Below are 57,671 nucleotides of genomic sequence, written 5' to 3' on the forward strand. Positions count from 1 at the left end.
GAGTATATTCACTACTACAATCATGAGCGTATCAAGATGAAATTAGGTGGATTGAGTCCTGTAGAGTACAGAACTCAATCCTTGTTTGCCGCTTAACTAACTGTCCAACTTTATGGGGTCAGTTCATTGGTGCGGGTTTTTCAAAATCAATTCAATCTTATAGACGAACCAATTCCACTACTTTTTCAGCAGCCTCTTCAACACTATCCGCTGTCACATCAGTATCTGTACCCTCTACAGCTGTCGTGATCACCACCACACCCGTTTCGCGTAACAAACTAATTTGTTCAACAGTCAAATTTGCTTTGGCTATCGCAACCACACCCTGTTGAATCAACAAACTTTCCAAAGCCAGAGCCTGTTCAATCAATTGCGCTGAAATACCAATCACCGCAGGTTTTTGACCCAAACGTGCCGCACGATCTTCCGCAGTGACAGGATTGCTATGCACCGTCCATTCAACTGCCGCTTCAACCATACCAGCGCCAACAGTCACATTGCTTAAACGGTCAATAAAGATAAATGAACCTGTGTAACGGCTATCCTGATATTGGTCAAACACCACTGGCGCATCAAATTCAATCACTACATCAGCAATCGCATTCAGCTCAAGCTCTTCAACCTGAGTATGCTCAAGTGTATTGACATTCACACGGAAGTTAATTTCAGTCACTTTGGCAGGAACAGTCTGTGTACCAATCTTCACATTGTACAGTTTGCCTTTGACCAAAGGATGCTCAGTCATCCACACCACTGATGCTCGTACAGAACGTGAAATCAAGGGTTGCTCGCCAGCACGGACTAAAACGTTACCACGGGAAATATCAATTTCATCATTCAGCGTTAAGGTCACCGCCTGACCTGCGATGGCTTGCTCAATGTTGCCATCAAAGGTCACAATCTCTTTGACCGTTGATTTTTTACCTGATGGCAATGCAACAATCTCATCACCCACATTGATTTCGCCCAGCGCAATCGTTCCAGCAAAGCCACGGAAATCAAGGTTTGGACGGTTTACATACTGAACAGGGAAACGGAATTCTTTTTTATTTGAATCACGTTTAATTTCCACTGACTCAAGAATGTTCATCAAGGTTTGACCCTTGTACCACGGCGTGCTTGCTGATGGATTCACCACATTATCGCCATTCAATGCCGAAATTGGCACAAACAGGATATTCTCTGGACGACGGTTGCCCAATTGGCTGACAAAGGCATCATATTCAACCTGAATTTCGTTGAAACGTGCTTCAGAGAACTCAACCAAGTCCATCTTGTTGATCGCGACCACGATATTTCGAATACCGAGCAAGCTTGCAATAAAGGTATGACGACGAGTTTGGGTTTGTACACCATAACGCGCATCAATCAAAATGATGGCAAGATCAGCCGTTGAAGCACCTGTTGCCATGTTACGGGTATATTGTTCATGTCCTGGGGTATCCGCGATAATAAACTTACGTTTCTCTGTAGAGAAATAACGGTAAGCGACATCAATGGTAATGCCCTGCTCACGTTCTGCCTGCAAGCCATCGACAAGCAAGGCAAGGTCAGGCGCATCGCCTGTGGTACCCACTTTTTTACTGTCACGGGTCACTGCCTGCAATTGATCTTCATAAATCAATTTTGAATCGTAAAGCAAACGCCCAATTAAGGTACTTTTACCATCATCGACATTACCGCAGGTCAGGAAACGCAACAGGTCTTTTTGTTCATGCTGTTTTAAGTATGCCAAGATATCCTGGCTAATCAAATCTGATTGGTGAGACATCGCTCAAACTCCACAATATTTTGAAATCGAATTTGCCAAGTAACTTAGAAATAGCCTTCCTGCTTTTTCTTTTCCATCGAGCCAGCCTCATCATGGTCAATCATACGACCCTGACGCTCTGAACTGGTGGCTAAAAGCATTTCCTGGATAATTTCTGGCAAGGTATCCGCTTCAGACTCAACCGCACCTGTTAATGGATAGCAGCCTAATGTACGGAAACGTACCGATTTCATTTGTGGAACTTCGCCCTCTTTTAAACGCATACGCTCATCATCCACCATGATCAACGTGCCACTACGCTCAACCACTGGACGAACCGCAGAGAAATAAAGAGGAACGATTTGAATATTTTCCAGATAGATATATTGCCAGATATCCAACTCAGTCCAGTTGGACAATGGGAACACACGAATGCTTTCACCTTTGTTCACTTTACCATTGTAAAGGTTCCAAAGTTCTGGACGCTGGTTTTTCGGATCCCAACGGTGCTTGGTATCACGGAATGAATAAACACGCTCTTTGGCACGTGATTTTTCCTCATCACGACGTGCACCACCAAAAGCGGCATCAAACTGGTATTTGTCCAACGCCTGCTTCAAACCTTGGGTTTTCATGATGTCGGTATATTTTGAGCTGCCGTGGTCAAATGGGTTGATCCCTGCATCACGCCCTTCCGCATTTTGATGCACGATCAGATCAAAACCATGTGTTTTTGCCATGTTGTCACGAAATGCAATCATGTCCTTAAATTTCCAGCCCGTATCTACATGCAGTAGTGGGAATGGAAGTTTGGCTGGATAGAATGCCTTTAATGCCAAGTGCAGCATTACTGCCGAGTCTTTACCAATCGAATAGAGCATGACTGGATTTTCAAATTCAGCAGCCACTTCACGAATAATGTGAATACTTTCAGCCTCAAGCTGCTTAAGGTGAGTAAGTCTATTATCAGTCATGAACACATCCCTCCTTATCCATGTTACCCATAAAATCTATAAGTGGTATTAAACCACCACTTGGAAGACCGTGTGGAGGAACGAGTGCCATAACAACTCCAATTTTTCGTGATATCAATATTCTGCCTAGCGGATAAATGATCCTGCTAGCAAAGGTTATCCATTATAATAATTTAGATCGAGTTTTTTAGCTTTTTTTTTCATATCAATATGCAAAATTATGATATGAAAATTATATTCAGGAATATAGATACAATAAATTTCACATGATTTTATATAACAGAAAGAAGCCTATACACGCTTCTTTCTAAATTGATTGATTTAGAAACCGAACATATTGCGTTCCAGTGGAATTTCAACTCCCACTGAAACACCACCATCACGGCCATTTAAATCAGAGTCGCTTACCCAGCCATTCACTTTCAGTGGAAGTGTAGGTTTTATATAATGTGTCCAGGTGAGGTCCAGCCCCTTAATGGTATCTTCTTTTGGAAATGCCGCATTAATGGCTAAATTGGACTGGTTTACTTTGGCATATAAGGCACGCCCACTTAGGCGGTTCATCACATCAAAGCGAATGTCACCACCAACAGAATACATCTGCCCATCTCCCCCCATTGCATGCCCTAATGGGAATCCATGCTGATAATAGCCATCTTTATACTGGTGATGACTATAAGAAATACCGCTCACCTGACCATTGGTACGTGTATCCGCCCATTCTGCATAAAGCTGGTAAGGTAAATTTTTATAGCTTGAAGAAAAATCGGCACCTGCCAAATATAAATATTTTGCAGGTAAACCACCAGCCTCATCTTCACCAACAAATTGAGTATATAAACTGATAGGGAGATTAAATAATGGCTGTAGCAATAAACGACCATCGAAACCAGCAATTTGGTTTGATGCATTGTCGTCACCTACACATCCACTCTCATCACATCCGTTATCTTTACCAATAACAGCATTCCAATATGCCTTAAAACTATTAGGCTGACCTTTCCCAGCAATCTGGATTGCACGTGAAGCACCAAGCTCCAGATAGGGTAAAGGTTGAGCAGTTAAACGTAAACCGATCAGTTTTGTATTTGGTACAGCTTTGTAATCGTCCAGTTGCCCTGCAAATGCCTGATATTGCCAAGGGCCAATCCATGACAGCCACTTCGTTTCAAAGGCATTCTGTACCGCACGCTGAGCGGTTAACCCGTAAACAGGACGGCTGGCATCACCACGAATCAGGCTTCCATCATGTCCTGGCCCCCAGTAAGTTGGGATTTGCCCAGCAATGATCCATTGATTCCAGAGTTTGCCCGCAAGATATGAGCCCTCGACATTGGCATCATGTCCATTATCAATCAATGGATCTTTTTCGCCATTGATACGAAGCTTTGCATCCCAGTTCTCACTGCCAGCATTAAACTCAGCCGCAACCTGATATTGTGATTTTTGATTATCGCCAAATGTTTGAGGAATGGTTTTTAAATCAGTACCAGCATGTAAACCAACCTTGGCTGGCGCATTATCTGCCTTTAGCGAATTAATGACTGAATTAACCACTTTTTGCTGGGTGTTATTACTGACTTTCGCCTGCGCCAAGGCACGTTGAATTTCATCACCACTTAATGGCCAGGTCGAGGTACTGATTTGGATTACATCCTGCTGGTTTAACCAGTTTAAATCGGTACGTAAATTTTCATCATTCAGCACTAAACCCTGAGCAAGGGTGATAGAAGAAAAGCAGGCAAATACCGCCATAGACAGTGATTTTTTCAAAAACATGCCAGAAATATTCTCAGATATATTTATGCAGGACATCATCGTTTTTTTATCTGCACTTTTCAATCATTAAACGAAACAATTACATTTTTTAACATCCAAACAAAAAGGCCACTTTTAAAAGCGGCCTTTTCAAGTATTTATAGGATTAAAAAATTAATCTTTACGACGCATATGTGGGAATAAAATCACGTCACGGATACTCGGCGCATCAGCAAAAAGCATAACCAAACGGTCAATACCAATTCCCTCACCTGCTGTAGGAGGCAGACCATATTCAAGTGCTTCCACAAACTCGGCATCATAATGCATGGCTTCATCATCACCCGCGTCTTTTTCAGCCACCTGTGCCTGAAAACGTTCAGCCTGATCAATCGGGTCGTTTAGCTCTGAGAAACCATTTGCCAACTCACGACCACCAATAAAGAATTCAAAACGATCAGTAATGTGTGGATTATCATCATTACGGCGTGCAAGCGGTGACGTTTCCGCTGGATATTCAGTAATGAATGTTGGCTGACGTAGTTTGGTTTCCACAGTCTCTTCAAACACGATGGTCTGTAATTTACCTAAACCAAAGCCAGGTTTCACTTGCTCTTTAAGCACTTCCTGAGTGAACTTCGCCAAAAACTCACGGTCATTGACATTTTCTGGTGTGAAATCAGGATTATGTTCAAGAATCGCATCAAACATTGAGATTTTCTTGAATGGACCTTTAAAGCTAAATACTTCGCCTTGATATGGCACATCAGTCGTACCCAGAATATCAAGGGCAAGCTTTTCAAGCATATTTTCGGTCAATGCCATCAGGTCTTTATAGTCAGCATAAGCCTGATAGAATTCAATCATGGTGAATTCAGGGTTATGGCGTGTTGAAACTCCCTCATTACGGAAGTTACGGTTAATTTCAAATACACGCTCGAAACCACCTACTACCAAACGCTTTAAGTAAAGCTCTGGTGCGATACGTAGGAACAACGGCATATCCAAAGCATTATGATGCGTTTCAAATGGACGAGCTGATGCTCCACCAGGAATCACATGCATCATTGGGGTTTCAACTTCCATGAAACGTTCATTACTTAGAAACGCACGAATCCCCGCCACAACCTTGGCACGAATTTCAAAAGTCTTACGGGTCTCTTCGTTGACGATCAGATCTAAATAACGTTTACGATATTTCGCTTCGGTATCGGTTAAACCGTGAAATTTATCTGGTAGTGGACGAAGTGACTTGGTCAGCAATTCAAACTGTTCAAGGTGTACATATAAATCACCTTTACCAGAACGCCCTATATAACCTTCAGCCGCAATAATATCGCCGAGATCCAGACTTTTGATTGTTTCCAAAGTTTCAGCTGGCAAACCTTTACGGTCAACATAAAGCTGGATACGACCTGTCATGTCCTGAATCACAATGAATGATCCACGGTTCAGCATGACACGACCCGCAACCTTTACATAGACTTTTTCAGCACCTTCAATCTGTGCCTTGTCCTGTTCCTTAAACTGTTCTTGCAGGTCAGCAGTATAATGCTCACGCTTAAATGTATTCGGCCAAGGACTCTTGCCAGTTTCCTTTGCAGTATCCTGAATTTGTTTTAATTTGGCATGACGCTGTGCGATTAAATCGTTTTCAGAAAGTGTTTGTTCAGAAGTCGATTGAGCGTTTTGTTGCGTCATCTCTGCCTCGGGTTAAGTAAAAATGAAGTGGCATAGAATAGCAGATCATGAGACGTTTTCGTATTATTTCAACTGAACAATTCAAAAAAATGAATATTTATCAATTTTAAATAGAATCGCCGTTTAATTAAGCCCTATCTATTGCGTGGCTTTCTAGTTATTTTTCCGCCAAGTGTTTAACCATCGCAAGTCCCTGATCAAAGCCTTTATTCATAAACTCGATATGTTCAGGCTGTACATCAACTTCTACATGCAGTTGGGTTTCGCCATCAAAGTCAAAGAGCATATATTTTTCCAATGCGCCTGCCCAAGCTTTCACCTCCTCACTTTCCAAATCCTCTTTTCCATCCTGAATCATGCCAAGATGCCTAAACACCACCTCTTTAGGCTCATCCAGACTTTCGATGGTGGAGACCATACCATTGCCCTTGCCATCACCAAAATAAGTTTTACCACCCACTTTCCAGTCGGTTTTCATGGTTGAGTCACAGGAAAAGAATTTTGTCCAGGTCTGGTAACTTTCAGGTGTCCAGAGTGTTTTCCAAACCTCCTCGGGAGAGGCGTAAATTCTGATGTTATAGGATAGGGTTTCCATGCGTTATTCTCCATTCTCATTGTGCCAATGATCATATCTTTATTCTGAATGTTTATTTTTTATACTACTATTTTTATGTAATTCGGTCTTTTTTTATTACACAAGTCATTATATTTTTCTAAAAATTAGAGTAATTGCTCAAATAACAAGACTTTCAGATGAATTTGCCATTCCACTTTTTGTATAAATCATTAAACTCTTGCATTTACTTTACTTAAATGTCGTTCTGCGTAAAAATCTAACTCCCGATCAACACAAGTTAGTTCATTGCAGCGATCGTAGCGACATTATGGAATAGTTTTACTGAAAGGCAACTTGAGCATACCTATCAGTTTGGAGAGTCACATGAAAAAATATCAATGTATCGTCTGTGGATGGATTTACGACGAAGCTGAAGGCTGGCCACAAGACGGCATTGCAGCAGGTACCAAATGGGAAGACATCCCAGATGACTGGACTTGCCCAGATTGCGGCGTTTCAAAAGCTGATTTTGAAATGGTTGAAATCTAAATAGATCGAAAAGACCATGACATGATCATGGTCTTTTTTTTCCTGTAATGTGTTTTAAGTGAAAAAAATATTGGAGAATATAATGCATCCTATCATCATCATTGGATCAGGTATGGCGGGTTACACCGTTGCGCGAGAATTTCGTAAACTCAGTCCTGAACAGGAACTGGTTATGATCTGTGCGGATGATGCGGTGAATTATGCAAAACCAACATTATCCAATGCGTTTGCGGGCAATAAGGCACCTGAACAAATTGCTTTGGGCGATGCCGCAAAAATGGCAACCCAGTTGAACATGCGTATTGAGGCAGCAACCTGGGTCAAGGAAATCAATGCTGAAAGCCATGAAATCACATTGGAAAAAAATGGTGAAACCATTACTCAACCCTATTCAAAACTCGTTTTGGCTGTGGGTGCCAATCCAATCCGTTTAGCCATTGCAGGTGATGGTAGCGATGATATTCATGTGGTGAACTCACTGACTGATTACCGTACATTCCGTGAAAACCTGTCAAAACGTAAAGACAAGCGTGTGGTTATTTTGGGTGCGGGCTTGATTGGCTGTGAATTTGCCAATGACTTACTTCACAGTAACTACGATGTCACCGTGATCGACCTTGCCCCACAGCCACTGGGCCGTTTGTTACCAAACCATGTTGCGGAAGCGTTTAAAACCAATTTAGAGCAGGCGGGCATTAAATTCGCCCTTTCAACCACTGTTGAAAAAGTGACCAAGATCAATGATGGCGAAGACTATGCGGTCACATTGGCCAATGGTCAGACCTTGGTCGCTGACATCGTTCTTTCAGCAATTGGTTTACAGCCAAATATTGCACTGGCAAAAGAAGCAAATATCCAGACCAGTCGTGGCATCATTACCAATACCCTATTGGAAACCAGCCAGCCTGACATCTATGCGGTGGGTGACTGTGCTGAGGTGAATGGAACATTGCTGCCATTCGTCATGCCAATCATGCAACAGGCCCGTGCCTTGGCAAAAACACTGAGTGGTCAAAATACCAATGTCCATTATCCTGCAATGCCAGTTGCGGTAAAAACACCTGCTGCACCGCTGACTGTTTTACCTGCACCACTGGATGTTGAGGTGAACTGGGAAACTGAAGAGTTTGATGACGGTATGCTTGCCAAAGCAGCAGATGGTCAAGGCACCTTAAGAGGTTTTGTGCTGTTGGGGGCAACCGCAGGTAAACAGCGCTTAACCTTAACCAAACTCGTTCCTGACTTGATTCCTGCACAGGTTTAGGGTTTAAATACCAGAGTTTGTTGTGAAATGAATGTCCAGCAAACTCTGACCCTGTATTTATAAAAAAAATTCAACACGGAACGAATGCCATGAACAGTGCTCTACAATTTAACATGTCGCCTTATGCACCTTTTATGCAGGAAACCAAAGTCACTTTGGGCAATGGCATTGAATTGCATGTAGAGATGGGCGGCAATCCTGAACACCCAACCATTCTACTAATCATGGGTTTGGGTGCACAAATGCTGTTCTGGCCTGACTTCTTTTGTAAATCACTGATTGATCAAGGCTTTAGAGTTATCCGTTTTGACAACCGTGATATTGGCTTATCTTCCAAGGTCCGCAACAAGGAACGCCAACGCCTCAACACCATGAAGCTGATGAGCCGCTTTATGGTCGGTCTTGGCAATGAGGGAGCACTCTATACCCTGTATGACATGGCAGATGATGTTGCCATGCTGATTGACCAGTTGGGTATAGAGAAAACCTATATTCTTGGTGCATCCATGGGTGGCATGATTTCACAGATTGTTGCGGCAAAATATCCAGAAAAAATTGAAAAAGTGGGCTTGCTGTTTACCAGTAACAACCAGCCTTTTCTACCACCACCTTATCCAAAACAGATTTTAAGCCTACTGGGCAAACCACCAGCGCATGACGAGGAAACCATTGTCAATCACAGCCTAAAAGTATTTCACATCATTGGATCACCAGGTTATGTGAACCAGGTTGAGGCAATTCAAACCATTCGCAAGCTATATCGTCGTAGTTTTTACCCAGCGGGTGTACTTCAACAGTTTTTAGCAATATTATGTACGGGTTCCCTGTTGCCATTAAACAGGAACATTACCCAACCGACCTTGGTGGTTCATGGTTCAAGAGACCGTTTGCTGCCCCCAAGTCACGGAAAAGCTGTAGCAAAAGCGATTTCTGGTGCTAAGTTTGAATTAATTCAAGGAATGGGGCATGATATTCCAGCACATTTCATTCCACAACTTAGCGGTTTGTTTGCTCATCATTTTAGATCATCACACTAGGACACTATGGCTGCATTACCCTCATTAAGACAGCTATCATATTTAGTTACGTTGTCAGAAACTTTACATTTTACCGAAGCAGCACGCCGTTCATTTGTTACCCAGTCAACACTGTCGGGTGGCATCATGGAACTGGAGCGCTTATTAGGTGGCGTCTTAGTTGAGCGTGATCGTCAAAACGTCCGTTTAACCCCTTTAGGTGAGCAGGTTGTCGCAAGGGCCCGTGTATTATTGGCCGATGCGCAGGACCTGATGCGTTTAAGCCGTGAAATGAGCGAACCTTTAACAGGTGACCTGCATCTTGGCATCATCCCAACCATTGCACCCTTTATCCTGACCCAGCTTTTGGATGAAGTGCACCAGCAGTTGCCAAAAATTCAACTCCATTTGCATGAGGCTCAAAGCGAGAAGATTGTAGAGAAACTGGAACATGGCAATCTGGACATGATTGTGCTTGCGCTGCCTTTTGATACGCGTAGCTTAAAGGTTGTCGAAATTGCCAAAGAGCATTTATTCCTTGTCTACAACAAGAAAGATAAAAATGCGGCCAATGCAAATTCCCTAGATGATCTGGATTTGTCCCGCCTTATGCTGCTGGAAGAAGGTCATTGTTTGCGTGACCATGCCCTCAGTGCCTGTCCTGTGGGTGAACGCAAGAATGACCACCGTTTAAAGGCAAGTTCACTACCAACCTTGGTGGAAATGGTCTCTTCAGACCTAGGCTTTACTTTATTGCCTGAAATTGCATTGAAGAACAGCATGATTCATTTCAATGAAGATATTGAAGTGAAATCAATTGAAGATGCTCCAAGCCGCATCCTTGCCTTAGTGACGCGTAAGAGCACACCACTGCAAAGTGAGTTTGATGTGATTCTGCAAATCTTGCAAAAAATCACTGCACATTTGGAATAATCAATACTTTGGGCGAATTCACTTCGCCCCTACTTGATCTCTAATAAATTTACCTGCTCAACCTGAACATCACTCATACGCTGCCCTTGATCAAGTAACTGATCAAAATAGGCTTCCACCACTTTTGCCTGATCAGCGGTATTCTCAACCTTATACATATTCTGGCGAAATTCATTACTTGAACGTAAACCCTTGGTGTACCAGGCAATATGCTTACGGGCAATACGGCAACCAGAATACTCACCATAGAACTGATAGAGTTCAGCAAGATGCCCAAGCAGAACCGTTTTTACCTCGGCAATATCAGGTGCAGCCAGATGTTCGCCAGTTTTTAGATAATGCGCAATTTCCCGAAAAATCCACGGTCTTCCCTGTGCGGCCCGTCCAACCATAATCGCATCTGCACCTGTATAGTCCAGCACATATTTGGCTTTTTCAGGACTATCAATGTCACCATTGGCAACTAAGGGAATATTGATCATTTGCTTAACTTGCTTAATCAACTCATAACGGGCTGTATTTAAATACATATCCTCACGGGTACGGCCATGCAGGGCCAAGGCTGCAATGCCTGCCTGTTCAGCTCGTTTTGCCACACGTAGGATATTTTCCTGACCATTCAGAAAACCCAGACGAGTTTTTAAGGTAACAGGAACATCTACTGCGGCAACCACGGTATCTAAAATACGAGCAACGAGGTCTTCATCTTGTAGCAAAGCCGAACCAGCAAGCTTGTTACAGACTTTTTTGGCTGGGCAGCCCATATTGATATCAACAATTTGAGCACCATTGGCAACCTGATAACGTGCTGCCTCGGCTAATTCAAACGGGTCAGAACCTGCGATTTGTGCGGAGATGGGTGCAAGCTCACCATCAAAATTGGCCCGATATAAACTCTTTTTGCTCATACGCAGGGTTTTGTCAGCCGTCATCATTTCACTGACCGCATGCCCTGCCCCGAAGTACTTGCATAATGAACGGAATGGCCTGTCAGTGACACCTGCCATAGGGGCAACAATCAAATTATTTGACAGCTGGTATGAGCCAATATACATATATTTTCTTACAAATTCTGATCAACATAGTATACTTCATTCGCCCATTTGACTCATCTTTTTATGCGGTGTTGTCCTGATTATGAACAAATCGTTCCCAGCTCGTCCTTTATTTAAAACCTTTAGCATCATTGCAGCCTGCATCAGTCTCAGTGCCTGCGGTGACAATGCATGGTGGTCGAATGGCAAAGAACCTGAAATGGAAGCAGAGCAGATTAAGAAAGTCATTCCAGCGCGTGTGAATGACCGACAGTCCTGGGCACAAGATATTTTCGACATTATGCAGGAACTCAGTATTCCGAAAACCAAGCAGAATGTGTGTAGTGTGGTCGCTGTGGTTGATCAGGAATCAAATTTTGTTGCCGACCCTGCCGTGCCTGGACTGGGTGAAAAAGCGGTACAGGAAATTAACAGCCGTTTAAAGGAAAAGTTTGAGGCCAAACTGGGTGAAACCATTGGTGGAACAGTGGCGGAGTATTTTGAAGATGTGCTGAAAAACCAGCCCTCACCAGAAAACAATTACATGAGCCAAATGCGTAAGGTCAAAACCGAACGCGAGCTGGATTTACTCTATCGTGAAATTTTTGACTATATGTCCAAACATTACCATGTCAGTGCATTAACAGGTGCTGCAAAACTGGTGGGTCAGGATATTGGTGAAAAGATGAATCCAATTACCACATTGGGTTCCATGCAGGTTCATATCAACTATGCCAAAGAACATAAACGCCAAAGCGGCAATATCGCTGAACTACGCAATGATCTTTATACCCAATACGGCGGTCTATATTATGGTATTCACCGTTTAATGGAATACCCTGCCGATTATGACAAGGCCATCTATCGTTTCGCAGACTATAACTCAGGCATGTATTCCAGTCGAAATGCGGCTTTTCAGAGTATGCTGAATGCACTGACCAAAACTGAAATCAGTCTAGATGGCGACTTACTGCTCTATACCAAGAATGGTGATATCAGGGCAACCCAAAGCCAGACAGAGAAAGAGCTTATTGCAATTTTTGCACAAAATAACATTCTGGTGACACCACGCCAGATTCGTACTGACTTAAAAAAAGAAAAAGAGAAAAAATTTGAGGATACCCAAACCTATTTAGCGGTACAAAAGCTTTACCAGAACAAAACTCATAAAGAACCAGTTTATGCAGTCATGCCGCAGGTGGTGATTTCAGGTCCCAAACTCAGTCGTGACTACAACACCAATTGGTTCGCAAGCCGTGTAAATGGACGATATGAAACATGCATGCAAAGAGCGAAACACATAAAACTTTAAATCTTGCCTTATTTGATTTTGATGGGACACTTTATCCCAAGGACAGTTTTACTGGATTTATTTTTTATACGCTTTCAAAACGACATATCGTAAAAAAAGGCTTGAAAATCCTACCTTGGATTCAGGCCTATTATTTAAAGCTATACCCTGCCCATGCGATGCGACCACGCTTGTTTCAGAGCATGTTTAAGGGCATTGCAGCAGATTTCGTACAAAATTTGGCACAGGAATATGCACACCAGCTTATTCAAAATTTAGATCAGAACTTATTGCAACAACTTCGCCTGCACCAACAACAGGGTGATCACATTGTGCTGGTTTCGGCTTCGGTTGATCTTTATCTTGTGCCAATCTGTGAGTTTCTGAATATCGAATTAATCTGTACAGCAACAGAAATTAAGAATGGCCTGCTGACAGGTCATTACAGTTCCGAAGACTGTAGCTGTGAACAGAAGAAACTCCGCATTTTACAGAAATATAATCTGGCTGATTATGGGTTTGTCTATGCTTACGGAAATAGTGAGGAAGATCTAGATATGCTCTCACTCGCCGATTTTGCCTATATGATGGGGACAGAAAATCCCTTGCCTGAATTAAAGCAAAAAGAAGTGATGCTTTGGCAAAATTTAAAGCAGATATAAAAAACCTGAGTTAATCAGGCTTTTTTTATATGGTAATTTAGTAAATCGCCATATGGTCACGGTGAATCATTTCTAGAGAACGAGCCTCGCCCAGAACCTGATAGACTTTTTCTGATGATAAACCCTTGATCATTTCGGCTGAACGGGAGCTGAAATTCACACGTCCCACTGCAATACGACCACCATGTTTATCAACACACTCCACCACGTCACCACGATCAAAATGACCTTCAATCGCTTTAACACCAACAGGTAACAAACTACGATGCTTAAGTTTGATCGCTTCAACCGCGCCATCATCAATCACTAAACGACCTGCTGTTTGTAAATGCGCCGCCAACCATTGTTGATGCGCCGTAACACGGTCATTGTCTGTGGTAAACAATGTTCCCAGCATTTCACCAGCCATCAGGCGAGCAAGCACATTTTCACTTTCACCACTGGCAATCAGGGTTGGACAACCTGATCTTGCAGCAAGACGTGCGGCACGCACCTTGGTCACCATACCACCACGACCAAGTACACCGCCACCGCCTGCCATTTCAAACAGACTGTCATCCAGTGCCCGAACCGCAGAGAACAGTTTGGCATTTGGGTTGCTGCGAGGGTCAGAGTCGAACATGCCCTGCTGATCAGTTAGGATAATCAATAGTTCCGCCTGAACCTGTCCCGCCACCATTGCAGCCAAGGTATCATTGTCACCAAAACGGATTTCATCAGTTGAAACCGTGTCATTTTCATTGATGACAGGAATCACGCGCCAGTCAATCAGGTTTTGCAAGGCATCACAGGAATTGAGGTAACGGCGGCGATCAGCGAGATCATCATGCGTGAGTAGAACCTGTGCGGTTTGAATACCATGCTGATCCAGTACGCTTGACCATGTATGAATCAAGCCCATTTGACCAATGGCGGCACAGGCCTGCAAACTGGGTAGATCGGTGGGTCGACTCGCAAGTTTCATGCGTACCATCCCTTCTGCCACTGCACCTGAGGACACGAGTATGATTTCATGTCCAGCACTGTGTAGATTTGCAATCTGTTTCGCCCAGTGCGAAATTGCATTTAAATCTAGACCTTGCCCATTTGCAGTGAGTAAAGATGATCCGATTTTAACAACGATTCGTTTACACGCATTGAGCTGACGTTGCCCATCGACCACTTCTATCATTTTTTCCTCGGTTCACTAGTCGCGTACGTAAATGCTTTCTACGCCGCCTTCATCCTCATCGTCATCAAAGTCATCCTCATCGTCATCAAAGTCATCCTCATCGTCTTCCAGACCCGCTTCACGCTGAGCCTTACGCATGGCACGATAAGCTTCTTTTGCCGCGATGGTTTGTTCACGTGTTTCAGCCTCAAGCTGCTCACGGAATGCTTTAACTTCTGCTGCATACTCAGGATCTTCAACTTCACGTTCACGCTGTTGCTCAATTTGATCCATAAGGTAATACACAACTTCTTTGGTGCCTTCTGACATAAGGCCAGATGTCTTGAATACTGGACCTGTCCACTGCAATTCATCCAAAATGTGCTGGCACCATTCATCCCTTGATTCTTCAGCAATCTGGTCAAGCTTGTTCAGCACCAGAACCAGTGGAAGTTTTGCCAAGGTTGGAGAGAATTTTTTCAGCTCGCCTAGAATTGCTCTGGCATTGTGTGCAGGGTCAGAACCATCAATCGGCTGGACATCCACAATATGCAACAGTATACGGGTACGCGCCAAGTGTTTAAGGAAGCGAATCCCTAGACCTGCACCCTCTGCCGCACCTTCAATCAATCCTGGAATATCCGCCATCACGAATGAACGATGACGATCCGCATCCACCACACCCAGATTAGGTACCATGGTGGTAAATGGATAGTCTGCCACTTTTGGCTTGGCCGCACTGACTGCGCGGATAAACGTGGATTTACCAGCATTTGGCATGCCCAGCAGGCCAACATCTGCAAGCACTTTTAACTCTAAACGTACTTCACGATATTCGCCCTTGATACCATGTGTGCATTTACGTGGTGAACGGTTGGTCGATGATTTAAAGTGTGTGTTACCTAAACCGCCATCACCGCCATGTGCCACTTTTACACGCTGACCATCCTTGACCAAGTCGCCAATAATGTCGCCAGATTCAGTATCCACGATGGTTGTACCCACAGGTACTTTTAGAATAACGTCCTCACCACCACGACCTGAACAGTTCGCACCAGCACCATTCTTACCACGTTCCGCACGGAATCGACGGGTATAACGGTAATCAACCAGCGTACCAGTATCATCATCGGCCTGGATATAGATACTTCCACCACGTCCCCCATCACCGCCATCGGGACCACCAAATGGGACAAATTTTTCACGGCGAAAACTGGCTACGCCATTGCCACCGTCGCCAGCCTCTACGGTTATGACTGCTTCATCAACAAAGCGCATGTGCCAATCCTCTAAAATCTTAAAAGCGGACTATTTTGCCACATTTTAATAAATTTCTCGAATAGAAAAATCAGCAAATACGTTTCTGGCTTTAAAAAAGCGATATTTCATGGCGTTATGGATGCACATTCTTTAATGGCAAATCCATTTGCATGTCTAGATTGGCTTTGGTTTGCTGAACCGAGTTGAACATGGTGGCATTAAACGAGGAGATATTGTTCAGATTGATGGCATCATTCATATAAAAACTGGGTTTAAACTGATGCTTTACAGGCAGGTTGACCGACTCATCAAAAGCAAAATAAACGGGGCCATCAAATACGATTTTTACAGGAACGGTATATCTTCGCTTCAACTGAAATGGAAGATCCAGCTTGACTGGAACATTGAGTTTTAGGGGAAACTTGGGCAATAGTTTATTTTGATAAATCAGGTCAGTGCTGGTTTCAATCGGAATTACCTCATCCACTTTTAACAAGGTTTCATAATTGATATCCACGGTAATGGGTGTTTCAACCTCAAAACTCAGGTCTGCCAGATATTTTCCTGTTAAAGGCAGTTGCAGAGTACGGTTAATATCGAGGGTTGTATTGAGTTTTCCCTCTGACTTGACCTGCAAATGGTCACCCACCTGAATTTTGGTCACAAGTGATTGTGGCAAACGAATATCCGCCTGCTGTGCAGAAACAATCAACGATGCCTGAATATTGAGATAAAACCAGAATAAGATCGTGACCAGCGTGGTTAAGATCACAAAACTGATTAGCAAACTTTTAAATGATTTGGTGATGTCCATTACTCACCTATTTTCAAGTCTTGTGGAGTTGCTGGTTCATCTACAGGTTCAGTTTTTACACGATTTAAATACATCGTTGACAGAGGAATCTTCAACTCACCCTGAGCAATTTTGACTGGTAAGGTATTTTTTACATCAACAGAAGCGTTTAGTTCAGAGGTAATCGGTACATTCAACTTTCCCTGAATGGGAATATTGGCATTGAGTTGGGCTTTTAATGGAATATTTAGATTTTCTTTCAGGACGGTACGAACAGGCGCATCAAACTTTAAATGTACCTTTTGCTGTAGAGGAACCTGGATATCAATCGGTACATCAAGCTGTAATGGAATCGAACCTTTTAAGGGCAAAGTGACATCCTTACCCAAAATCTTCACCTGAACCTTGGTATCAATCGGCAGACTCTGGTTGACCTTAATGGTTTCCTTAACAGGAATGGTGGTGCTAATCGGGACTAAATTATCAAAATAAACACGTGGAGTCAGTGTCTGGGTTAAGGGAACATTGAGTTGCTCATTGATGGGGATTTGTGCATCCACACGCCCATTCACATCAACATTTAAGGCATCCTGAACTTTTACCCTTACCTGTAGAGGCTCTTGTAAATCAATCGCAACATCCTGATTCTTCAATGGAATATAAATATTAAAATGCTTAAACACCCACATCGCAATATATACGCCACACAAGTTGGCCACCACAATTAAGGCAAATACCGTGAATAAACGTCTGAACTGCAACAATGAAGTATTCCTAACCAATCATCTTCCTTTGTCTCTATTTTCTTTTATTTTAATGTTTTTATCAGCATAGGTTCTGTACAATCAGGATTTCAATGTGCTCAGATCTTCTATTATTTAAATCTATTAGAAGTAGAAAGATAATTTCATAAAAATTTCAATCACGAGCCATACAAAAACTCACAATTATAATGTTAAGTAAATATAGCGGCATTCCACCTATATGCCATAAATAATACAGGAATATAGGAAATGTCATAATTCCTAACCATCTTCCTATTTTCACAAAATATTGAGCTTTGCATAAAAATAGCATCATAAATACAAGACTATCCAATGCAAATAAAAAGATAAAATACTCACTTTTAACTAAACGAGTCATACTATTATTTCTTGTGATCCAATAAAAATCTCCTGTATGCTGGAAATAAATATATTGAAAGATATACCAAACAAAAGAGATAAATACAAAACTGATAAAAAAATTCCCCATAAGTTATGGGTACGATAAAACTGTGGAATGATATACATCTTTGTATTTATTCTAGGTTTGAATGATTGATTATACTTTAGAGCATCCATAGAAAAATGGAAGCCCGATGGCTTCCATTTTTAAAGCTAAAACAAATTATGCATTTGTTTGAGCAGGAATTTTCGCATAGCTTACGCCGCACATTTGTTCAGCAATACGCAATACCTGACAGCTATAACCCACTTCGTTATCGTACCAAACATAGGCAGTTAAACGTGTACCAGAAGTGATTGTTGCCTGTGCATCAAACACACCAGCAGTACGCGAACCGATAAAATCGCTTGATACAACCTCAGTTGAGTTGGTATAACCGATTTGACCTTGTAGGCTAGAGTTGATTGAGATTTGACGAATGTATTCGTTCACTTCTTCACGATCAACTTCTTTCTCTAGGTTTAAGTTCAAGATTGCAAGTGAAACGTTTGGTGTAGGAACACGTACTGAGTTACCCGTCAACTTGCCTTTAAGGCCTGGTAATGCCTTGGCAACCGCTTTTGCAGCACCAGTTTCAGTGATTACCATGTTCAATGTTGCAGCACGACCACGACGGTCAGCCTTGTGGTAGTTATCAATCAGGTTCTGGTCGTTTGTGAACGAGTGAACTGTTTCAACATGACCATTTAATACTTTGTATTTGTCATCCAACACTTTTAGTACAGGTGTAATTGCGTTGGTTGTACAGCTTGCAGCAGAGATGATTTTGTCTTCATCCAGGATATCAGTGTTGTTTACGCCATATACAACGTTCTTCATCTCACCTTTACTTGGTGCAGTCAAAACTACACGTGCAATACCTGGACATTTCAAGTGTTGGTTCAGACCTTCTGCATCACGCCATTTACCCGTGTTGTCGATAAGAAGCGCATTTTCAATACCATAAGCGGTGTAATCCACTTCGCTTGGGCTTGAAGCATAAATGACTTTAATGAAGTTACCATTTGCGATGATTGCTTCATTTTCTTCATCAACAGAGATCGTACCGTCAAAAGTACCGTGAATAGAGTCACGACGTAACAAAGAAGCACGTTTCGCCAAGTCACCATCAGATGATTTACGCACAACGATTGCTTTAAGGCTTAAACCACGCCCCAAGCCTGATTGGCTGATGATTAAACGCGCCAGAATACGACCAATACGGCCAAAACCGTAAAGAACAACATCTTTAGGCTGTTCAGAAGTCGCATTACCCTGAATTGGTGCAACAGCATTTGCAACAAAAGCGTCTACATCACCACCCTGGTTTTTGTATTCAACAGCAAGTTTACCGATATCAACTTCAGCAGAACCGATGTTTTCAATTTTCATCAATGCTTCAAGAATTGGGAACGTGTTGACAACTGAAAGCTCAACATCAACCATACGTGTACGGCGGTGTGTTTTTAAAATCTGAATCACTGAACGGTTAATTAAAGAACGGCCGTAAACAGAAACAACAATATTTTTCTCACGGTATAATTGACCAATTAAAGTAATCATACGTTCCGCGATTTCTTCACGGTTTTTCCAACGACCTTGGTGTTCTGCGTGTAGGGCAACGATAGTGTCTTTGCTCACAGTGACGTCCTCTAATTTATATATACTGGGCGTGAATTTTAAAACGCCATAATTGTAATAGAATTATCATCAATATTGAATCAAAAGCTGCTATTTGAGCTAAGATTTTGTCCTAATTGACTATAAATTCATAAAATACCTATAATTATTTTTGTGATTTTAGGTAAAATTCTTTTTCAATCATCATAATAGCGATGATTTAGTCCAGCCTCATAACAATTTTCCTGATCATTTTGGTTTATAAGGCAGATAAAACCACAGTTTTATTCTTTTTCATCCACATTCAGGCGTTTTGGATAATGCTTTAAGTTCAGTTGCAATTGCTCTTTTCGCTGTCTTTGCTGATAGACATGCACCGCACCCTCAAGCACCAGAACCAAGACTGCCAACCAGATTGGAATATAGGTCAGCCATTCTTCACTACCAATTTCCTCACCCATCATCAATGATACCAGCGCCAAAAGCACAGGTTCCAAATAGCCCAACAGACCAAAAATAATGAGTGGTAAATAGCGGCTGGCCAAGATATAACTTCCCAAGCCTATCGCACTTAAAACACCCAAGCCCATGACAACCAGAACCAGACTTGGCTGCTCCAGAAATTTTAAATAAGGTGTATTACCTGTTTGGGTAAAGAAAATCGCAATAGGGAGTATTAATAATAAATCCCACCAAAAACCGCCCAAATTATCTGTTTTTATTTTTCTACGAATCACGAAATAAGCGGTATAACCAATCGCAACCAGAGCTGTTTCCCAGGCAATATGTCCTAAACGCCATATCTCATGCCCTACCCCAAAGACCGCCAACAATACAGCGACAAACTGAAACCGAGACAGTTTCTCACCATATAAAAAACGCCCTGCAAGTACCAACACCAATGGCAAAAGGAAATAGCCGAGTGAAACCTGTAAACCACGGCCATGCATCGGTCCCCATAAAAACAGCCATAACTGTGCAGAAGTGAGTATTGAGGTGGTCATTAACACCAGAAGTAAAGCTGGCTTTGCGATAATTCTTTTAAAAATTGCCTGAATATGACTTAAGTCGCCACTTAGCCACATAAATAAAGTCAGAAATGGCAAAGTGGAGATTATTCGCCAGCCAAAGGTCTGCTCACTGTCAAATGCACCCAATAACTGCGTATAAAAATACAAGACACCAAACGTTACCGAGGCCAAAACTGAATAAGCAATTCCTTTAAGCATTTTGAACCTCTACGACTGGAAAAATCTGCAAAAATACGTGATTTATCCACTATATAAAAATAAAAAAACCATGCAAGCATGGTTTAAACGGAATCAGTATATCTTAATTTAGCGATGTTCAGGGTAAATCACATCATGAATATCATAGCCCAATGATTTCGCATAATTTAAATATTCATGGATAATTTCTTTTTTCGGATTCGGAATACGGGAAAGCACCCATAAATACTTACGGCGTGGTTCACCCACCAATACCGTCTGATAATCCTCATCCAGTTTTAAAATCCAGTAATCTCCACGACCGACAGGAATCCAGCGCACACCCTCAGGTAAAAAACTGACTTTTAATTTACTGTTAAATGGCGCATTCACCACAAAGGCTTCACCTAGGGACTGTTGTAAATTACCATCCTGATCAGCGCATTTATTGTCAACCACGATGTTGCCATTTTCATTCAGCGTATAGGTTGCCGTGACGTTAAATGCGCATTTACGCTCAAAAAACATTGGCTTTCGGGCCACCTCATACCAAACACCCAAATACTTATCGAGTTCTACTTTTTCAACAGTGGGTAAAGGTTTTGCCTGGGCATAGGCAATTGTTCCTACAGCCAACCCCGTTAAAACTGCACCGCCCACTGCTATTTTTGCTAAACGCCAACTTGCCTTTGGGAAACTTTTAATAAATGGCATCAGAAATCCTCAAAACAGAAATTTGTTATAAATGGTCATTCGTTCTGTAACATAGCCCAATTTATAAACAAATTCTGTTGCGATATGTATCGCCTTTGAGGATTTCTCTTAAAAATCAAGATTGCAGCATGTGTGCCTTTAAACGAACGATCTCATCACGGAGTCTTGCAGCCTGCTCAAACTGTAGCTCCTTGGATGCCTTTAACATTTCCTTTTCCAGTTTGCCAATGTGCTTCGCAAACAATTTTGGATCAGATAAAAGATGCTGTTCATCAGCACTGATTGCCTTGTGTTGATCAACAATTTTTTCATCAACCTGATCATCACTTAACACTTCACCTGTATCAATTTCCTTGATCACCTGACGAACAGCACTACGTGGGGTAATTCCATGTAATTCATTAAACTCGATCTGTTTATTACGACGGCGTTCTGTTTCATCCATTGCCTTACGCATGGAGTCAGTGATGCGGTCCGCATATAAAATTGCTTTACCTTTCACATTACGGGCAGCACGTCCAATGGTTTGGATCAAGGAACGCTCAGAACGTAGAAAGCCTTCTTTGTCCGCATCCAGAATTGCCACCAACGACACTTCTGGCATATCCAGACCTTCACGCAACAGGTTAATGCCGACCAGTACGTCATGCACACCTGTCCGCAATTCATGGATAATCTTAACCCGTTCAACGGTATCAATATCTGAATGTAGATATGCCACCTTGATACCATATTCTTTCAAATATGAAGTTAAGTCCTCTGCCATACGTTTAGTTAATGTGGTAACCAGCACACGCTCATTCACCTGTTTACGAATGTTGATTTCAGACAAGACATCATCCACCTGTGTCAACACAGGACGAACCTCGATCTCAGGATCAATCAACCCTGTTGGACGTACCACCTGCTCAACAATCTGTTCTGATTTCTCCAGTTCATAACGTGCTGGCGTTGCACTGACAAAAACTGTGGTCGGCACAATCCGTTCCCATTCCTCAAAGCGCATTGGACGGTTATCCAAGGCACTTGGCAAACGGAAACCATAATTCACCAGATTTTCTTTACGGGAACGGTCTCCCTTATACATCGCACCAATCTGAGGAACAGTGACATGCGATTCATCAATGATCAGCAACGCATCTTCAGGGATATAATCAAACAAGGTGGGTGGTGCTTCACCTGCTGTACGACCTGACAAATGACGTGAGTAGTTTTCAATCCCATTGGTATAGCCCAACTGCTGCATCATCTCCAGATCATAACGGGTACGCTGCTCAATACGTTGCGCTTCCAGTAACTTGTCATGATCCTTGAAGAACTTAAGCTGGTCTTTTAACTCATCCTTGATGGTATCAATGGCACGGGTTAAATGGTCTTTCGGCGTAACATAGTGGCTCTTTGGATAAATGGTCACACGCGGCACTTTACGCACCAGTTTTCCAGTCAATGGATCAAACCAGCGGATTGAGTCCACCTCATCATCGAACAATTCCACCCGAATCGCATCCTGATCTGATTCAGCAGGGAAAATATCAATGATTTCACCACGGATACGATATGTACCACGTAGAAACTCCAATTCGTTACGGGTATATTGCATTTCCACCAGACGGCGAATGATGTCATCACGGCTGACCCGATCACCCTGCACAATATGCAACAGCATCTGCATGTAGGCGTTTGGATCACCCAAACCATAAATGGCAGAAACCGAAGCCACAATGATGGCATCACGGCGTTCCAGCAAAGCACGGGTTGCAGAGAGCCGCATCTGGTCAATATGGTCATTGATGGCGGAATCTTTTTCAATAAACGTATCTGATGAGGGTACGTAGGCTTCTGGCTGATAGTAATCGTAGTAACTAACGAAATACTCCACCGCATTGTTTGGGAAGAAAGCCTTAAACTCACCATAAAGCTGTGCTGCAAGCGTTTTGTTATGCGCCATCACAATGGTGGGTCGCTGGGTTTGGGCAATCACATTGGCCATGGTGTAGGTTTTACCTGAACCCGTTACCCCAAGCAGCAACTGATTACGAAAACCCTGTTCAATCCCACTTACAAGCTTCTCAATCGCCTGAGGTTGATCACCTGCTGGCTGGTAGTTGGTGACTAACTCAAAAGGTTGGTTTTCGCTCACAGGCTCATTCCTACACTAAATTTAATCTTTATTTATGGGGTGAGATACATTCAATTTAAAGTATCTGATGAACAATTTCTTAAAATCTTTTGTGTTATTGAATTTCATATATTTTACTTGACCATCAGCCTAATCAACTGCAACATGAATGTATACTCTATTTCAATGATAACAATATGTCTTACCAATACCATGATGAAAGCATTGTCACCGAACTGCCCGAAGATACTGTTTTTGTATTTGGCAGTAACTTAGCTGGCATACACGACAGTGGTGCTGCACGGGTTGCAGCCCAACATTTTGCAGCAGTCAAAGGTGTGGGACGTGGCTGGGCTGGACAGACTTTTGCGATTCCAACGTTAAACGAACATTTACAACAAATGCCACTGTCACAAATTGAGCATTATGTAGATGATTTTAAAATCTATGCCAAAAACCATCCAAAGATGAAATACTTTTTAACAGCACTCGGTTGTGGTATTGCAGGTTATAAAGTCTCTGAAATTGCCCCTTTATTTAAGGGGATTCATTCCAATGTGATTTTTCCTGAATCATTTCGTCCATATATTGAAGAAGATGCGGTTGCCCAATTTCCCAATTTAACTGCTCAAACAGTACATGCCTTTATTAATGACGAAGTGATTTTTTACTTCAATCACGGCTATGAATCCTTTGAAGAGGCTTTAGATAAAACCCACTTATCGGCTGCGGAAAAAGCAATTGCCCTTGTTGTTTTAAATGAAGAGCTTTATCCACGTGATCGCTATGGGCGTGGCCGTGAACATGAAATCACTGATATTTTAGGCAAACTGAATGGAAAGATTTTCAATTTCCAAAGTAATTCCGAAGGTGCAATGATTTTTGTCAGCGTGATTATTGCCTTAATGGAACTCTATGATATTGATGAATATGATTTTATTAAACTTTGGCGTGGCGAGTTAGAAATACAACATCCACTCAACCGAAACCGCCATTAAAATAAAAAAGCCAATCATTCACTGATTGGCTTTTTTCTAACGTTTCCCCATCGAACGACGAGTTCCACGTGGTGGCATCCAGGTTCGGTCTGCATACTGCTCAGGCTTTGGGCGAACCTGATTATGCGCCACGTCCTCAAAATCATCTTGAGCGGATGGCATCGGGAATGGTAATTTCACCAAAGCTTTTTTGGCTTTTGGTTGTTGCGTACTCATTGAAATTCTCTCGAAATCTAAATTTCTAGTCGCTATTGTAATGGATTTTTGTCAGTTTTATAAAAATAAAATATGTAAAAAACCAAAGCATTCATACAACTTATATTTTGGTAACTTTTTATTCGATTAAGGCAAGTTTTGACCACAATAACCTTGATTTAAGCTAAGATAACCTGCTTTTTATTTTTCAATCCCATAAGAAGGAATAATGCCGTGGACGTACGTCTCTCTGATCGTGTCAATGCTATCAAACCGTCCCCTACACTTGCAGTAACAAACAAGGCCGCCGAGCTTAAAGCTGCTGGTAAAAACGTGATTGGTTTAGGTGCAGGCGAACCAGACTTTGATACCCCTCAACACATCAAAGATGCTGCAATTGAAGCGATTAACAAAGGCTTTACAAAATATACAGCGGTAGACGGTACTCCAAGCTTAAAAAAAGCAATTATTGCCAAATTAAAACGTGACAATAATTTAGATTATCAAGCAAACCAGATTTTGGTGTCTTGTGGCGGTAAGCAAAGCTTCTTTAACCTAGCACTGGCCTTGTTAAACAAAGGTGATGAAGTCATCATTCCTGCGCCATTCTGGGTAAGCTATCCTGATATGGTGATCATTGCTGAGGGTACACCAGTAATTGTGAAATGTGGTGAAGAACAACGCTTCAAAATCACACCTGAACAATTAGAAGCTGCCATCACACCAAATACACGTTTGTTGGTACTCAACAGTCCATCAAACCCAACAGGCATGATCTACACCAAGGCTGAACTAGAAGCTTTGGCTGATGTGCTTCGTCGCCACCCACAAGTATTGATTGCTTCTGACGACATGTATGAACCAATCCGTTGGGAAGATGAGTTCTACAACATCGCCACAATTGCTCCAGATTTATATGACCGTACCATCGTGCTTAATGGTGTGTCAAAAGCATATGCAATGACAGGCTGGCGTATTGGCTATGCGGCTGGTCCTGCAAAATTGATTGGTGCAATGAAGAACATCCAGTCTCAGTCTACGTCTAACCCAACCTCAATTTCACAGGTTGCGGCAGAAGCGGCATTGAATGGTCCACAAGACGTTCTTCAACCAATGATTGAAGCGTTTAAACGCCGTCATGACTTGGTGGTAAATGGCTTAAATGAAATCAACGGTATCTCTTGCCTCCCTGCTGATGGTGCATTCTATGCCTACGCTAACATCCGTCCATTGATTCGTGCAAAAGGCATGAAATCTTGCACAGAATTCTCCGAGTGGTTACTTGAAGAAACTGGCGTTGCGGTTGTTCCTGGCGACGCATTTGGTTTAGGTGGTTTTATGCGTATTTCTTATGCAACTGCTGATGAAGTATTAGTTGATGCCTTAGCACGTATCAAGAAAGCAGCTGACTCAATTGATGGTGTAGATGCGGCGATCGCATCAATTGAAGCTGAAAAAGCAGCAAAATAATCATACTGTAAATTAAAAAGAAGCTTCTTAATGAAGCTTCTTTTTTTATGTCTATCCTGCTTTTAATAACCAAATCTTAGTTCGGGCTTGAAGATTCACCATTAAATAAGGCAACCACATCTGCTTCAGTCAATTTCTTGGTTGAGTTCTGGAACGCATAGAATTCAGGTTTGGAGTCGATATAGATTTCCATATCAAAATGCAAATCCTTTGGCGGCTCATTCAATGAAAACGCGTTGATATTGCAATAACCTTGATCTTTGGTACGCCAAAACAAAGTTGTGCCACAGGCGTTGCAGAAACCACGTTCTCCCCAAGCTGATGAGTTATAGACTGCAAGATGTTCCTGCTTTAAAAATTTTAAACTGCCCTGCTCCACATCAATGGTCATAATCACCCCACTGGTCTGCCTACGACAGATTGAGCAATGGCATGCATGTACATCATGATTCTTTAATTCAACTTCAAAGGTGGTCTCACCACAAACACATTGCCCTTTCATTATAGATTTACCTTTTGTTCAAAATAGTTATAAATGAATTTTTAGATAGAATAGAACAAACTGTGTATTTAGCAAGTTCATCATCTTATAAAATCATAAAATACTGAACAAACATCATTTAATCTTGGTCATATTAGAGGATTAGATCGTGTTAGGTAATTGTATGAAAACAGGCAATTAAGCAATTGCCTGATTCTGTTTAAACACTTTTGGCCGATGGCATAAATGGCTGAATACTGCATATTGCCAAATACTTTTTACCTGTATGGACACGATTTTCTTCTCTGCAACAGACCAGGCCAATGCGGTGTTTGCACCCAAGAATAACTCTCCACCCAGTTGAAATACATATAGAGGAGAGCTTTCATTTACGTTCAATGTATTTTTTTGAACAAGCAAATTGTTTGGGTTCTGAATTTTCCATTTATGTCCAAACCATAGCTGCAACAAATCTCCTAAAAACAACGGCTGTTGCCTAAAAGGAAAAGTGTTAACAAATGCATTTTCAACTGCTGTGTAATACTGTTCAGGATTCTGAATAATCTGGAGATAATTTTGTTGATAAAAGAAAAGATTTGAGAAAATAGATTGAATACTAAGAGTAGTCATTTTGACCTCCGATTTAGCCATTTTAGTGCTGGCAAGTTGGGTTAAATCCACACTGTTTAGATCAATATCCAAACGTTCTTTCTGTCTTGACTCTAGCAATTACCTGATTAAAGTTCAAGTTATTTATACCATTTCACCTTAATTGTGCAAATAAAAAGCATACGACATCAAAATGAAAGAAACATGACATTTTTAACTTGACCGATTTCAAAAGCCGCCTATAATGGCACTCAGATTCTCCCATAGCTCAGTCGGTAGAGCGACGGACTGTTAATCCGCAGGTCCCTGGTTCGAGCCCAGGTGGGAGAGCCAAGATTCTAAAAACCCACTCTTTTTGAGTGGGTTTTTTCTTGCGGGTAATTTAATCAGAATATGTTTGCATCGAATCAATTCATTTTTGTACTGATTGGCTGTATCAGCACAGTTTTACTTTTAATCAGTTGCCTGCGCTCTTTCTTTCCCAAACAAAAATTCTTTCCCCGCCCTGTCATTACCACATTTGAATCACAAATGTTCCTGCGATTAAAACAGGCATTTCCCCATTACCATATATTGGCCCAGGTTGCCTTTAGTGCACTGATCACAAGTGAGCATTACAATATCCGTAGTAAATTCAATCGCAAGGTCACGGACTTTGTTATTTTAGATCAGGAAATGCGGGTTATTGCAGTGGTTGAGCTTGATGATCCAAGCCATATTGGAAAGGAACTTAAAGATCAGAAACGTGACCGTATGCTAAAAGAAGCAGGTTATCGGGTACAACGCTATACGCAAATTCCATCCATTAAACAGTTACAGATGGATATTCGCTGATTTAAAAATGCGGTAAAGCTACTGCTCTGTTTTTGCAGCTTGCTCAGCCTTTTTCTGCTCTTCGAATTTCTTGGCAATTTCAGCATGTTGCTGGTCATATTTTTTCTTGGTTTCCGCATCACTCTTTGCAGCAAGAAATGCCATACCTACAATAAAAATTGGAATTGCCAAACCCAACCCCATCAACAACCAAGGTATCGGCTTTTTTTCAACAGTTTTTTGACTCATGGATTATTCCAACTTAAATTGCAGGCTTCAAGGAGTGTAACAATATAACAAAAAAGAGCCTCTATAAAGAGACTCTTTTTCTATAGTTTATTGGCTTATTGAGCTGGCATATAAAGTTTAACAAAATCCCTTAACTGACCAGTTTGTGTTGCATAAAGAATTGCACCTGTATGAGAACCATTCACCACAGGAGCACTTGCACTTGGTGCAATTGGCACTGGAATCATACTGACATTTGTACCTGCTTTTGACATTTTATCGTACAGATCATAAGTCACAGTATAAGGTACATTGGTGTCATAGACTCCTTGAACGATCAGAATTGGTTTGTTCAGTTTTTTCGTTGTTGGCTGGCTATAGTCGCTGAGGAACTTCTTCACAACCTCATCTGTTTCGAATTCTTCCCGATTAATTCCTGGATAGTCCATAACTTTCTTGTCTGGATTCGCTGCTATAAAGGCCTGAATATCTTTGCTGTATTCATCCTGAATTTCATCCAGACATTCAGTTTTTGCCAAATCGGCAATGGTCTTGGCTTTGGCACTGCCAAACATATTCTGGTAATTGAATGTTGGCTCATAAGCTGTAATTCCAACCCCAGCTAATGCGGCATAAGACAATAATGTCGCATAGGTTTCAATCGCAACAGGCTGTGACAAGCCATTAATTGCAGCAGGTGCAACATTCAGGATAATTTCGCCTAAGCTTGATGCTGGTGCACCAGCAACCGCACCTTTATAGCTTGCATCTGCATTGGCATATTCAGCAACACCCAATGAAGCCTGTCCGCCTTGTGACTGGCCTACAGACATCCACGCGCCATTCAGTTTGGTGCCATAATGCTCTTTGGCTGCTTTTACTGCATAGATTGCAGATTTAGCCTCGCTCGGCAGGTTCAGGTAAGGATGTTCACCCTCTCCTCCCAAGCCCTCATAGTCAGGCGCCACAATTACATAACCCTGACCCAATAGATCCTTGGCAATATAGTCATTGAATCGATCACCCAATCCTGCATTGCTTGGTGCACATTTGTCAGCTCCGCCCAATGTGCCATGCGTCCACACAATCACCCGATAACCATCTTTAGGTGGAGCAATCGTTGGGAAATAGACAAGTGCTGAGGTTTCCACAGTCTTACCCAAGACATTTGGCATTTTATATTTAATGACTTTAACTGAATCAGCTTGAGGTACTTCTTTCAAAGTGTCTGCTTCATTCACATAAGCTGTTTCTGAAACATAAGAGGATGGTGTAGAGGGTTGTGAATTATTATCGCTGCCACTACCACCACCATTATTACATGCAGTTAAAAATAATGAAGCTGTTAACGTAGAAATTGCTAAAGTAATATTAGACCGTTTCATAAAATATCCTTTTAGTCCTTGTCTTTTTTATACATGACGCTACATGCCATTCTATTAATACATAAAAAAAGTGCCCTGCATAGGACACTTTTCTATTAATTCATTATTTCAGCTTATGAATTCTAAAAAAATTCCGATAAAAATAATCATTCCAACCCAACGATTGTGACGGAATGCCCAAAAACAGATTTGAGGGTTCCGATCTTTTGTTTTGAACGCCTGATAAATAAAATCTGCCGCAACCACAAGCAATGCAATCAGCCCAAAAGGAATCAGAATATTTTCCAGATAGAATGCTGTCCCAATCAATCCAAGACTGATTGCCTGTAACAAAGCAATAATCTGGATATCGTAACGGCCAAACAGGATGGCAGTCGATTTCACCCCAATTTTCAAGTCATATTCACGATCAGTAATCGCATATTGAGTATCATAGGCTACTGTCCACGCCAAATTGCCAAAATATAACAACCAGCAGGTTAAATCAGGTGTTTGCCCCACTGCGGTATAGGCCATGGGAATTGACCATGAGAATGCAGCACCCAGAAATACCTGAGGTAAATGGGTATAGCGCTTCATAAAAGGGTAAATAAAGGCTAAAAACAATGCCCCAAAAGACCAGTAAAAGGTTTCTATGGGTAAGAAAAGCAACAGAAAAGCACTCGCCCCAACCAATCCCAGAAACACAAAAACAGCTTCACGGGGACGGATGATTCCTGTAGCCAAAGGACGGGTTTTGGTGCGCTCCACATGTGCATCAACTTTTCGGTCAGCAAAGTCATTGATGGCACAACCAGCTGCTCGCATAAAAAAACAGCCTAAAATCATGATTACAAGTACTTTTAAATCAGGAATACCCTTTGAAGCAATCCATAATGCCCACATTGTCGGCCACAAAACCAGTTCTGTACCAATCGGGTTATCAAAACGACATAAATAGTAATAGGCTTCTAAACGCTGCCGCCAAGAAATATGTTGCACTGTTTCCATGAAGAATCCTTAGAGTCAATGCTGTCGAATAAACTGTTCAAAAGCAGGTAAGAATGTTTCTTGCACAATAAATTTACAACCGTGCCATGTATAGCAACTTTGCCTAGTCCAACCCTCTGCAAGATAGATCACACGTCGCTCACACTTAGGGTCTGTACGCTGAAATAAGAACCACCCAATCGGTTTGTTCCTGATATGCTTAAATATACGCGCTTTTTTTTGCAAACTTAGAATCGGAAAAATACTTTTGGCTTTTACCCAAGCTTCGGACTCACTACCATAAAGATTGGTTTCTCTTACCCATGCGATATGCTGATAAGGCATCCGCATCCACTGGCTGTCCGTAAAAGTTAGACGTTGATAATGTTCTTTTATTCGTTCTACATGAAACTCACCACCACCCAAATCGGTGAGTTGCTGTGTTAATGAACCTGACGCATACAACCATTTTTTTAATTCAGCTGGGATCTCTTTGCCCTTTATTCTGTTTGGTCGTAAATTTCGCATGCTTGGCTCACTAAAAACATCGCAACTAGTTTACATGAATTTCTTTGGAAAAAGCGTATGACTTTCAATTGAATCAAAAACATAAAAAAAGCTCGCCGAAGCGAGCTTTTTTAAACTAGATATATTACAGGCTGTAGTACATATCAAATTCAACTGGGTGAGTAGTCGTATTAAGACGACGTACATCTTCAGTTTTAAGTTCGATATATGCATCAAGCATTTCTTTAGTGAATACACCACCTTTCAACAAGAACTCGTGATCCGCTTCAAGTGCAGCAATTGCCATTTCTAAGTTATGAGCAACTGTTGGGATTTTTGCTTCTTCTTCAGGAGGAAGATCATACAAGTTCTTGTCAGCAGCTTCACCTGGATGGATCTTGTTCTGGATACCATCAAGACCAGCCATCAACAATGCCGCAAAACCTAAGTATGGGTTCATTAATGGATCTGGGAAACGTGCTTCGATACGCTTGCCTTTAGGGCTAGAAACGTAAGGAATACGGATAGAAGCAGAACGGTTACGTGCTGAGTAAGCAAGCATAATCGGAGCTTCATAGTGTGGAACTAAACGCTTATAAGAGTTTGTACCTGGGTTGGTAATTGCATTCAATGCACGAGCGTGCTTGATGATACCACCAATGAAGAATAATGCCATTTCAGACAAACCAGCATATTCATCACCAGCAAACAGGTTCTTGCCATCTTTAGAGATAGACATATGAACGTGCATACCAGAACCGTTATCACCTACCATTGGCTTAGGCATGAATGTAGCAGTTTTACCATATTGATGCGCAACGTTCCAAACTGCATATTTGAACTGCTGAACTTCGTCCGCTTTACGAACCATGGTGTTGAAGCTCACACCAATTTCTAATTGGCAAGAAGCAACTTCGTGGTGATGTACTTCTACACGACCTGGCCCCATGATGTCTTCGATACGTGCACACATTTCAGCACGCATGTCTTGATGAGAATCAACTGGAGGAACTGGGAAGTAACCGCCTTTCACACGTGGACGGTGACCAGAGTTACCAGCTTCATAATCTTTACCAGTCGACCATGCAGCTTCTTCAGCGATCAATGTGTGGCGAGCGCCAGACATGTCGATATCCCACTTCACTTCGTCAAAAACGAAGAATTCTGGTTCTGGACCAAAGAATGCAGTATCACCGATACCAGTAGATTTTAAATATTCTTCAGCACGACGAGCAATCGAACGTGGGTCACGCTCGTAACCTTGACCAGTTGAAGGCTCAATAACGTCACAAGTTACAACAACTGTTGGCTCAGCAAAGAACGGGTCAAGGAAACCTGTTTCAGCATCTGGACGCAGGATCATGTCAGATGCTTCAATGCCTTTCCAGCCAGCGATTGAAGAACCATCAAACATTTTACCATCTTCAAAGGTATCTTCATCAATGGTGTCGGCTGGGTAAGTGACGTGCTGCTCTTTACCCTTAGTATCAGTAAAGCGAAAATCGACCCATTTTGCGCCACTTTCTTTGATGAGTTGAAGGACCTTGTTCGCCATGCTCATTTGCTCCAATGAAATTTTGTGCACCTGTTAAGTGCGTGTTAGTTGTTGATGTATAATTAGCAATTACCATACCAACAATTTTAAAGGATACCTAAAACATTGAAATTCTTTGCAGAAAAAATGCTTTAGGCTCCATGTCCCATGTCTACTATAATGTTTGCTTTCACAAATGCACCATATTCATACATTTCTACATTGGTTCGTCTCCAAAACAGACACAACGAACCAAAACAGTGCAAAACATATAACAAAGAACCAATGTAGTGCCAATTACGCCATCTTTGGTTGGCCTAAATTGGCTTTTTATATCATTCTTTTCAGTTTGATTCCAATCAATTCAATTCGACTTTCAATTCAGGTGTGCCATTTTTTACTAAGCCCTTAAATTAAAAAAATTTATTCTGCATTTTTCTGTCTTTTATTTACACATTTTTATCCTCATCCAAATCATCATTACTCGAAATATTCAGCATTGCCCATTTATTTTTTGCTATGATTATTTTCCTCTATCATGAGTGAATATTTTTATTCGTTATAGCGATTAAAAAATAAGACCAGCTGATAGATTTATTTAAGATCACAACACAATAAAGTGTACATTTTTCAAAAGGTTAAAGTCATGCTTCTGATGATCGACAACTACGATTCTTTTACCTACAACATCGTTCAGTACTTTGGCGAGTTGAATCAGGAAGTAAAAGTTGTTCGTAATGATCAAGTCACATTAGAGGATATCGAACGATGGCAGCCTAAATATCTAGTGATTGGCCCTGGCCCATGTTCCCCGACCGAAGCAGGAATTTCCATTCCAGCCATCAATCATTTTGCAGGAAAAATTCCGTTGCTGGGCGTTTGTCTAGGGCATCAGGCGATTGGTCAGGCTTTTGGCGGCAATATTATCCGTGCCAAAACCGTGATGCATGGTCGTTTATCAGATATGCACCATAGCAATAAGGGTATTTTTAGCAATTTACCCTCGCCTTTTGCTGCGACACGTTACCATTCATTGGTGATTGAACAGGAAACATTGCCAGATTGTCTTGAAGTGACCTGCTGGACCAATCAGCCAGATGGCACGATTGAAGAAATTATGGGTGTAAAGCATAAAACGCTTGCTGTTGAGGGGGTTCAGTTTCATCCAGAGTCCATCCTGAGCCAGCATGGACACCAGATTTTTAAGAATTTTTTAGAGATTTATGCATAAATGAACATTCAACAAGCATTGAATCATATTACCAAAAACATTCATTTGACCCAGCCGCAAATGGAAGATGTCATGCGTAGCATTATGCAGGGTGAAGCCACCGACGCCCAGATTGGCGCATTGATGATGGGTTTGCGCATGAAAGGCGAAAGTATTGATGAAATCACGGCTGCGGCACGGATTATGCGTGAGTTTGCCATCAAGATCGATGTCAGCGATATTCCCCATTTGGTCGATATTGTGGGAACAGGCGGTGATGGCCAAAACCTGTTTAATGTCTCCACTGCCTCAAGTTTCGTGATTGCTGCTGCGGGTGCGACCATCGCAAAGCATGGCAATCGAGGTGTGTCCAGCAAATCGGGTTCATCGGATGTACTTGAGCAAATGGGGATTCAGCTTGATCTGGATATGCAACAGACTGAACGTTGTATCCGTGAAATGGGCGTCGGTTTCCTGTTTGCACCGAATCATCACAAGGCCATGCGCTATGCCGTTGCCCCGCGTCGTGAACTGGGTATTCGCAGTATCTTTAATTTATTGGGTCCTTTAACCAATCCTGCTGGTGTCAATCGTTTTGTGATAGGTGTGTTTTCCGATGAACTGTGTCTTCCAATTGCTGAGGTTTTAAAACAGCTGGGTGCGGTACACGTCATGGTCGTGCATTCCAGAGACGGTCTGGATGAAATCAGTCTGGCTGCACCCACCACAGTCGCTGAACTCAAAGATGGTGAAATTACTGAATGGACACTGACACCTGATGAAGTTGGGATTCCATCACAAACGCTGACAGGTTTGGTGGTAGATAGTTCAGAAGAAAGCTTAAAGTTAATTAAGGATGCTTTAAGTCGTGATAAATCTGAAATCGGTGAAAAAGCAGCCAATATGATTGCACTGAATGCGGGTGCAGGAATTTACGTGGCTGGTATTACCAAGACCTATAAACAGGCCGTCGAGCTGGCTCAGGATATTCTCTATGGCGGACAGGCTCTAGAAAAAATGAGTATCTTGGGTGAATTTACCAAAACATTAAAACAATATCAGGCAGACTAAGGATTTCTCATGATCGATATTCAAAATACCATTTTAGGTAAAATTGTTGACCGCAAACATGAGGAACTGGCAGCACGTTTAAAACAACGTAGCTTGCATGATGTTGAAGAATGGGCAAAGGCTGCAACACCAGTGCGCGGTTTTGCCAATGCATTACAACATAAGCGCCCCGCTGTGATTGCTGAAATTAAGAAAGCATCACCCTCCAAAGGTGTGATTCGTGCGGATTTTAATCCTGCTGCAATTGCACAACAGTATGAACAGGCAGGCGCAGCGTGTTTATCTGTATTGACAGATGTGGATTTCTTTCAGGGTGCGGATGAAAATATTGCAATTGCACGCAATAATTGTACCCTACCTGCTTTACGTAAGGACTTCCTGATTGATCCTTATAATGTGGTAGAGGCACGAGCCTTACATGCAGACTGTATTTTATTGATTGTGGCATGTTTGTCTGATCAACAGCTAGAAGAAATGTCTAAAACAGCATTTGAACATCAACTGGATGTATTAGTTGAGGTGCATGATGAACATGAACTGGAACGTGCTTTAAAGTTATCTGAGCAATGTATTCTCGGTGTAAACAACCGTAATTTAAAAACCTTTGATGTGGATTTAAATACTTCATTGCTGTTAAAAGCCTTATTACCAGCATCTCGTCTATTGGTCACTGAAAGTGGTATTGCCACCCCTGCTGATGTTGAAATGATGCAGGCCAATCAGATCCATACTTTCCTTGTTGGCGAAAGTTTTATGAAACAGCCTCGTCCTGATCAGGCGTTTACAGAATTGTTTGGGAAACCAGAACAAATTTAAGTCATATTTTTGATCATACACAAGCCCAATCCAGATTGGGCTTTTAACATGCAAAACCTTAAACCCAGTTTTCCAGTTTTAATCTCTCTATACGTTCAAACTCTTTGGTATTATTGGTGACCAATACCATATCTAAGGCCAGTGCATGTGCTGCAATCAGCATATCCAGACTCCCTATGGTCTGACCTTTTGATTGAAGATCATGGCGTAATTGAGCGTAATGCCAAATCGCCTGCTCATCGTAAGGTAAAATTTCTAAAGGCGATAAAAACTTTTTCAGTGCCTGTTTATTTCTCTCTGAACAAGATTTTTCCACTCCAAAAGCCAGCTCAGATGCTGTAATACTGGAAACCGCGAGCTGTCCAAGCGGGTATTGCCTAAAACGTTCAAACACCTGTTGCGGTTTATGATTGATCACATAGATACAAATATTTGTGTCCAAGAGATAAATCACTTGAAATCCTCACGGGATTGCTCCCCCTGATCCGCGCGCTCCAGTTGGAATCCATCTTCAAATTCATCAATGGCTTCCAGCATGATATCCCAGGGATTTTCGATCGGCAGCAATAAGACCCCACGACCAAAACTTTTGATCGCAACTTCATGACTATTAAAACGAAAGGCCTTGGGTAATCGAACAGCTTGACTTCGACCTGTCTGAAAAATTTTAGCAATTTCCATTATTATTCTCCTACTAAAATACATATCAATGATAGATATCATAACATTAAATTATTTTTGGAGAAATAGTGTTTTAATCCAGTATTCAGGACGCTCAAAATAATCCAGATTCAACCTAAAATGTTCATAAAATCTAAATTGCATTCTCCTGAAAATAGGTGCTTTATATTTATTATCTCGTCAAAATATATCAATACTGTAGGATGCAATTCAGTTCAAATCATCATAGATTCAGTCTATAATTTTCGATCTATCTCATATCTTGCATATTTTTCTGAAATTATGAGTAAACATGATTCATCGCTTTCTAAAGATCAGTTTAACCTGCTAAAGGCCTTTAAAAAGCAAATTTCCAACCCTCAATCCAGCGCGGTTGCCAAACAGGCTGAGTCAAAAAAAACTCAGGTTGCTGTTGAAGAGTTGGAAGATACCGAGCTTTTTAAAAAAGCACTGGTCGGTGTAAAACCTATCGCCAATGATAATATTGCCAATACCAAAACCACCCGCAGCAAAAAGGTGGATGCCCAGACATTGGCAAAACGGGCCGCGGCTGAGGGTTCTGCCGAACAGGAACATACTGAGATTTCAGATACCCAGGCCATCCTGAATCCTGTTGCAAGCCAAGCTGCTTTAAGCTATCGGATTGCAACCTTGCAGCATAAAGTTTTTGAGGATTTAAAAGCAGGCAAAATACGCTGGTTTGAGGCAGTGGATTTGCATGGCTGTACCGTTGAGCAGGCACGAGCCGCAGTTCTACAAATTATCCAGATCGCAAAAGATGCAAATCAAAATGTCATTAAAATCGTGCATGGCAAAGGCCCAGAAGCGATTTTAAAAACCTATGTCAATGGTTGGCTCAGACAACATCGTGATGTATTGGCTTTTGTCAGCGCACCTGAAAATCAGGGCGGTACAGGTGCAGTTTTGGTGCTGCTTAAACGTGCTGAAAAAAATCCAAAGTACAATCAGTAATCGGCAATTGCATCAAAACTCAATTTTTTAATCGTTTTCTGATACAATTGCCGTTTTGTTCAATCCACCTAAGTGAACATTGTTATGTCTATGCAGCAATCGTACGCAAATATCTTAACTGCCGTTGGTGAGGATTTAAATCGCCCAGGCCTAAAAGATACGCCCATGCGTGCGGCTAAAGCTTTTTCTTTTTTAACTTCTGGCTATAGCAAAACGCTTGAGGAAGTGACCAATAGTGCGGTTTTCCCATCCAATAACCATGAAATGGTATTGGTCAAAAATATCGAGTTTTATTCACTTTGTGAACACCATCTGCTGCCTTTCTATGGCCGTGTGCACATTGCCTATTTACCTGAAGGTCAGGTTCTCGGTTTATCCAAGTTTGCCCGCATTACTGAAATGTTTGCCCGTCGTTTGCAAATTCAGGAAAACTTGACCCAGCAAATCGCAGAAGCTGTTGCTGAAGTGACTCAGGCACGTGGTGTTGCTGTGATGATTGATTCAGCGCATATGTGCATGATGATGCGAGGTGTAGGCAAACAGGAGTCCACCACCCGTACTGTTTCGTTTATTGGTGATTTTAAGACCGACAAGGAAGCTCGCCGTGAGTTTTTAAGTGCGGTTCCTGAAAGTTATTGATCTGAGTATTTACCATGTCATCCATTTATCTTGCTGGTCAGGGACAACTTTCTCAGGGCGACGCGACTATTGACTACCCTCGTCCTGATCGCTTGGTGAAAGGCAACCCAGAACGCCTGACTTATAGCCTATATGAACATCCACACATGAGCTGTGGAATTTGGCAATGTGAGGTCGGGGCATGGAATATTGTATTTGCTGACAATAAACAGGAATTTTTTCAGGTGATTGAGGGTACTGTACGTATCCATGATGCACAAACCCATACGTTTATTGAAGTGGCTGCTGGAAAGGCAGGTATTATTCCACCTGCATTTATTGGCACATTTGAAGTACTTGAAGCAGTTAAAAAGTATTATGTGATTGTGGAGGTTTGATCAATTCCGAATACCTTGATCAAATGCTTTTCAAGTCTTAGAAAAACCAGGCATAACCTAGTCCAAATTTCGTCCAATTCTTATGGTCTTGCTGTTCAAAATCCCAATTTAATCGCAGGGCGTTGTTTGAATTAAAGCTATATTGAAGCTGTGTGCCCACTCTTAAATTCCATTGGTTTTGATCCTGCCAATACGGTAACTCAATTTGCATCACACTATTCACGTGGTCTGACCATTGATTTATACAGCCTACAGTTGGCCCCAGTCCAGCACGCCACCCCTTATCCAGAGAACGCCCACCTTGTAGATGTCCCTGTAATTGGGCATAACAGAGATGTTGACGATCATAATCTGCCAGACTATATCCCGTCTGCATATTCAGGTTAACCACTCCATGCTGCTGATCTTCATTAAATTGCCCATTATCGATTGCTTCCTGTTTCCAGCCAAAATTAAAGCCCCATGTCAATGGTGATTTAAACGGTTGAATCGGATTATAAGAATTAACAGACAATAGGTCTAAATGTTCAAGCTTGAGTTTGTCATCACGATATTGAAGTCCGCCATCCAGAAATAGCAGTTGTGTTCCCAAGCGGTAGCCGCCCTGTGGGTCAATCAAGTCGTGATAGGCCTGACGATGACCTATTTCCACAAAACTTTTTCCCTGCACCTCCCCCGCATTGACAGAAACATTACGGGCATGATGCCCCTCAACAGGTTGCATTCTTGGTCGTACAGGTTCATGACGTTGTTTATCTACATCAATCTGACTCCGTTCAGCCAGAAGTTGCCGTAACTGCGGCTGGGCAAAGTCAGCATCAACTTTACGACTAATATACTGCAAATATAAATCATCATACGCCATTTCCAGAATTTTTGCCTGATCCTGAACACTATACGGATTTAAAGCTGCTGAAACTTGCTCTGCTGGCAGAAAAGCAATCTTGTGGGCAACTTTTGCCAAAGCTGTACCATGTTGCTTGGCTTGGGAAAGAAGTTGGGTTTCCAGTGCTGGGCGATAAACCACATCCTTAACAAGGTTTTGCTGATCGACAGCCTTTAAGGTTTCAATTGGAATCGCTGCATAATTAAACTGTTTTTTTAAGTTTAGGCTTGGGCGAACCAGATCAATCAATCCCAGCAAACGATAGGCACAGTTATCACTGGCAAAATAATAGGGAAAACTGACATGCTGCATTTCCCAAATATGCTCGACCAGAAAACGTGTTTCATCAGGTGTTAGGTTTAGCTCATACTCCCACAAGTCACGGCTTTCAAAATCACCATATTCTTTCACCTTGCGATAATATGGCATCAGGGAATATTCACCTGGATATTGCCCTGTTAATCCTTTCCATGCATAAGACCAGTTATCTTCACCACTTACTGTGGCGGCATAGTTCACCGCATAGGACACCAGATTTAGTTGTTTCTGATCTTTTGGGTCTAAACGCAACAAGGTATGCCCAAACATTGAACTTGGATTGCCCATAAAATCTGTTGCATAAATCAAGGTTGCTTTATACGGTTTGATTTGATTCATCCATTGGTCAAATTCAGGACAATGAGCTACTGGAAGTTGCTGTGGATCAACCCTAAGTTGCTGTATCAACCAACGACTCCGTGCTGGAAATTTACAGCGAATCGACTGGTTATCAGGTGCGGAAATAAATAGGGCTTGAATATCAGCCTGTAATTCATGCTTTAAATTTGTTTGGCCATCTTCAGCGTAGAAATAACCTTTATATACCACCTCGCTTTTTTTTGCCTGATCTGCATACATCAACCGCTGCCAAGTGACCTGTTGATCAAGTTGTTGCTGTTCAGCATGGTTGAGGTAATTCTGGATATGGGGTTCAATTGCAGCATATGTAAAATTACACATCAAGGCAGTCATCGCGCAGGTAACTAATTTCATTCAGCAACAAATATTTTAGGAATCATTAAAATTGAGTATAAGAAAACCCTGCCATCAGGACAGGGTTTTCTTGGTTCAACACATTAAACGTAAGCTTTAAGAACTGAATCTTTCGCCATTACGCTTTGTAAAGAGTCCAAAACCTGAAGTGTATTTTTGTTTTTGCTTGAGTAGATTTCAGCAAAGTTGGCTTTTGAAACAGCAAAGAAACGCGCCTTGTCTGTTGGTTTAATTTGCATGAGTTCAGCAAGTACATTTAAGCTTTCGCCCTGCCCAACTGCCATATCACGCGCTAAAGATTCAGCATTTTCATTGGTAAAGGTAACGACCTGAGCAGTGACTGTACCACCCTGACGGCATCCTAAAGTACCAAATGTAATCCCAAGCAATTGGTTGGTAAAAATACCATTGGTTGTTGCAGCAAGAATTTTAGGTGCAACACCTTTTTGTCCCGCCCAAATTTGTGTACCAGCACCGCAACCAACATCATTATCAGCCATTGCTACACTTGATCCAGCTGCCAATAAAGCTGCCAATGCAATTTTTTTCAACATAGGAATGATCTCCAGTCCATTATTTTTGATATTTGTTATCACTATTGTGTGGTGTAGTTTCACTTACACTTAAATTAAAATAGCGGGCTTAGTTTGTTTTAGCAAATAAAATTTGAAATAAATCTGAAATATTCATAACAAAGATGAATCAATCAAAAATCGCTGGGAACAGATGAAGCATTCTTGCCTAATGCAAGTGCCAAGTCCCATTTTGATCACGCTCACCCAGTATTTTTAAGACCAGAACCAAGCTTAACAATAACAGTAAATACCAGGAACCCAGTTTCCCCCAGCCGACCATATGCCATGCATCAACCTGACTTGGATAAAGCCAGATTTTATAGAAAGTACTAATATTTTCAGCAATCCAGATCAGGAATGCGAGTATCAGCAAAATCGGCAGCATAGGAACCTTGAAACGATGTTGGGCGAGTTGAAAATATAATTTTGTTTTCCAGAAAATCACCCCACTCCAGATAAATAATCCCATACGAATATCAGGAATAAAGAATTTGGTCATGAAATTTAAATAAGATAAAACTGCCAGACACAACATATTGCCAAACTGGGGGAGATTTTCAAAAGACACCTGATACAGGCGGAGTGACCTTGCAAAAAAGCTGCCTACAGCCGAATACATAAAACCCGCAAATAGTGGCACCGTCAGCAACTTGAATATTGCAGGCTGAGGATATTGCCATGATGCAATCGCAGGATGAGTCAGAAAAATCTCCATCCCCATCGCCATAATATGGAATAAAGCAATGACCTTGGCTTCATCCCAGGATTCAAGTTTTAAATACAGTAGACAAATCTGGATAATCAGCGCATAAAACAACAAATAGTCATAACGGTAAAAACCGTAATATTCCTGACTTCCCATCGGTGCAGTCATTGCAAAAGCAATTAAAAGCAGCAATCCAAATAAGGCAGCCGAAGCTGCCCTACTGATAAAATTGAGTAGTAATACAATCAACTGCACAAAACTGATCCTAGCGTGTTTAGTCCTGAAATGCCTTTTAAATATCAGCCTAGATATTTCGCGCTATATTCATGTACGGTATCCACAAAAATCTTCGGTTGGGCTGGATCGACCCATTGGGTAATACCATGCCCTAAATTAGCGACATAACCTGTTTTTTCACCATTGCTGTAGGCATCATCCAGCATGGCTTTAACCGCTTTTTCAATGGATGCCGTCGAACCATAAAGCGTAGCTGGATCAAGATTCCCCTGCAAAGCAGCTCGTCCAGCAACCACATCTCTTGCAGTATAAAGTGGCGTTGTCCAGTCCAGTCCAAATGCATCTGCACCTGTTGTTAGCATTGCTTCCAACCATTGACCACCACCTTTGGTAAAGACAATAATCGGAATACGGCGACCATCTTTTTCACGCTGAAGCCCAGCAATGATTTTGGTCATATAGTTCAATGAAAATTCAACATATTCCCGATGTGCCAGCGCCCCGCCCCAGCTATCAAAAATCTGGATGGCCTGTGCACCCGCATCAATCTGTGCATTGAGATAATCAATCACTGAATCTGCTAAATGATCAAGCAAGGCATGTAGAACTTCTGGCTGTGCATACATCATATTCTTGGTAAAGCGGAACTCCTTGCTGGAACCGCCTTCCACCATATAGGTCGCTAAAGTCCATGGGCTTCCAGAAAAACCGATTAAAGGCACTTGCCCGCCTAAAGCAGATCGAATGGCTGAAACGGCATTCATGACATAGGCTAGGTCAGACTTGGCATTTAGTTTCGGTAGATTCGCGACATCTTGTTCAGTGCGTACTGTTTTATGAAACTTTGGCCCTTCCCCCGCCTCAAAATACAATCCCAACCCCAATGCATCAGGGACGGTTAAAATATCAGAAAATAGAATTGCGGCATCCAGTTCGTAACGGCGTAAAGGTTGCAAAGTGACTTCACAGGCAAATTCTGTATTTTTACATAGAGATAAGAAATCCCCCGCTTGCGCACGGGTTTCTCGGTATTCTGGTAAATAACGTCCTGCCTGACGCATCATCCATACAGGTGTAGTGTCTACAGGTTCACGTAATAAAGCTCGTAAAAAACGATCATTTTTCAACGTTGTCATTACCAATCTCTAAATTCTTTCATGTGGAACGCATCATAACAAAGTTAGCCTGGAATTTATAATTTCAATTCCATACAAACATTACACCTTTAAAATAAAAATTTCGCTTTGACACAAAACTGCTACTGCAAGCGTAATTATTTTCTGTAATACTTGTAATATCTTATATCTCAATATGAATAATTCTTAAGGTTAAATTGCATGTTTGTTCGCTCATTACTCGCTGTGAGTTTAAGTTCTATTCTTATCAATGTTGCTTTAGCTGCACCAACAACTGAGCAACCTTTAAATCCCAAAAAAATTTCAACCTCAGTTGAAGATCCAATTGATCCTTTAGCAATTGATGTTGCGTCATCTTCAAGTGCGGTCGCGCAGGCAGCCTCAGAACCACAGGCAGACACACAGGCGGCGGCTTCTGAACCACAACCCAATAATGCCGCCTCAACCGTTTCCCAGAATCTGGAAAAGGCTCCAGATTCAGCAGCAACATCTAAATCAGTGCCTACAGGCTGGAATCTAGACTCACTTAATAATGCCGAGTGGTCTGAAAATATGCCAAAAGGCCAATACCCTGCCTATGCACGTGCCCATGTCATGTTGAACAATGCACATGCCTCACCAGGTGCGATTGATGGCGCCAATGGTAAAAACACGCTGAAAGCGATTGCGTCATTCCAGCAAATGAATGGCATCACCCCAACAGGTGAACTCACCAAGGAAACATGGGATGCACTGGTTTCCCAGCAAACCAAACCAGCCTATGTTGAATACACCACAACCGATGCTGATTTTAAGGGCCCTTATGCAGACTCAATTCCATCAGATTATGCGCTGCAAGCCAAAATGAAAGGCCTTTACTACACACGTGTGACAGAAATGCTCGGTGAAAAGTTTCACATGGATGAAAAATTCCTGAGACAGCTCAACCCAACCGCAACATTCAAAAAACCAGGTGAAAAAATCGTTGTTGCCAATGTGCGTAACGACTTGCCTGAAGACATCCATTTAATTGTGGCACATAAAGGCGCAAAACAGCTTTATCTGTTTAATAGCCGTAACCAGATGATTGCATCATTTCCTGCGACAATTGGTAGTTCTGACACTCCTTCTCCAACAGGTACCTATAAAGTGGTAGGTGTTGCGAAAAACCCATACTACAGCTACTCACCGTCAAACTTTGTTCAGGGGAAAAACCTTAAGCCACTGACCTTGCCGCCTGGTCCCAACGCACCTGTGGGCAATATCTGGATTGGTTTAAGTAAAAAATCATTTGGTATTCATGGTACGCCAAACCCATCATTAATTTCCAAGACCGCCTCACATGGTTGTATCCGTTTAACCAACTGGGATGCCAATGACTTGGGGAATAAAGTCCGTTCAGGTGTAACCGTAAAATTCCTTGAATAATTTCAGGGTTATTCCAAGTAAATTAAAACCGAATATTATTCACTAATATTCGGTTTTTTTAATCGCCAAGTTTTATTCAACAATAGGCAATGGTTGATAATAGATTTGATTACGACCTAACTGCTTGGCCCGATATAATGCCTTGTCCGCGGTCTGAATCAGAAAATCCTGACTAATTTTAGGATTACCATTAAAAACCGTAATACCCAAACTAATGGTGACATAGTTAGAGACCAGTGATTTCTCATGTACAATCATTAATCGGTCAATGGCACGGTAAATATTGGTTGCAACCGCATAGGCACCTTGGGCAGAAGTCTCAGGTAACAGCACCACAAACTCCTCTCCCCCATAACGTGCAATAAAATCCATATGGCGAATCGAACTTTTGATCGTTTTCGCGATTTCAGAAATCACCTGATCACCCATCTGATGACCATAAAAATCGTTGTAGTTTTTGAAATAATCAATATCGATAAACAGTACAGATAACGACGTGCTTTCCTTACATGCCAGGTTATAGTAATGGGTAAACATTTCCTCAAAAGTACGACGATTCGACACATTGGTCAGTTCATCATGCTGACTTAGATGGAGCAGTTCGGAGGCTTGTAAGCGTAAGATTTTCTCATCAATCTCAGATATTTTTGATTTTATAAAAATCCGTCGCTCTTTAGAAGTCAGCATTACACTGATAGAAAAACCGAGGAGCAGGCTTCCAATAAAGGTCCGACCAATCATCAAAAGGTCATACGGAATATTTAAAAAATAAAGAAAAAACAGGGTAACAATTGCCGCGAAAGAACCGATCCACAACATATGCAAAGGTTTGATACCACTTAGTATAAAGCCCAGCATGTATAAGAAAGCAACCAGCACCATTGCCTGGTTCTGCAACACCACATTGGAGACGCCGATCATCAACAATGAAGTCAGTACAATGGTAAAAAAAACAATCGTGCAGGCGGCTGGATAAAAGAAAGTTCTTAGGTTTCTAAAGCGGGAAAAGGCCCAGAATAAAAACAGTGCGGCCCCCACAACAATTAAACTTAAAATGCTGTAGATAAAATCGAGGACAAAATGTGGACTTTCACGAAGAACAAAATAATTGGATGGCAAGATCAACAGTACGAAAATGGTATAGGTAATCACACCCTGACCAAAAAACTGAATGGCATTGACACGTGTTCGGTCAATATTGAATGCCCAAAACTCATCTTCCAACTTTTTAGGGAGTAGGGTCTGCTGGTTATTTGATTTAAAATGCTGGGCAACAAGCTGCTCTAGATCTTCTTTTGACCTCCGTAATTTATCAAGATCATACTGGTTATCCATCCTCAATACTCTTTTTATAATGCACTATTCTTATGCCGCATAAAAATAACACAAAATCGCATTTTGTCATGTGCTTTGGTTAACCACTTATCCGTAATTGTAGTTACCATTTTCACACTATATGCATTATTATTTGTATTATTTTTAAGTTTGAAGTACGCCTTGAATACTCTTACACTTTTACAACCAGATGATTGGCACGCACACTTGCGTGATGGTTTAGCCCTAAAACGCACTGTACCTGATTTGGCAAAACAATTTGCACGCGCGATTTGTATGCCGAACCTTGTTCCACCAGTCAAAACTGTAGAAGAAGCTTTAGCATACCGCGAGCGTATTCTTGCCCATGTGCCAGAGGGACTCCATTTCGATCCACGTATGGTGCTGTATTTTACTGATCATACCCCTCCAGACGAAGTTCGTAAAATTAAAGACTCTGAATTTGTGAATGCCATCAAGCTTTATCCTGCTGGTGCCACCACAAATTCGGACAATGGTGTCAGCGATATCCGTAAGGTGTATGCGGTAATTGAACAGCTTGAAGAACATCAGGTGCCTTTATTATTACATGGTGAAGTGACGCACAACCATGTTGATATTTTTGACCGTGAAAAACGTTTCCTTGATGAAATCCTCTCACCACTACTCAAACAGTTTCCAAAATTAAAGGTGGTATTGGAACACATTACCACCAGCGATGCAGCCAATTTTGTGCTTGAGCAGGATCGCAATGTTGCCGCAACCATCACTCCACAACATTTATTGTTTAACCGTAATGATATGTTGGTTGGCGGGGTCAAGCCACATTTTTACTGCCTGCCAATTTTAAAGCGTCAAACTCATCAAACCACATTACTGGAAGTTGCAACCAGCGGTAATCCAAAATTCTTCCTAGGGACAGACAGTGCACCTCATGCGCAAAATGCCAAGGAAAATGCCTGTGGTTGTGCAGGTTGCTATAGTGCACCGAATGCAATTGAATTGTATGCTCAGGCATTTGACCAAGTGGGTAAATTAGAGCGCCTAGAGGGTTTTGCCAGCATATTCGGTGCTGACTTCTATGGTTTGCCACGCAATACCTCTACCATCACGCTGGTCAAGGAAGAAAATACCGTAGCTGAATCATTTGACTATCTTGATGGTCAGAAAATTATTCCACTTCATGCAGGAAAAACACTGCAATGGAGAAAAGTGTGACACAAGCAGAAAGTAAAGCCCCTGTGATTGCCCAGCGTTTTCGTGGATTCCTACCTGTTGTTGTTGATGTGGAAACAGCAGGTTTCAATGCACAAACCGATGCACTTCTGGAAATTGCATGTATTCCAATTGTCTATGATGAACAGGGGCAATTTGTTCCTGGACCATCATTTCATGCCCATATCAATCCTTTTGAGGGAGCGAACCTTGACCGCCGTTCTTTAGATTTTATTGGGATTGATCCATTTAACCCAATGCGTGTGGCAATGGCAGAAGACGAACGTGGTGCATTGAAACGTATTTTCAAATCATTGAACGAGGTTCGCAAGGCACAGCATTGTACCCATGCTGTTTTGGTCGGACACAATGCCCATTTTGATTTAGGTTTCTTGCAGGCGGCAATTACCCGTACTGGAACAAAGAACCAGAATCCTTTTCATAGCTTCTCTGTGTTTGATACCGTAACACTCAGTGCGGTCATGTTTGGTCAAACTGTCTTGGCGCGAGCGTGTATTCAGGCGGGGATTGAGTTTGATGGTAAGGAAGCACATTCCGCCCTATACGATACCCAAAAGACGGCTGAACTGTTTTGTTATATTTTGAACAAACTGTCACCCCATCTTCTTGACACTTTGGTGACAGAACCCTAATATACACCCACCTCAAGAAGTCCCTATCGTCTAGAGGCCTAGGACATCGCCCTTTCACGGCGGTAACCGGGGTTCGAATCCCCGTAGGGACGCCAAATATTAAAAAGCCACTGCATCAATGAGACAGTGGCTTTTTTATTTTTCATCATTTACTTTAAAATTTAAAAAAGAACTCATTGTTATTCTTAGCTTATTTTCTATCCTCATCTTATAATGTGAATACTAAAACTTATTAGTTAAACAAGATATGCAGATACGTTTATTTCATTTGGAAAATTCACGCTCACAACGTATCATCTGGTTTTTGGAAGAACTGAATCTTGCTTATGAATTAATAATCAATCAGCATTGCGATACTGATAAAAATAAAAACTCACCACATCCCTTATCAAAATTTCCTGCGATTGAAATCATAGATCAAGGACAAAGTTACGTTCTAGCAGAAACAGCTGCAATTATTGAATATTTATCATATTTCAATCCTAAATTGGGGCAGTCAGAATTAAGCGGACAACAATTACAACATTTTTATTATTGGAAAAATTACTGTGAAGCAACTTTAATACCCGATCTGTTGCTCAAGCAAATCTTTAAACAGATTGTGCAAAGGACTCCTTTTCCTGTTCGTTTCATTTCTAAATTTTTAAAATATGGCTTTGATCAAGGCTATTTAAACGCTTCATTACAGCGACAAATGTGTATGGTTGATGAGCATTTAAAAGATCATGTCTGGTTTGCTGGAGATCAATTAACGCTTGTCGATATATTAATGTGGTTTCCGTTATTGGCTTGCTCTCAAAATCTAAAGCAATTTGAGCATATCCAACGTTATCTCCAACAAATAGAAAACAGACCCGCCTTTAAAACTGCTCTCATTAAAGGACAATGGTCTGCTTCTACTTTCCAAACTTATTGGACAACAGCGTGGTAAACCAGCTTATGCTGATTTACGTGAATTCACCTGTCCTTTGATCACTGCCTTAATATTGCCTTTGGCATAATTCAGGAACACCAGTAAAGGAGATAATTTCGGATTCGGTTTTTTACCCTGACCAATCGCCTTAAATTGCGCTGCGTACCAGATAATTTCCATAATGGCCATTTTATCAACCATTGGAATACCTGTTTTAATCTGGTTTACGGCATAACGCACATCATTGCCTGCAATTAAACGATCAGTTAAATCGGTTTCAACTGCCAATGGACGGGCAATACCGATAAAGTCACATGCACCACTTTCAAGTGCAGCATTCATACCTGCAACAGTACGAAAACCACCTGTTACCATCAACTTACACGATACATGCTGGCGAATCTTTTCGGCAAACTCCAGAAAATAAGCCTCACGTGCAATGGTGCTGGCTTTACGTGATTCAGCTTTTGCACCTGCCATTGCAGGGGCTTCGTAGGTTCCGCCTGAGATTTCAATAATATCAATACCCGCAGTATCAATTGCCTTGAATACAGTAATGACATCTTCCTCAGTAATCCCGCCACGCTGGAAATCAGCAGAGTTGAGTTTGACTGAAATAATAAAGTTCTCAGAAGTAGCAGCACGTACCGCCTTATAAATTTCCAGCAAGAAACGGCTGCGATTCTCAATTGAACCGCCCCATTGATCAGTACGTTTATTGGTCAGTGGCGATAAAAATTGACTGATCAAATAACCATGTGCCCCATGTAATTGCACGCCCTCAAAACCTGCTTTTTCACAAATCGCTGCTGCTGTGGCAAAACGCTGGATAATATCCAAGATTTCTTCATGTTTTAGTTCACGCGGTGTGCCAAACATGGTGGCTAACATTGGGCTAAATGGCACAGCCGAAGGTGCAACAGTTTCCTTATTCAAACCTTTTGGACATTGACGACCTGGATGTGACAATTGAATCAATTGTACCATTCCATATTTTTTACCCACTGCCGCCCACTGTTGTAATTTCGCCAGATCACGTTCAGTTTCCACTGCAACCACACCTGGCTCATTCTTGGCTGCGATGTTGACCATGACATTGCCTGTAATAGCACAACCTAAACCACCTTTTGCCCAAGCCTCATATAAGCCGATATGCAAATCATTCGGTTGCCCATCATGATTGGCAAGCGCTTCACTCATGGCACCTTTGATAATGCGGTTTTTAAATGTGGTATTACGAATCTGGATACTGTCTGCAATCTGACTCATGGTCATCCTCTGCTATAATTAGAGCATTTACTCTAATTTAATCTGATTATTGTTGATGTTAAGCTATCTTCCGATAAATTGACAATATCATATGTCAGTTTAATTACAAGATGCTCAGTACTGGCTGGCTGCGATTAACTGTCGTGTATATTCAGTTTGAGGCTGGGCAAATAATTGCGTGGTTTGTTGATACTCAAGGACTTTGGCCTGATGCATCACCATTACTTTTTGGCAAAGTGCTTGAATGACTTGTAAGTCATGACTGATAAAGATGTAACTGATCTGGTCTTGCTGCTGTAATCGGCGTAACAATTGAATCATGGCACGCTGTGTACTGCGATCCAGTGCAGAGGTAGGTTCATCCAATATAATGAGTTTGGGTTGCAACACCAAAGCCCTTGCCAATGCCACCCGTTGTCTTTGTCCACCCGAAAGTTGATGTGGATATTGATGCTTAGCGTCTATTGATAATTCAACTTTACTGAGTACCTCTTCAATTTTAGTGGTGATCCGTGCTTTGGAAATTGATCTAAGCTTTAAGCCCTCCCCAATGATCTGTTCAACTGTCATACGTGGATTTAAACTGCTCAAAGGGTCTTGAAATACGATCTGAAAATCGCTTCGTAAAGGTCTAAGTTGTTTTTGATTCAATTGGTTTAAATCTTTGCCCTGAAAAATAATGTCTCCCTCACTGGCGATCAGACGTGCAATTGCCAAAGCTAAAGAAGATTTTCCCGAACCACTTTCCCCCACAATGCCTAAGGCTTCACCCCGCATTAAGCTCAAATCAATCGCTTCTGCTGCCACTTTATAATGTTTAACACGGTTGAATAAGCCGTGTTTAATTGGATATTTTACCGTGACATTTTCAAGCCTTAATAACGTTTCTGCTGGCTCTAATGCCGAAGCCTTTCCAAAATCGTGATTAAGCAAATTCTGTGTATATTCAGTTTGGGGAGAACCAAAAATTTCAGTGACTGTGCCCTGTTCAGCAACTTGCCCCTGATTTAGAACCAGCACCTGATCTGCATAACGCCTGACCAGATTGAGATCATGGCTAATCAAAATCATTGCCATATTGCGTTGCTGTTGCAGTTTTTTAAGTAATTCCAGAATCTGCGCCTGCAACATCACATCTAGCGCAGTGGTTGGCTCATCGGCAATTAAAATATCAGGTTCCAAAGCCAGTGCCATTGCAATCATGACACGCTGTCGTTGCCCACCCGATAGCTGATGTGGATAGCATTTTAGAATCTGCTGAGCATCCTCAATGCCCACATCATGCAGCAAATGGATGACTTTCTGTTGAACTTGGGCTTTGGAGAGACCTTGCAACACCAAACTTTCACCAACGATCTTTTCCACCTTGTGCAATGGATTGAGTGCAGTCATGGGTTCCTGAAAAATCATGGCGATTCGCTTACCACGAAGCTGCTGTAATTGATGCTGGTTAAGCTTTAATAGATCATCATTTTCAAATTGCACACTACCTTGCATAGTCAAAGTTTCAGGCAATAAACCCAATAATGCCAAAGCACTGATGGATTTACCCGAACCACTTTCACCCACCATTGCCAACGTCTGAGCTGGATATAACTCGAAATTTAAATCATCCAGCAAGGTCTGCCCTGTTTCATTGGCAATGCAAAGCTGCTGCACTTTTAACAACGGCTTAACGTCTTGGGTCAAATGCATCACGTGCCGCCTCCCCAATATAAATCAGCAAAGACAATACAATCGCTAAAGTAAAGAAACCTGATAATACCAGCCACGGCGCATCCAAATTATTTTTACCCTGTAATAATAGTTCACCTAAAGATGCAGCATCAGGCGGCAGACCATAACCCAAAAAATCCAGCGCAGTTAAGGCAACAATATTGGCGGTCAACATAAAGGGAATCTGCGAAAGACTGGAACTCATGGCATTGGGTAAAATATGCTTAAAAATAATCTGAGCATCACTGACACCCAACGCTTGCGCAGCCCTGACATAATCAAAATTTCGGGCACGCAAGAATTCAGCCCGTACCAATCCAACCAGTTCTGTCCAGCCAAACAACAGCATAATCAAGAACAGCCAATACACGCTAGGGCTAAACATACTCACCAGAATCATCACGATAAACAGCATGGGCAAACCGCCCCACACTTCCAAAATACGTTGCCCAATCAGATCAATCCAGCCGCCATAATAGCCTTGTACTGCCCCAACCATAATACCGATGACAGCCGAACATACAGTCAAAGCCAGCCCAAATACTAATGAAATCCGTAAACCATATAGGATTCGGGCAAATACATCTCGCCCCTGATCATCAGTTCCGAGCCAGTTTTGTACGCTTGGTTTTGAGGGTACAGGCACGGCAAGGGATAAATTAGGCGATTGATAGAAAAATGGCACAGGCGGTGAAATCATCCAGCCCTGTTGCTGAATCAACTGTTTGACCGCAGGGTCTTGATAATCGGTTGCAGTTTCAAATTGCCCACCGAAAGTCGTTTCTGGATAATCTTTTAAAATTGGAAAATAAAATGACTGCTGATAACGCACCAATAAAGGACGATCATTGGCAATAAATTCCGCACATAAAGACAAGATAAAAATAATCAGAAATATGATTAAACAGCGAAAACCCAGTTTATTTTGCCGAAAACGATGGAAGCGTTGCTGCATTAAGGGGGACATTATTTCCCACCTCTTGCTTCAAAATCAATCCGAGGATCAATCACTTGATAAAGCAAATCGCCAATTAAACGCAGGATCATGCCAAACAGGCTGAATAAAAATAAGGTGCCGAAAATAACAGGATAATCACGCTGAGTAATCGCTTCAAACCCTAATAAACCAATGCCATCCAGATTAAAAATAATCTCGATAAATAAATTACCGACAAAGAAAATCCCAACCAGTGCTTCAGGCAAAGCTGCCACAATCACCAAGATTGCATTGCGAAAGACATGACCATAGAGTACCTGATGATCACTCAAACCTTTAGACCGTGCTGTCAGCACATAAGGTTTTTTCAACTCTTCAATAAACGAATATTTAGTCAGATAGGTCAAGGCTGCAAAACTACCTAATACCATACTCAAAATCGGCAGACACATATGCCAGAGATAATCTTTAATTTTTTCTAATAGACTAAGTTGGGCAAAATTTTCTGAAACCAAACCTTGTAATGGAAACCATTGCAAATAATTGCCACCCGCAAAAAATACAATCAATACAATGGCAAACACAAATGATGGAATGGCATAACTGACAGCCAATAACAAGGAAGTTGATTGATCAAACACCAAACCATTCTTTTTAGCTTTTTTCATCCCCAATGGAATCGCAATCAGGTAAATCAGGAAAGTGCTCCACAACCCTAAAGACAAAGTCACAGGCAATTTTTCATAAAGCAGTTGGGTAACAGGTTTATCTTTAAAAAAGCTTGTACCAAAATCAAATGTTAAATAGCCTTTGATCATCAACCAGAAACGTTCATGTGCAGGACGATCAAAACCATATTGTGCTTTAATTTTATTAATCATTTCAGGACTGAGACCACGTGCGCCCTGATATTGTGCCAAGTTACTTAGGCTGGACGAAGAACTTGTTCCTATGCCTAAACCCTGTGCATTTTGTATTTGCTGGATGGCTTGTTCGACAGGTCCACCTGGTGCAATTTGCACAATGATAAAGTTAATCAACACAATGAAAAATAATGTGGGAATCATCAATAACATTCTTTTCAGAATATAGTGAGACATTTAAATATCCTTGATTATTTTCATTGGTGTTTTTGGAACGATTGATTTAGCTTGCTGGCTTTATCTGCATCCACCCACCAATATTCCCAACCCACTGAAAGTTTTGGTTTGATCGTAGGCTGCTGATAGATATCCCAATAAGCAAACCAGCGTTCAGGCTTGCCATAGGTCAAAATTTGATAATAACCTGCCCGTAATAAACGATCCAGCACATGGGTATAGAGCACCACCTCATCACGAGTTTTGGCGGCGACAATCTTGTCAATCATCTGATCAATCACAGGATTTTTGATACCTGAATAATTATAGTTATTCGACTCATCTGCGGCAGCACTGCTCCAAAACTGCGCCTGTTCTTTCCCTGGAGTCAGCGTTTGTGGCATTTTCATCACCATCATATCAAAATCCTGATGGCGAATTCGCTCCATATATTGTGGAACATCGACTTGTCGCAGATTAACCTGAATCCCCAAACGATTCAGGTTACGCACAAAGGGCATCAACTCCCGTTGTGGATTTTCCAGTTGCATAAGTAGTTCAATTTGAACCACTTTACCCTGCCGATCATATAACTTGCCATTGCGAATCACATAGCCCACATCTTTTAGGATTTTTTGGGCAATCAGTAAATTCTGACGGTTAAAACCACTGCCATCCGATATAGGATAACGCCAATCGGCCAAAACCCCTTGTCGCATCACAGGATCAAGCTGTTTCAAAAAAGGTTGAATGATGTTTAATTCTGCTGCACTTGGCTTACCTGTTGCAGCCAAATCGGTATTATCAAAATAGCTTTGTAAACGTCGGTTTTGATTAAAAAATAATGCTTTATTTTGCCATTCAAAATCATAGGCATAGGTTAAGGCTTTGCGCAAATTAATATCATTTAAAGGTGAACGACGAATATTAAACACCAGACTTTGAATATCCAATGGTGTGCCTAAACGGGCTTTATACTTTTTAATCCAACCCGATTGCATCGCTGGAAAATTGTAAGCGGTCATCCAATTACGGATATTTTTTTCTTCATATAAATTAAACTGCCGAGATTTAAATCCCTCAAAACTGACCTCTAAATTACGGTAATAGATATATTTCAGCCGATCAAAATTATAACGCCCTTTATTGACAGGCAGGTCTTTTGCCCAATAATCTGGATTACGTTTATAAGTAATGCTACGTCCCGCATCAATACGCTCCACCATATAAGGTCCAGACCCTACAATCGGCTGCAAAGTAATACGGGTAAAATCCTTATTGCTCCAGTCCTGCTTGGAATAGATCGGTAGGCTTGCCACAATCAGCGGCATCTCCACATTGTTCCTGGATTTAAAAATAAATTTAACCTGATACCTGGAAATGACTTCTGTTTTTGCCAAATCAGATAAATACATTTGAAAACCCAGATTGGCTTTGGTCTGGTAGGTATCAAAAGTAAATTTGACATCATCTGCGGTGACAGGCTGACCATTATTAAAACGGGCTTTGGGATTTAAATGGAAAATTATAAATCGTAGATCATCAGGATCATAACTGACTTTTTCGGCCAATAAAGGATACATCACCCGTGGCTCATCCAAAGATCGATCCATCAAGGTATCAAACAGATAATTTACACCCTCCGTGGCACTGCCCTTACCATTCATGCTATTTAAATTGTCAAACGTTCCCAGACTGGATTGGCTAAGCACTCCACCTTTCGGTGCATTGGGATTGACATAAGGCATGACATTTAAATTTGCATACTTTGGGGTCACATGCATTGCCAAATAAGACGTGCTATGTACGGCTGCAAATGAGAACTGAGCAAAAAGGCTTAGTCCATACAATAGACTAAGCCTCTTGGTAACAAGCAATGCAATCATGCGTAATTACAGGTTCGGGACTTTAATCACATCACCAATACGCAATTGAGTTTTTGGGGTTAGGTCATTCATCTCAGCCAGTGCATTAATTTCCATACCATACTTACTCGCCAAGCCAATTAAGGTATCACCACGTTTTACCTTGTACTCTGTCACCGTCTTTGGAATGGAGATACTCTGACCACGTTGCAGGCTGGTATTGGCTTTCAGGTCATTCAACTCGGCTAGTTCACGTCCAGACATGCCTAAACGGCTGGCAATGCTGTTCAGTGACTCACCTGCTTTGACTATATATTTTTCAGTGTTCTTGCTTGATACCGACTTGGTGTTGGCACTATTTTTACTGTTATCCGCTTTGGCAGATTCAGTTTTCGGTAAATCACCTGTCAGTTTCAGTTTTTGTCCAATACGAACGTTACTGTCACGAGACAAGTTGTTTAAGGCAGCAACATCTTCAAGCTGTAAGGCATAGCGGTTCGCAATACTGGTTAAAGTATCGCCAGACTTCACTGTGTAAGTATCTGGCACACTGTCTTCTTTGGCTTTGGTATTGGCACTGCTATTATTTGCTTTGGATGATACATCACCCGTAAGTTTCAAACGCTGACCAACACGCACACCAGCCGTTCTCTCCAGTCCATTCAAGTCAGCAATATAGTTGACGGTCAGGTCATACTTGCTGGCAATCGCATTGAGGCTGTCGCCAGACTGAACCACATATTGCTCAGGAACAGTTGAACCTGCTGGAATCTTGATGGTCTGCCCTAGGCGAACCCCACTACTGGACTTCAGCTTATTTAACTCAGCCAACTCATTCAGGGTGATTTTTGATTTTGTCGCAATACTGGATAAGGTATCACCACGTTGAACCGTGTAGTTCTCAGTCTTGTAGCTGGTTGATGCGCTTACATTTTCATACTTAACCGTATTTTTAGGCTCGACATTATCCTCAGTTTGTGACACTTCATGCAGGGGCACATTAATTTTCTGCCCGACCAACAAATTGCTACCCGATGTCAGTCCTGGCGTTAGATCAGCCAGCTCCTGATTCGACAAGGCATAGCGGTCCGCAATCAGTTTGAGATATTCACCACGTTTCACTGTATAGGGCTTGGTCGCCACTTTTTGGGCTGTGGATATCTTTGTGTCTGGCACACGTACGGTTTGTTGATTGTTACGCGTATTGGTTTTAGGCTCAACCAATGTGAGTTTTTGCCCTACAAACAAGCCATCCGTTACAGAGAGATTATTATAGTCAGCCAGTTGTTTGAGGCTTAGATCAAAACGCGCCGCCAAATTGGTCAGGCTGTCGCCTGACTGCACCACATAACTTTCTGGCTTGCTTTCCACTGCTTTGGAGGTATCAGCTTGTGGTTTTGCATCATAGAGATACAGGCTTGCTCCGACAAACAGTGTTCCTGTTGGATCAATCTGGTTCCATTTGGCAATGTCACGCCAGTTCACCCCATTCTTTTGGGCAATTGAGGCCAGCGTATCGCCAGGCTGAACGGTATAGGTACTGCGCTTGCCTTTTGGCGCGACCACAACAACATCGGTATCGGTCTTGATGTAGGGTTTACCCTGATTACGCTTGGCATCTTCACTATTGGCAATTTCTGGGCTTTCAGCCAAGGTTTTTGGATAAGCAAAGCCCTTGCTGACTTCCTGACCTTTCTGATCGGCAACCGATTGGCTGGTCTGAATGGCGGTCAGCTTAATCTTGCCATCAAATGGATCAACAATTTCTGTTCCCTGTGGAGCAATGGCCTTAATTTCAGCAACCACCTGATCTTTTTCAGCCTGTGTTGCCTGCGGTTCCAGAACTTGTGTTACCGTCTTCTTCTCACCCTCCTGCTTCACCGCAGCAACAATCTGCTCACGCTCCTGCACTGAAATTGGCGGTTCAATCCTGACAGGTTTAACATTTGGTGCTGGTGTAATCGCCACAGGAATACGCGGTGCACTCGGCACATCCGCCGCCGCGGCAAAAGAGGCCAAGGCATTTGAACCCATAGGGGTGGCAATCTTGGTCGGCGTTTTTGTTGTTGTGGTAACAGGTACAGTATTGGTCTTCGTGGTTAATGGTGGCGGTGGTGTGGTGGATGGCTTAACAATTTGCCCCACATTGCTTGTAGTTGAGGTGGTTGTACGTACTGTGGTTGAGCTGGTTAATGGGTTCATTGCAGGTGGCGGCGCA

General features: G+C 41.8%; 56 protein-coding genes and 2 tRNA genes (1 of these 58 running past the window's edge). 22 read left to right on the forward strand and 36 right to left on the reverse strand.

Features of this window, described 5'->3' with window-relative positions:
- Positions 1–96 (forward strand): IS3 family transposase (locus QTA56_RS10345; protein ID WP_267981085.1); only part of this gene is annotated, 96 nt, incomplete at its 5' end.
- 61 nt (positions 97–157) lie between these two features.
- Here the strand turns inward: QTA56_RS10345 and cysN are convergent.
- The 6 genes from cysN to QTA56_RS10375 all read right to left on the reverse strand — a co-directional run bounded on the left by cysN (position 158) and on the right by QTA56_RS10375 (position 6,778).
- Positions 158–1,771, reverse strand: coding sequence for a sulfate adenylyltransferase subunit CysN (gene cysN / locus QTA56_RS10350; protein ID WP_267980882.1), 1,614 nt, complete (start codon positions 1,769–1,771; stop codon positions 158–160).
- Between the two features lie 44 nt (positions 1,772–1,815).
- Positions 1,816–2,724 (reverse strand): sulfate adenylyltransferase subunit CysD, encoded by a 909-nt coding sequence (gene cysD / locus QTA56_RS10355; protein WP_004755735.1) that lies wholly within the window; start codon positions 2,722–2,724, stop codon positions 1,816–1,818.
- Positions 2,717–2,815, reverse strand: a complete 99-nt coding sequence (locus tag QTA56_RS10360) for a hypothetical protein (protein WP_004677999.1) — start codon at positions 2,813–2,815, stop codon at positions 2,717–2,719. The genes cysD and QTA56_RS10360 overlap by 8 nt, the downstream gene beginning before the upstream one ends.
- 230 nt (positions 2,816–3,045) lie before the next feature.
- Positions 3,046–4,503: a capsule assembly Wzi family protein gene (locus QTA56_RS10365; RefSeq protein ID WP_267980883.1), complete on the reverse strand. Its 1,458-nt coding sequence runs from the start codon at positions 4,501–4,503 to the stop codon at positions 3,046–3,048.
- A 153-nt stretch (positions 4,504–4,656) separates the two neighbouring features.
- Complete coding sequence (gene lysS, locus QTA56_RS10370) at positions 4,657–6,183, reverse strand: lysine--tRNA ligase (RefSeq protein ID WP_267980884.1); 1,527 nt, start codon at positions 6,181–6,183, stop codon at positions 4,657–4,659.
- A gap of 157 nt (positions 6,184–6,340) precedes the next feature.
- Positions 6,341–6,778: an SRPBCC family protein gene (locus QTA56_RS10375; protein ID WP_267980885.1), complete on the reverse strand. Its 438-nt coding sequence runs from the start codon at positions 6,776–6,778 to the stop codon at positions 6,341–6,343.
- A 345-nt stretch (positions 6,779–7,123) separates the two neighbouring features.
- Here QTA56_RS10375 and rubA point away from each other — a divergent pair, with 345 nt between their 5' ends.
- From rubA to oxyR, 4 genes are all read left to right on the forward strand, one after another.
- Positions 7,124–7,288, forward strand: a complete 165-nt coding sequence (gene rubA, locus QTA56_RS10380; RefSeq protein WP_004678010.1) for a rubredoxin RubA — start codon at positions 7,124–7,126, stop codon at positions 7,286–7,288.
- A gap of 82 nt (positions 7,289–7,370) precedes the next feature.
- Positions 7,371–8,552, forward strand: coding sequence for a rubredoxin reductase RubB (gene rubB, locus QTA56_RS10385; protein WP_267980886.1), 1,182 nt, complete (start codon positions 7,371–7,373; stop codon positions 8,550–8,552).
- A gap of 89 nt (positions 8,553–8,641) precedes the next feature.
- The gene (locus QTA56_RS10390) at positions 8,642–9,589 is read left to right on the forward strand and encodes an alpha/beta fold hydrolase (RefSeq protein ID WP_267980887.1); all 948 of its coding nucleotides are present in this window, start codon (positions 8,642–8,644) and stop codon (positions 9,587–9,589) included.
- A 6-nt stretch (positions 9,590–9,595) separates the two neighbouring features.
- On the forward strand, positions 9,596–10,501 hold the full coding sequence (gene oxyR / locus QTA56_RS10395) for a LysR family transcriptional regulator OxyR (RefSeq protein ID WP_267980888.1): 906 nt from the start codon (positions 9,596–9,598) through the stop codon (positions 10,499–10,501).
- Between the two features lie 29 nt (positions 10,502–10,530).
- On the opposite strand, the gene dusB is transcribed toward oxyR, so the two are convergent.
- On the reverse strand, positions 10,531–11,556 hold the full coding sequence (gene dusB / locus QTA56_RS10400) for a tRNA dihydrouridine synthase DusB (RefSeq protein WP_267980889.1): 1,026 nt from the start codon (positions 11,554–11,556) through the stop codon (positions 10,531–10,533).
- Positions 11,557–11,638: 82 nt separating this feature from the next.
- Here dusB and QTA56_RS10405 point away from each other — a divergent pair, with 82 nt between their 5' ends.
- Entirely contained in the window at positions 11,639–12,847 is a 1,209-nt protein-coding gene (locus QTA56_RS10405) for a DUF1615 domain-containing protein (RefSeq protein WP_267980890.1), read from the forward strand.
- Positions 12,814–13,488 (forward strand): HAD-IB family hydrolase, encoded by a 675-nt coding sequence (locus QTA56_RS10410; RefSeq protein WP_267980891.1) that lies wholly within the window; start codon positions 12,814–12,816, stop codon positions 13,486–13,488. Before QTA56_RS10405 ends, QTA56_RS10410 begins: the two co-directional genes overlap by 34 nt.
- Before the next feature lie 37 nt (positions 13,489–13,525).
- On the opposite strand, the gene proB is transcribed toward QTA56_RS10410, so the two are convergent.
- The 8 genes from proB to uvrB form a co-directional block, all read right to left on the reverse strand.
- Entirely contained in the window at positions 13,526–14,659 is a 1,134-nt protein-coding gene (gene proB / locus QTA56_RS10415) for a glutamate 5-kinase (protein ID WP_267980892.1), read from the reverse strand.
- 15 nt (positions 14,660–14,674) lie between these two features.
- Positions 14,675–15,916, reverse strand: coding sequence for an Obg family GTPase CgtA (gene cgtA / locus QTA56_RS10420; protein WP_267980893.1), 1,242 nt, complete (start codon positions 15,914–15,916; stop codon positions 14,675–14,677).
- Positions 15,917–16,031: 115 nt separating this feature from the next.
- Positions 16,032–16,712, reverse strand: a complete 681-nt coding sequence (locus tag QTA56_RS10425; RefSeq protein ID WP_267980894.1) for a hypothetical protein — start codon at positions 16,710–16,712, stop codon at positions 16,032–16,034.
- On the reverse strand, positions 16,712–17,455 hold the full coding sequence (locus QTA56_RS10430) for an MFS transporter (RefSeq protein ID WP_267980895.1): 744 nt from the start codon (positions 17,453–17,455) through the stop codon (positions 16,712–16,714). The genes QTA56_RS10425 and QTA56_RS10430 overlap by 1 nt, the downstream gene beginning before the upstream one ends.
- Before the next feature lie 625 nt (positions 17,456–18,080).
- Entirely contained in the window at positions 18,081–19,538 is a 1,458-nt protein-coding gene (locus tag QTA56_RS10435; RefSeq protein WP_267980896.1) for a glyceraldehyde-3-phosphate dehydrogenase, read from the reverse strand.
- 263 nt (positions 19,539–19,801) lie between these two features.
- Positions 19,802–20,746 (reverse strand): EamA family transporter RarD, encoded by a 945-nt coding sequence (gene rarD, locus QTA56_RS10440; RefSeq protein ID WP_267980897.1) that lies wholly within the window; start codon positions 20,744–20,746, stop codon positions 19,802–19,804.
- Between the two features lie 108 nt (positions 20,747–20,854).
- Positions 20,855–21,439 (reverse strand): lipocalin family protein, encoded by a 585-nt coding sequence (locus tag QTA56_RS10445; RefSeq protein WP_267980898.1) that lies wholly within the window; start codon positions 21,437–21,439, stop codon positions 20,855–20,857.
- Between the two features lie 115 nt (positions 21,440–21,554).
- Positions 21,555–23,579 (reverse strand): excinuclease ABC subunit UvrB, encoded by a 2,025-nt coding sequence (uvrB, locus tag QTA56_RS10450; RefSeq protein WP_267980899.1) that lies wholly within the window; start codon positions 23,577–23,579, stop codon positions 21,555–21,557.
- A gap of 176 nt (positions 23,580–23,755) precedes the next feature.
- Between uvrB and QTA56_RS10455 the strand changes: the two genes are divergently transcribed.
- On the forward strand, positions 23,756–24,556 hold the full coding sequence (locus QTA56_RS10455) for an A1S_2505 family phage non-structural protein (RefSeq protein ID WP_267980900.1): 801 nt from the start codon (positions 23,756–23,758) through the stop codon (positions 24,554–24,556).
- Between the two features lie 36 nt (positions 24,557–24,592).
- On the opposite strand, the gene QTA56_RS10460 is transcribed toward QTA56_RS10455, so the two are convergent.
- Positions 24,593–24,772: a hypothetical protein gene (locus tag QTA56_RS10460; RefSeq protein ID WP_267980901.1), complete on the reverse strand. Its 180-nt coding sequence runs from the start codon at positions 24,770–24,772 to the stop codon at positions 24,593–24,595.
- Positions 24,773–24,985: 213 nt separating this feature from the next.
- Between QTA56_RS10460 and QTA56_RS10465 the strand changes: the two genes are divergently transcribed.
- Complete coding sequence (locus QTA56_RS10465; protein WP_267980902.1) at positions 24,986–26,221, forward strand: pyridoxal phosphate-dependent aminotransferase; 1,236 nt, start codon at positions 24,986–24,988, stop codon at positions 26,219–26,221.
- A 76-nt stretch (positions 26,222–26,297) separates the two neighbouring features.
- Here the strand turns inward: QTA56_RS10465 and QTA56_RS10470 are convergent, their stop codons facing one another.
- Both QTA56_RS10470 and QTA56_RS10475 read right to left on the reverse strand, forming a co-directional pair.
- Complete coding sequence (locus tag QTA56_RS10470; protein ID WP_267980903.1) at positions 26,298–26,723, reverse strand: GFA family protein; 426 nt, start codon at positions 26,721–26,723, stop codon at positions 26,298–26,300.
- 177 nt (positions 26,724–26,900) lie between these two features.
- Entirely contained in the window at positions 26,901–27,332 is a 432-nt protein-coding gene (locus QTA56_RS10475; protein ID WP_267980904.1) for a hypothetical protein, read from the reverse strand.
- A 236-nt stretch (positions 27,333–27,568) separates the two neighbouring features.
- Between QTA56_RS10475 and QTA56_RS10480 the strand changes: the two genes are divergently transcribed.
- Both QTA56_RS10480 and QTA56_RS10485 read left to right on the forward strand, forming a co-directional pair.
- A tRNA-Asn gene (locus QTA56_RS10480) sits at positions 27,569–27,644 on the forward strand.
- Between the two features lie 60 nt (positions 27,645–27,704).
- Complete coding sequence (locus tag QTA56_RS10485) at positions 27,705–28,145, forward strand: DUF2726 domain-containing protein (RefSeq protein ID WP_267980905.1); 441 nt, start codon at positions 27,705–27,707, stop codon at positions 28,143–28,145.
- An 18-nt stretch (positions 28,146–28,163) separates the two neighbouring features.
- Here QTA56_RS10485 and QTA56_RS10490 read toward each other — a convergent pair whose 3' ends face one another.
- From QTA56_RS10490 to glnA, 5 genes are all read right to left on the reverse strand, one after another.
- Complete coding sequence (locus tag QTA56_RS10490; protein WP_267980906.1) at positions 28,164–28,373, reverse strand: hypothetical protein; 210 nt, start codon at positions 28,371–28,373, stop codon at positions 28,164–28,166.
- A 95-nt stretch (positions 28,374–28,468) separates the two neighbouring features.
- Complete coding sequence (locus QTA56_RS10495) at positions 28,469–29,737, reverse strand: alpha/beta hydrolase family protein (RefSeq protein WP_267980907.1); 1,269 nt, start codon at positions 29,735–29,737, stop codon at positions 28,469–28,471.
- 108 nt (positions 29,738–29,845) lie between these two features.
- Positions 29,846–30,727, reverse strand: coding sequence for a 4-hydroxybenzoate octaprenyltransferase (ubiA, locus tag QTA56_RS10500; protein ID WP_267980908.1), 882 nt, complete (start codon positions 30,725–30,727; stop codon positions 29,846–29,848).
- 15 nt (positions 30,728–30,742) lie between these two features.
- Complete coding sequence (locus tag QTA56_RS10505; RefSeq protein WP_267980909.1) at positions 30,743–31,234, reverse strand: chorismate--pyruvate lyase family protein; 492 nt, start codon at positions 31,232–31,234, stop codon at positions 30,743–30,745.
- Positions 31,235–31,358: 124 nt separating this feature from the next.
- Positions 31,359–32,774, reverse strand: coding sequence for a type I glutamate--ammonia ligase (gene glnA, locus QTA56_RS10510; protein ID WP_171062418.1), 1,416 nt, complete (start codon positions 32,772–32,774; stop codon positions 31,359–31,361).
- Between the two features lie 619 nt (positions 32,775–33,393).
- Here glnA and QTA56_RS10515 point away from each other — a divergent pair.
- From QTA56_RS10515 to trpC, 3 genes are read left to right on the forward strand one after another with little or no spacing between them, the layout of a single operon-like run.
- The gene (locus QTA56_RS10515; protein ID WP_267980910.1) at positions 33,394–33,978 is read left to right on the forward strand and encodes an anthranilate synthase component II; all 585 of its coding nucleotides are present in this window, start codon (positions 33,394–33,396) and stop codon (positions 33,976–33,978) included.
- Positions 33,979–35,028, forward strand: a complete 1,050-nt coding sequence (trpD, locus tag QTA56_RS10520) for an anthranilate phosphoribosyltransferase (RefSeq protein WP_267980911.1) — start codon at positions 33,979–33,981, stop codon at positions 35,026–35,028.
- A 9-nt stretch (positions 35,029–35,037) separates the two neighbouring features.
- Positions 35,038–35,844 carry an indole-3-glycerol phosphate synthase TrpC gene (gene trpC, locus QTA56_RS10525; protein ID WP_267980912.1) on the forward strand — a complete coding sequence of 269 codons (807 nt, stop codon included), beginning with the start codon at positions 35,038–35,040 and terminating at the stop codon, positions 35,842–35,844.
- A gap of 58 nt (positions 35,845–35,902) precedes the next feature.
- On the opposite strand, the gene vapC is transcribed toward trpC, so the two are convergent.
- Complete coding sequence (gene vapC / locus QTA56_RS10530) at positions 35,903–36,298, reverse strand: type II toxin-antitoxin system tRNA(fMet)-specific endonuclease VapC (protein ID WP_267980913.1); 396 nt, start codon at positions 36,296–36,298, stop codon at positions 35,903–35,905.
- Positions 36,295–36,525, reverse strand: coding sequence for an antitoxin (locus QTA56_RS10535; protein WP_267980914.1), 231 nt, complete (start codon positions 36,523–36,525; stop codon positions 36,295–36,297). The genes vapC and QTA56_RS10535 overlap by 4 nt, the downstream gene beginning before the upstream one ends.
- Positions 36,526–36,807: 282 nt before the next feature.
- On the opposite strand from QTA56_RS10535, the gene QTA56_RS10540 reads away from it, so the two are divergent.
- The 3 genes from QTA56_RS10540 (at position 36,808) to QTA56_RS10550 (ending at position 38,513) form a co-directional block, all read left to right on the forward strand.
- A complete protein-coding gene (locus QTA56_RS10540; protein ID WP_267980915.1) occupies positions 36,808–37,497 on the forward strand; it encodes a Smr/MutS family protein in 690 nt (229 codons plus the stop codon).
- Positions 37,498–37,587: 90 nt separating this feature from the next.
- Positions 37,588–38,136 carry a GTP cyclohydrolase I FolE gene (gene folE, locus QTA56_RS10545; protein ID WP_267981086.1) on the forward strand — a complete coding sequence of 183 codons (549 nt, stop codon included), beginning with the start codon at positions 37,588–37,590 and terminating at the stop codon, positions 38,134–38,136.
- A 14-nt stretch (positions 38,137–38,150) separates the two neighbouring features.
- Positions 38,151–38,513, forward strand: a complete 363-nt coding sequence (locus QTA56_RS10550; RefSeq protein WP_267980916.1) for a cupin domain-containing protein — start codon at positions 38,151–38,153, stop codon at positions 38,511–38,513.
- Between the two features lie 37 nt (positions 38,514–38,550).
- Here QTA56_RS10550 and QTA56_RS10555 read toward each other — a convergent pair whose 3' ends face one another.
- The 4 genes from QTA56_RS10555 to hemE form a co-directional block, all read right to left on the reverse strand.
- Positions 38,551–40,431: an Lnb N-terminal periplasmic domain-containing protein gene (locus tag QTA56_RS10555; protein ID WP_267980917.1), complete on the reverse strand. Its 1,881-nt coding sequence runs from the start codon at positions 40,429–40,431 to the stop codon at positions 38,551–38,553.
- Positions 40,432–40,514: 83 nt separating this feature from the next.
- Positions 40,515–40,985 (reverse strand): DUF3015 family protein, encoded by a 471-nt coding sequence (locus QTA56_RS10560; protein ID WP_267980918.1) that lies wholly within the window; start codon positions 40,983–40,985, stop codon positions 40,515–40,517.
- 187 nt (positions 40,986–41,172) lie between these two features.
- Positions 41,173–41,967, reverse strand: coding sequence for a DUF817 family protein (locus tag QTA56_RS10565; RefSeq protein ID WP_267980919.1), 795 nt, complete (start codon positions 41,965–41,967; stop codon positions 41,173–41,175).
- Positions 41,968–42,011: 44 nt separating this feature from the next.
- The gene (gene hemE, locus QTA56_RS10570; RefSeq protein ID WP_267980920.1) at positions 42,012–43,085 is read right to left on the reverse strand and encodes a uroporphyrinogen decarboxylase; all 1,074 of its coding nucleotides are present in this window, start codon (positions 43,083–43,085) and stop codon (positions 42,012–42,014) included.
- A 201-nt stretch (positions 43,086–43,286) separates the two neighbouring features.
- On the opposite strand from hemE, the gene QTA56_RS10575 reads away from it, so the two are divergent.
- Positions 43,287–44,492 (forward strand): L,D-transpeptidase family protein, encoded by a 1,206-nt coding sequence (locus tag QTA56_RS10575; RefSeq protein WP_267980921.1) that lies wholly within the window; start codon positions 43,287–43,289, stop codon positions 44,490–44,492.
- Positions 44,493–44,564: 72 nt separating this feature from the next.
- Here the strand turns inward: QTA56_RS10575 and QTA56_RS10580 are convergent, their stop codons facing one another.
- Positions 44,565–45,827 (reverse strand): diguanylate cyclase, encoded by a 1,263-nt coding sequence (locus QTA56_RS10580; RefSeq protein WP_267980922.1) that lies wholly within the window; start codon positions 45,825–45,827, stop codon positions 44,565–44,567.
- 162 nt (positions 45,828–45,989) lie between these two features.
- On the opposite strand from QTA56_RS10580, the gene pyrC reads away from it, so the two are divergent.
- The 4 genes from pyrC to QTA56_RS10600 all read left to right on the forward strand — a co-directional run bounded on the left by pyrC (position 45,990) and on the right by QTA56_RS10600 (position 48,605).
- Positions 45,990–47,024, forward strand: a complete 1,035-nt coding sequence (gene pyrC, locus QTA56_RS10585) for a dihydroorotase (RefSeq protein WP_267980923.1) — start codon at positions 45,990–45,992, stop codon at positions 47,022–47,024.
- Entirely contained in the window at positions 47,009–47,674 is a 666-nt protein-coding gene (rnt, locus tag QTA56_RS10590; protein WP_267980924.1) for a ribonuclease T, read from the forward strand. The genes pyrC and rnt overlap by 16 nt, the downstream gene beginning before the upstream one ends.
- A 19-nt stretch (positions 47,675–47,693) precedes the next feature.
- Positions 47,694–47,769 (forward strand) — tRNA-Glu (locus QTA56_RS10595).
- A gap of 152 nt (positions 47,770–47,921) precedes the next feature.
- Entirely contained in the window at positions 47,922–48,605 is a 684-nt protein-coding gene (locus QTA56_RS10600) for a glutathione S-transferase (protein ID WP_267980925.1), read from the forward strand.
- Between the two features lie 6 nt (positions 48,606–48,611).
- Here QTA56_RS10600 and QTA56_RS10605 read toward each other — a convergent pair whose 3' ends face one another.
- The 6 genes from QTA56_RS10605 to QTA56_RS10630 form a co-directional block, all read right to left on the reverse strand.
- Positions 48,612–49,856 carry an NADH:flavin oxidoreductase/NADH oxidase family protein gene (locus tag QTA56_RS10605; protein ID WP_267980926.1) on the reverse strand — a complete coding sequence of 415 codons (1,245 nt, stop codon included), beginning with the start codon at positions 49,854–49,856 and terminating at the stop codon, positions 48,612–48,614.
- 114 nt (positions 49,857–49,970) lie between these two features.
- Positions 49,971–51,551 (reverse strand): ABC transporter ATP-binding protein, encoded by a 1,581-nt coding sequence (locus QTA56_RS10610; RefSeq protein WP_267981087.1) that lies wholly within the window; start codon positions 51,549–51,551, stop codon positions 49,971–49,973.
- Positions 51,529–52,539, reverse strand: coding sequence for an ABC transporter permease (locus QTA56_RS10615; protein ID WP_267980927.1), 1,011 nt, complete (start codon positions 52,537–52,539; stop codon positions 51,529–51,531). Before QTA56_RS10615 ends, QTA56_RS10610 begins: the two co-directional genes overlap by 23 nt.
- Positions 52,539–53,609, reverse strand: a complete 1,071-nt coding sequence (gene yejB, locus QTA56_RS10620) for a microcin C ABC transporter permease YejB (RefSeq protein ID WP_267980928.1) — start codon at positions 53,607–53,609, stop codon at positions 52,539–52,541. The genes QTA56_RS10615 and yejB overlap by 1 nt, the downstream gene beginning before the upstream one ends.
- Positions 53,610–53,629: 20 nt before the next feature.
- Complete coding sequence (locus QTA56_RS10625) at positions 53,630–55,474, reverse strand: extracellular solute-binding protein (protein ID WP_267980929.1); 1,845 nt, start codon at positions 55,472–55,474, stop codon at positions 53,630–53,632.
- Between the two features lie 6 nt (positions 55,475–55,480).
- On the reverse strand, positions 55,481–57,671 hold the 3' portion of the coding sequence (locus tag QTA56_RS10630) for a LysM peptidoglycan-binding domain-containing protein (protein WP_267980930.1). Its footprint extends 1,085 nt past the window's final position; the window shows 2,191 of its 3,276 coding nt (coding positions 1,086–3,276); its start codon lies beyond the right edge, outside the window; it ends in the stop codon at positions 55,481–55,483.

This window comes from Acinetobacter thutiue (assembly GCF_030385805.1).
Classification (GTDB): Bacteria; Pseudomonadota; Gammaproteobacteria; order Pseudomonadales; family Moraxellaceae; genus Acinetobacter; species Acinetobacter corruptisaponis.

Excerpts from the sequence above, each read along its gene's own strand:
- QTA56_RS10375 (WP_267980885.1), bottom strand. The coding sequence starts at position 6,778 with ATGGAAACCCTATCCTATAACATCAGAATTTACGCCTCTCCCGAGGAG.
- ubiA (WP_267980908.1), bottom strand. The coding sequence starts at position 30,727 with ATGGAAACAGTGCAACATATTTCTTGGCGGCAGCGTTTAGAAGCCTAT.
- QTA56_RS10495 (WP_267980907.1), bottom strand. The coding sequence starts at position 29,737 with ATGAAACGGTCTAATATTACTTTAGCAATTTCTACGTTAACAGCTTCA.
- trpC (WP_267980912.1), top strand. The coding sequence starts at position 35,038 with ATGATCGATATTCAAAATACCATTTTAGGTAAAATTGTTGACCGCAAA.
- cysD (WP_004755735.1), bottom strand. The coding sequence starts at position 2,724 with ATGACTGATAATAGACTTACTCACCTTAAGCAGCTTGAGGCTGAAAGT.
- QTA56_RS10445 (WP_267980898.1), bottom strand. The coding sequence starts at position 21,439 with ATGCCATTTATTAAAAGTTTCCCAAAGGCAAGTTGGCGTTTAGCAAAA.
- QTA56_RS10485 (WP_267980905.1), top strand. The coding sequence starts at position 27,705 with ATGTTTGCATCGAATCAATTCATTTTTGTACTGATTGGCTGTATCAGC.
- cgtA (WP_267980893.1), bottom strand. The coding sequence starts at position 15,916 with ATGCGCTTTGTTGATGAAGCAGTCATAACCGTAGAGGCTGGCGACGGT.
- QTA56_RS10575 (WP_267980921.1), top strand. The coding sequence starts at position 43,287 with ATGTTTGTTCGCTCATTACTCGCTGTGAGTTTAAGTTCTATTCTTATC.
- rubB (WP_267980886.1), top strand. The coding sequence starts at position 7,371 with ATGCATCCTATCATCATCATTGGATCAGGTATGGCGGGTTACACCGTT.
- QTA56_RS10605 (WP_267980926.1), bottom strand. The coding sequence starts at position 49,856 with ATGAGTCAGATTGCAGACAGTATCCAGATTCGTAATACCACATTTAAA.
- QTA56_RS10460 (WP_267980901.1), bottom strand. The coding sequence starts at position 24,772 with ATGAGTACGCAACAACCAAAAGCCAAAAAAGCTTTGGTGAAATTACCA.
- QTA56_RS10405 (WP_267980890.1), top strand. The coding sequence starts at position 11,639 with ATGAACAAATCGTTCCCAGCTCGTCCTTTATTTAAAACCTTTAGCATC.
- yejB (WP_267980928.1), bottom strand. The coding sequence starts at position 53,609 with ATGTCTCACTATATTCTGAAAAGAATGTTATTGATGATTCCCACATTA.
- QTA56_RS10425 (WP_267980894.1), bottom strand. The coding sequence starts at position 16,712 with ATGGACATCACCAAATCATTTAAAAGTTTGCTAATCAGTTTTGTGATC.
- QTA56_RS10365 (WP_267980883.1), bottom strand. The coding sequence starts at position 4,503 with ATGTTTTTGAAAAAATCACTGTCTATGGCGGTATTTGCCTGCTTTTCT.
- QTA56_RS10535 (WP_267980914.1), bottom strand. The coding sequence starts at position 36,525 with ATGGAAATTGCTAAAATTTTTCAGACAGGTCGAAGTCAAGCTGTTCGA.
- rubA (WP_004678010.1), top strand. The coding sequence starts at position 7,124 with ATGAAAAAATATCAATGTATCGTCTGTGGATGGATTTACGACGAAGCT.
- QTA56_RS10360 (WP_004677999.1), bottom strand. The coding sequence starts at position 2,815 with ATGGCACTCGTTCCTCCACACGGTCTTCCAAGTGGTGGTTTAATACCA.
- QTA56_RS10625 (WP_267980929.1), bottom strand. The coding sequence starts at position 55,474 with ATGATTGCATTGCTTGTTACCAAGAGGCTTAGTCTATTGTATGGACTA.
- oxyR (WP_267980888.1), top strand. The coding sequence starts at position 9,596 with ATGGCTGCATTACCCTCATTAAGACAGCTATCATATTTAGTTACGTTG.
- trpD (WP_267980911.1), top strand. The coding sequence starts at position 33,979 with ATGAACATTCAACAAGCATTGAATCATATTACCAAAAACATTCATTTG.
- QTA56_RS10555 (WP_267980917.1), bottom strand. The coding sequence starts at position 40,431 with ATGAAATTAGTTACCTGCGCGATGACTGCCTTGATGTGTAATTTTACA.
- rarD (WP_267980897.1), bottom strand. The coding sequence starts at position 20,746 with ATGCTTAAAGGAATTGCTTATTCAGTTTTGGCCTCGGTAACGTTTGGT.
- QTA56_RS10550 (WP_267980916.1), top strand. The coding sequence starts at position 38,151 with ATGTCATCCATTTATCTTGCTGGTCAGGGACAACTTTCTCAGGGCGAC.
- hemE (WP_267980920.1), bottom strand. The coding sequence starts at position 43,085 with ATGACAACGTTGAAAAATGATCGTTTTTTACGAGCTTTATTACGTGAA.
- QTA56_RS10505 (WP_267980909.1), bottom strand. The coding sequence starts at position 31,234 with ATGCGAAATTTACGACCAAACAGAATAAAGGGCAAAGAGATCCCAGCT.
- QTA56_RS10470 (WP_267980903.1), bottom strand. The coding sequence starts at position 26,723 with ATGAAAGGGCAATGTGTTTGTGGTGAGACCACCTTTGAAGTTGAATTA.
- QTA56_RS10455 (WP_267980900.1), top strand. The coding sequence starts at position 23,756 with ATGTCTTACCAATACCATGATGAAAGCATTGTCACCGAACTGCCCGAA.
- QTA56_RS10410 (WP_267980891.1), top strand. The coding sequence starts at position 12,814 with ATGCATGCAAAGAGCGAAACACATAAAACTTTAAATCTTGCCTTATTT.
- glnA (WP_171062418.1), bottom strand. The coding sequence starts at position 32,774 with ATGAGCATGGCGAACAAGGTCCTTCAACTCATCAAAGAAAGTGGCGCA.
- lysS (WP_267980884.1), bottom strand. The coding sequence starts at position 6,183 with ATGACGCAACAAAACGCTCAATCGACTTCTGAACAAACACTTTCTGAA.
- QTA56_RS10560 (WP_267980918.1), bottom strand. The coding sequence starts at position 40,985 with ATGTTGAAAAAAATTGCATTGGCAGCTTTATTGGCAGCTGGATCAAGT.
- dusB (WP_267980889.1), bottom strand. The coding sequence starts at position 11,556 with ATGTATATTGGCTCATACCAGCTGTCAAATAATTTGATTGTTGCCCCT.
- QTA56_RS10610 (WP_267981087.1), bottom strand. The coding sequence starts at position 51,551 with ATGCATTTGACCCAAGACGTTAAGCCGTTGTTAAAAGTGCAGCAGCTT.
- QTA56_RS10540 (WP_267980915.1), top strand. The coding sequence starts at position 36,808 with ATGAGTAAACATGATTCATCGCTTTCTAAAGATCAGTTTAACCTGCTA.
- QTA56_RS10515 (WP_267980910.1), top strand. The coding sequence starts at position 33,394 with ATGCTTCTGATGATCGACAACTACGATTCTTTTACCTACAACATCGTT.
- cysN (WP_267980882.1), bottom strand. The coding sequence starts at position 1,771 with ATGTCTCACCAATCAGATTTGATTAGCCAGGATATCTTGGCATACTTA.
- QTA56_RS10580 (WP_267980922.1), bottom strand. The coding sequence starts at position 45,827 with ATGGATAACCAGTATGATCTTGATAAATTACGGAGGTCAAAAGAAGAT.
- QTA56_RS10615 (WP_267980927.1), bottom strand. The coding sequence starts at position 52,539 with ATGTCCCCCTTAATGCAGCAACGCTTCCATCGTTTTCGGCAAAATAAA.
- QTA56_RS10600 (WP_267980925.1), top strand. The coding sequence starts at position 47,922 with ATGCAGATACGTTTATTTCATTTGGAAAATTCACGCTCACAACGTATC.
- QTA56_RS10490 (WP_267980906.1), bottom strand. The coding sequence starts at position 28,373 with ATGAGTCAAAAAACTGTTGAAAAAAAGCCGATACCTTGGTTGTTGATG.
- QTA56_RS10475 (WP_267980904.1), bottom strand. The coding sequence starts at position 27,332 with ATGACTACTCTTAGTATTCAATCTATTTTCTCAAATCTTTTCTTTTAT.
- proB (WP_267980892.1), bottom strand. The coding sequence starts at position 14,659 with ATGATAGAAGTGGTCGATGGGCAACGTCAGCTCAATGCGTGTAAACGA.
- QTA56_RS10390 (WP_267980887.1), top strand. The coding sequence starts at position 8,642 with ATGAACAGTGCTCTACAATTTAACATGTCGCCTTATGCACCTTTTATG.
- rnt (WP_267980924.1), top strand. The coding sequence starts at position 47,009 with ATGGAGAAAAGTGTGACACAAGCAGAAAGTAAAGCCCCTGTGATTGCC.
- folE (WP_267981086.1), top strand. The coding sequence starts at position 37,588 with ATGCAGCAATCGTACGCAAATATCTTAACTGCCGTTGGTGAGGATTTA.